The sequence below is a fragment of the Hafnia sp. HMSC23F03 genome (assembly GCF_001816025.1).
Classification (GTDB): Bacteria; Pseudomonadota; Gammaproteobacteria; order Enterobacterales; family Enterobacteriaceae; genus Hafnia; species Hafnia paralvei.
Map to the genome: position 1 here is coordinate 141935 of NZ_KV824232.1, position 50925 is coordinate 192859.

The window sequence follows — 50925 nt, forward strand, 5'->3', positions numbered from 1 at the left end:
CTGCGGGCTTGATTGGTGGGCAAGTGAAAGCCGATCAGCTCGACATGCTGCCAGATCTGTTTGCGCGTTGCTCTATTGCATTGGTGATTTGTGCCGTGGTTCTGGCCCTGCTGATCAAGCCTATGCGTCGTATGATGCAAAATGCGGAAATCTAAGCCTATCACCTCTCCCCTGCAAATAAAACAACGTACTTAAGGCACCCCACAGGGTGCCTTTTCTGTTATTTAGGGATGAAGACCTGTCACATACCGCCATCCATTTTGCGCTAGATTTACATTTGTCATACTAAAAACATGGTAAAATACAGGAAAAGTAGGTGAATATTTTTTCAAAAGAGCGCTACGGGAACCCTCCATTTGAAAAATAAGCCTATTTGCCAATTAAACTATCAATAAGCAGTAAATTGATGAGCGGTATCTCCGAAACTTCGTGGCATTTAGATTACAATGACCCAATGAGCTCGGTTTTTCCAAGTACACTTTGATCACATAGCGTACGCAGTCATAAAGGTAGAGTAATGGAAGTAATTAAAGAGATCCTGCACGCTCTGTGGGCCCAGGACTTCACCGTACTAAGCGACCCTAAAATGATATGGGCGATTTACGGTATTTTATTCACCACGCTGTTATTGGAAAACGGGCTTCTTCCTGCAGCATTTTTACCCGGTGATAGCCTGCTATTACTAGCAGGAGCGTTAATCGCCAAAGGTGTTCTACCTTTCTTTCCCACCATCAGCGTTCTGATTATTGCGTCAAGCCTCGGCTGCTGGATGAGTTACATTCAAGGTCGTTGGTTAGGTGATACCAAACTGGTGCAAGGATGGCTAGTGCAGTTACCCGCGCATTACCATCAGCGTGCCTATCACATGTTCCATAAACACGGTTTAGTGGCGCTGCTTGTCGGTCGCTTCTTGGCTTTTGTGCGGACTATTTTGCCTACTATCGCCGGTTTATCAGGGCTCAAGAACGCCCGTTTTCAGGTATTTAACTGGCTAAGTGCATTGCTATGGGTTTGTTCTGTGACGGGGGTTGGTTTAGCCATCAGCTACATTCCGTTTGTTAAACGCCACGAAGATCAGGTCATGACCTGTTTGATGATTTTACCTATCATTTTGCTCATCAGCGGACTGGTGGGAACCATTGTGATGGTCGTGCGTAGAAAGCGTCAGACCACTGCCCAATAAATCAATGCGTTATGAATGCAGCCCCGTAAGTCCTAAATCGGTCTTACAGGGCTGTGACACCAGCAAATCTGCCTGACTCAAAACTCGTCAAATCGCAGCAGTTCCGCCTTCAGTTCCTCATAAGATGTGAAGAGCTTGCCTGAAGGCAGCAAACGCTCTCCCTGAGCACCAACCACGACCAGAGCAGGGACACCTTTCACATTATGTCGTTCTAATAAACGCTGAGTATCACGTAAACAATGTTCATAGCGGCGCAATAATGCTTCTGTTGGTCGAGAAACGGCCAAGGCTTCTGTTTCAAAACCCTCACGTTCTAGAATTTCAACCACACCCTTGCTGCTAGAATTATCTACCCCCTCAACATAACGCGCTCGCTGCAACGTTTTCAACACGGCGAAAACGCGCTCAGGCTCGCTGAGTTCGGCGGCTATCAATGCTAACGTGGCAGAGAAAGAATCAAACACGCCACCTTGATTCAGCACATTTTCACGATAGGCTTCGCTAAATACTTGCCCAGTTGCCGATTCAATCCGCATATCATTTTGCCACGCGTATTGAGCAAATTCAGGCGTCATATCTCGAGCGCCTTCGCGAGCAAACAAACCTGTCGGGCGGAAAGTGACGTGAAAATCGGGATCGTCGACCAGTTGGCTAATTCTTGGCGACGCACCATAACACCAGCCACAAAGGGGATCAAAAAGGTAAACAAGTTCTCGGGTCTTCATCTGGACTCCTTGATGTTGTTCAGCTCGTAGCACCACGGGTACTGCAATAGCTATTATGGATGCTTGTCATGCTGCCAATATTCGACATGCGAATAATTTATAGTCTGGCTCAAAATCATAGAGTTGCCACCTGCTACCAGAATCCGCCGTCGTTTAACCCATAAATACCGTTAAAGTTCGATACTACGGATACTTTTATTTCGTCGCGATTTTTTAGGTTTAATGTCAGGATCTGAGTAGTAAGACCACAGAAACAACAGTATCCCCCCAGCGGCGAGGCCTGCGCCTACCCAACCTGTCGAAGACCAGCCAAATCCTGCGGCAATGCTTACACCACCCAACCATGCGCCTAACGCGTTGGCGATATTAAACGCCGAATGATTCAACGCCGCAGCCAACGTTTGAGCATCTTCCGCAACATCCATTAAGCGCGTTTGCAAAGCAGGTACCAACGCAAAACTACCGCCGGTGAGCAGTACAACCAGCACCGTTGCCCACGCAATATCAGCGACCAAATAGAACGTGGTGAGGATAACCACGTTCCAGATCAACACGCCGACTATGGTGCCCATCAGTGAACGATCTGCCAGACGCGAACCGAAAATATTGCCTAAAATCATACCGACGCCAAAAATGATCAGCACCAAAGGCACACTAGATGGCGACATTCCTGTTTGATGAATCAGTGTCGGCGCGATGTAGCTAAACACCGCAAACAGGCCACCCGATCCCACAGCGGCAATACCTAACGTTAGCCAAACTTGCTTACGCTTCAACGCCCCCAGTTCACGTAGCGGGCTCGCCCCTTCCTCCACGCTATCTTTCGGCAACCACAGCATGACTAGGAACGCGGTCAGAGCACCGATAACCCCAACCATCACAAAGGCCGCGCGCCATCCCATTAGTTGACCAATCCATGTGGCAAGGGGCGAACCTAGCAATGTTGCCAGCGTTAGCCCAAGCATGACCCGCCCTACGGCTTTAGCTCTCTGCCCGACGCCTGCCATCGAAGCCGCCACCAGAGACGCCACGCCAAAGTATGCGCCATGTGGTAATCCACTAATAAAGCGGAACACCATCAGGTTTCCATAGCTAGAACTCAACGCGCTGGCAATATTCCCCACGGCGAAGAGCACCATTAACAGTAACAGTAGCGTTCTACGCGACAGACGCGCCGCGAGCGTAGCAATGACTGGCGCACCAATCACCACTCCCAGAGCGTAAATACTGATGACGTGTCCGGCCTGAGGGATCGAGATCGCCAGATCTTTGGCAACGTTAGGCAACAGTCCCATAATGGCAAATTCGCCGGTGCCGATCCCGAAACCGCCTACGGCCAATGCAATTTCAGCGCCGCGGCGGTGCGCCACCGGTGCGGGTGTCGGTGGCAATGATGATGTTGACATAGCGGCCCCTGATATAAGAAAAATATTCGTGTCACCGTTCATGACAGAAATCGTGACTTAGGTCACATTATAAATAAGGTCAGCAGAATACCGAAGCTACCTATTAGCTTCTACTACTTTGTTGATTTTTTGTTGAATTTGCGGTTCTGTGTTGTTGTGGTCGATGTGCTTGCGATGACAAGTAGTACAGCTTAATTCTGAATTACGTTATTAGGCTGAGTATCTCGCTAGAATCTCATGACGCGCCAATACGGTCAGGTTAATATCTTCCTCCTAAAAAATGGCCAATGATATAAGGACATCCATGTCGCCATTCTCGTTACTCGATCAACATTTGCTCCGCCAGCGAAATGCGCCTGAGCTCACCGGAATACGCCGATTCTGTACTGAATTTTGGTACTTTGGACTGAAAGAAGCACGCGCCTGTTTATTTGTTGGCCTATTTTTTATCGCCGTTTTTTCTGTGCCGCGCGCTGGTTTTCTCAATATTGCTCGTTACGATCTCTTATTTATTATCGCCATTCTTATTCAACTATGGATGGTCGCCAGTAAGTTAGAAACCTGGGATGAGCTAAAGGCTATCACTCTTTTTCACGTGGTCGGGTTTGCGCTTGAGGTATTTAAAACCTCCGGCAGCATACAGTCATGGAGCTATCCCGATTTTGCCTATACCAAACTGTTTGGTGTTCCTCTGTTTGCTGGTTTTATGTATGCCTCGGTGGGTAGCTTTATCATTCAGTCATGGCGTCTATGCGATCTAAAAATTCGTCACCACCCGCCCTATCTCTTCAGCACCGGCATCGCGATACTGATCTATATAAACTTCTTCACTCATCACTATATCGGTGACTATCGCTGGTACATTACGGCTTTTATATTAGGAATTTATGCTCGTAGCATGGTGATTTTCACACCTTACGATCGCGAACGTAAAATGCCACTGCTGCTGTCCTTTATTCTGATTGGATTTTTCATTTGGCTAGCGGAAAACATCAGCACTTTCTTTGGGATCTGGAAATATCCCTATCAGTTAGGCGCATGGTCGGCCGTACACGTCGGCAAATGGAGTTCATGGGCGCTGCTCGTTATTATGACGTTTACGATCACCACCTATCTGAAAAATATTAAGCGACGTATCCATATCGCCCAGTAGCTCATGATTCAGGACGGGTCACCTGAAACAAAAAAGCCCACGGCGTTTCCCCCGTGGGCTTTTTATCAACATCTGACCATTAGAACAGCGTAAAGGCCATCATCCCGACGATACCGCCCACGGTTCCCAAAATGGTTTCCATCACGGTCCATGTTTTTAGCGTTTGCAGTTCGTTGGCTCCGGTAAATTTCCCGAACAGCCAGAAACCTGCATCGTTCACATGGCTAAGCACAATTGAACCACCAGCGATACAAATCGCCAGTGCCGCCAGCTGTCCCCCGTTTAACCCCAGTTGAGCAGTGACTGGCAGTACCAACCCCACGGTTGTTAAACATGCTACAGTTGCAGAACCTTGGATCACACGTACTGCGGCAGATAATACAAAACAGGCAACGGCGATAGGCAAACCCGCGCCAATCAGCGCATCCCCCAACGCAGGGCCTACGCCTGAATCGACTAGGATTTGCTTAAATACACCGCCCGCACCGGTCATCAGCAATATGATCCCCGCAGGCTGAATGGCTGCCGAGCAAATAGACATGATCTGTTCTTTGCTCATGCCGCGTGGCTTTGCCAATCCGTAGATGACAATGAGGCAGGCAATCAGAATCGCGGTAAATGGATGGCCGATAAATTCTAACCAATCATACAAAGAGGTATTCGGTGTAACAAAACGCGCACCAATGGTTTTCATCCCAACTAACACCAGCGGACATAACACCAGTGTCAGGCTAAGACCAAACGATGGCATATTAGACTTATCCAGTACTGGCGCATTCTCTTCCTCTGGCATGGGCCAGCTAACATGTTTGCTGATGAAGTTACCAAACAATGGGCCCGCTAGCAGCATCCCCAAAATAGCCGCCACTAAACCGATAGCAATCATCCAGCCAAAATCAGCATTCATCTGAGCCGCCAGCAACATCGGCACAGGGCCTGGCAACAAGAACGCGGCAGCGCTGGCCACACCAGCAAACAGCGGGATCGCCATTTTGACAACGTTACCGTTAGTGCGACGCGCTACGGCAAAGACCACGCCAATCAGCAATACAATGGCGACATCGAAAAACAACGGTAGTGCACAGACTAAACCCGCAATCCCTAGCGCATAATGAGCGCGTTTTTCGCCAAAACTTTTCAGCAGATGAGCGGCGATTTGATCCAGCGCCCCCGTTTCATGCAGAATTTTGCCAAACATTGCGCCTAGCGCGACAACGATAGTCAGGAAGCCAAGCGTGCCCCCCATACCATCCTGCATAGCCTGAGTAATTTTGCTCAATGGCATGCCTGAGAAAATACCAGCACCAATAGAGACCAGCATCAGCGCCACAAAAGCATGTAACCGTGCTTTCATGACTAAAAAGAGTAATAGCAGTACAGAGCCGACAGCAGTGCCGACGAGAGTCATGGTATCCACAGAATTATTCCTGAATCGAACGTTGTTGGATGTGTTTCAACGTGTCAGCAATGACCGCGTCGAGTGGCTGATTGATATCAATGGCGCAAACATCCTGTTCGTCGGCGTTAGGCACTTCCAGTGCTTCAAACTGAGAAACCAGCATTTGAGGTTTGAAGAAGTGTCCCTTACGGGCTTTCATACGCGATTCGATGAGGTCGAAATCGCCATCCATATAGATAAATGAGAGGTTAGCGTTACCTTCACGCAGTCGGTCACGGTAACGTTTTTTCAGTGCAGAACAGACAATGATGGATACATCGTTGGTGCGCTGCATGGCAAATGCAGCATCGTTCAAAGCACTCAGCCACGGAGCACGGTCTTCATCATTCAGCGCATGACCTTCGGACATTTTATTAATGTTGCTACGCGGGTGTAGAAAATCGCCATCTAGGAAACCACACGACAATTTTTGAGCCACTGCGCTCGCAACAGCAGATTTGCCACTGCCAGATACGCCCATCACTACATACACGTAGTGAGGTTTTAGTGTGTTTTTCATAGATTGGCTCCAGACATTGAATGGTTGGTTGACGCCGAATAAATATCCCTCGTCAATGTTACCGGTAATTGTTATCGGTAACATTGTCAGCGTCTTTACATAAACTTTCAATGTGAGCCAGCGCACAAAACTTTCTTGTGTGATCTATATCTCATAATTAATTAGCATCAAAACAATCACCATGAGAATAGACAACAGAAATGTAACAGTTAAGCGATGAACTGACGGGTTTGAGCTAGATTGTAATCTGCCCTTATTTTGTTGATGTGGGTGATTATTTTTATAAGAAATCAGTTAGTTAATTTATGATGAGAGGATAAAAAAAGAGCGCTTAAGTGATCGGCATTACACATAAGCGCCCTCTTTTTGCTAATAACAGAATACCCATTGCCACTACTGTCCGTAATACGCATTCGCTCCATGTTTGCGCAAGTAGTGCTTGTCGAGCAGGTCTTGCTGCATATCCGACAGCTGTGGGCTAAGCTGACGTGTAAAAATAGCCATATACGCCACCTCCTCCAATACAACTGCATTATGCACCGCGTCTAACGCATTCTTACCCCAAGCAAAAGGCCCGTGCGAATGAACGAGCACGGCAGGCATCTGATCAGGATTCAGATGACGTGGCTTGAAGGTTTCAATTATCACCTGACCAGTCTTCCACTCATAATCATGCTGAATCTCAGACTCAGTCATTAAGCGTGTGCAGGGAATGTTGCCATAGTAATAATCAGCATGTGTTGTTCCCCAAGCGGGAATATCCAAACCCGCCTGTGACCAAATCGTAGCGTGCCTCGAATGCGTATGCACAATTCCGCCAATGTTTGGGAATGCCAAATAAAGGCCGCGATGAGTTTCAGTGTCTGAAGACGGTTTCCATTTGCCTTCCACCACGTCACCGGAAGCGATATCGACCACGACCATATCATCGATACCCATTCCTTCGTAATCAACACCCGAGGGTTTGATGACCATCAGTCCACTTGCGCGATCAACCCCACTTACGTTACCCCAAGTGAATGTGACCAGACCATATTTTGGCAACGCCAGATTGGCCGCCAGCACCTGTTGTTTCAATTGTTCCAGCATGAGTTATCTCCCGCGTTAATAACCTTATTGTCTAGAACACCATCCGGTTCGGGTATGGGAGAACTGGCTACAAAGTGCGAGTGAATTAGCTAAATAAGAAAACGTGGGTACATCGGCAGTCGCGGTTCTTAGCACGATAAGCTGAGAGAGAGTGATTCAAAATAAGAATATTTACCTATTAGGAATTTGGCAAATGAATATACTGAGCCGCACATATGACATGCTGTTATGCAGAATTATATTTTGCAAAAAACGATTTTAGCGAGCACTACCTATTGGACAACCTATATACAGCAGCTAATTTCTCGCACAAATCATGTCCTATACTTATAGAGAAATATAATCGTCAGAAACTTAAAAGGAGTAAGTGATGAATACAACTATGAAACGTTTTGCAGCGGCAGCACTGGCAGTGACGCTGGTTGCTTCTCTGAGTGCCTGCTCTAACTGGTCTAAACGTGACCGTAACACCGCAATCGGTGCAGGTGCAGGTGCTTTAGGCGGTGCCGTTCTTACCGATGGCAGCGCGTTGGGCACAGTGGGCGGCGCAGCGGTCGGCGGAATTATCGGCCATCAGGTTGGTAAATAATAGGCAGCGGGCTGAGAGTCATCTCAGCCCGTATAAAACAACAGGGATTAGTGGGCCCTATTTCGAGGTAACACTTAGCCACCAGCCAATTTGACTTTATGCCCTTTGGCTTCCAACAGTTGCTTGAGCAAGTCTCGTTTATCCCCCTGAATTTCAATCACGCCCTCTTTCACCGCGCCACCGCAGCCACATTTTTTCTTCAGTTCGGCAGCCAGCTTTTGCAGTTCGGCGTCATCAATGTCTAACCCCGTAATCAGACAGACCCCTTTGCCTTTTCGGCCACTGGTTTGTCGTTGAATACGTACAATACCGTCCCCTTTCGGGCGCACCACTGGCACTTTTTCTTCATCGATTCGGCCAGTATCCGTTGAATAAACCAGTCTGCTGTTCTTGTCCTGCATGGTATTGGAACTTCCTGCTTAAGCTAAAGAATTTAAAATTGAGCGCAATGTTTCTGCTGGCGCCGCAGATTGGGTAATAGGACGGCCAATCACCATATAGTCAACGCCCGCTTTAACCGCTTCCACCGGCGTCATAATTCTACGTTGGTCGCCTGCTGCACTGCCTTCGGGACGGATTCCCGGTGTTACCAGTTTGAAATCTTTACCACAGCTATTTTTTAAACGCGTTGCCTCATGAGCTGAACACACAACCCCATCAAGCCCACAGGCTTTGGTGAGTTTAGCCAGACGTTCAGCGTAATCAGCGGGGGATTGTTCAATGCCGATGCCACGCAAATCTTCCGCTCCCATGCTCGTCAGAACAGTAACGGCGATCAACAGCGGCGCATCTTTGCCAAATGGAACCAGTGCCTCACTAGCTGCACTCATCATACGAGCTCCGCCACTGGCGTGGACGTTCACCATCCATACGCCTAACTCAGCCGCAGCCGCAACTGCATGTGCAACCGTATTAGGAATATCGTGAAACTTCAGGTCAAGAAAGATTTCAAACCCGCGTTGTTGTAGCTCGCTAACCAACTGCGGGCCATACAGGGTGAACATCTCTTTGCCCACTTTTAGGCGACAGTCACGCGGATCGATATTATCGACAAACGCCAAAGCGGCATTTTTATCTGCATAATCAAGAGCAACTAGGATCGGTGACGTGGTAACGTTTGCCTGAGATGGCGTAGAAATGGACATGGCAACTCCCTGAAGCTGGCGGTAAATGAAATAAGGCCTTTATCAGGGAGGGCATTGTACACAGCGTTAGACCATGTGCCTAGCGCAGAGAGGCGCTAAATTACTGCCCATCAAGCCCACGAATCGGTTTGATGGTTGCCCAAGCGCGACACGACGGGCAATGCCAATACATCGTGTGGGCAGTAAACCCACATTTCATGCAGCGGTAGCGAGGCTTAGTACGAATTTGTTCGCCAACCATATCTCGCAGCAATTGCAGGCTCTCTTTCGCTCGGCCCTCTTCGGCTTCCGCTAAATGGTAATCCATCAAGCGATAGAAGGTGCGCATGGTGGGATGCCGCTGTAATTGGCGCCCAACGTAAACCTGTGCAGCCTCGATACCTTCATTTTGCTCCAAGACCTCGGCCAACATAAGTTCAGCCGCAGCCCCCGTATTTTCCTCTACACAGCGACGTAAGAAGGCCACCCATTGCTCGGGCTGATTGAGCTGCTGATAGCAATCATGCATCATAGGCAAGACTTCGCTTACCAGATCTTTGTCTTGGTCTAAAACCTGAGCCAACGCGTCGACCGCCTTGGCGGGTTCATCTTTGGCAATATAGATTCGACCGAGCATCACAGACACGCGCGCGCAGTTTTTATCTGCTGAGGCGGCTTTTTTTAACAGCGCCATGCCTCGTTCTAAATCATCGCTCCCCATCGCCTGCAGTGAAAGCTCGCAGTAAAAATGCGCAATCTCGATGCGCTGCTGATCTTTGCCCTGCTTAACCAGCTTCTCAGCCACGTCTATCGCTTTTTGCCAATCGCTGGTGGCTTGGTGAATAATTAATAACTGCTGTAAAGCTGAAACTTTAAAGTCTTGCTCATCGACCAACTGATTAAACATTTCTTCAGCGCGATCATAAAGCCCCGCGGCCATATAATCGCGACCAAGCTGCTGAACAGCCAACAAACGCTGATCAAAAGTCAAAGAAGCACTCTCCATCAGGGCCTGATGGATTCGTATAGCGCGGTCAACTTCGCCACGCGAGCGGAATAAGTTACCTAACGTAAGATGCGCTTCGACCGTATTACTGTCCTCTTTAAGCATATCGAGGAACAGGTCAACCGCTTTGTCCTGCTGGTTAGAAAGCAGAAAGTTGACCCCTGCCACGTATTCACGCGATAGGCGGCTGGCTTCCTGCTGCTTATCCTGCTGAGCACTTCTGCGTCCCATATACCAGCCATAGGCGGCAGCAACGGGAAGAAGCAGAAACAGCAGCTCTAACATAGTCTCTATTCCTTCAGCGTCGCAGGAGGCGCCAGATTATCCGGCTCTGCAGGCGCAGCTTGCTGTTCTAAGCGACGGATTTTACGCTCGGCACGAACCAATCCCAAACGGACGCGTATATAAAATAAGCCGCAGATAATCCAACCCAAAATAAACCCACCCGCGAACAGCGTCGCAAGTAGCGTAGAAAGGCGGTATTCACCTTGAGCGATCAAATAGTTGAACGCAACGGTCTGATCGTTATGCGCACCTAACGTGACGGAAAGCACAAAAACAGCCAAGATGATCAAAAAAATTAGCAGATATTTCACATTTCTTCCTGTAAATCAGGTTAACCGGATGAATTATGCCAAAAAAAACAGCACCCGAATGCTTAAATTATCATTTAGTTATATCGTAGGGGAACCCCACGCAGCACTAAAACCCTGTTTCAGTACTCCCAGTTCTCATGATGTCTCATGCCATTCACGTCTGAGATTCAAAGGTATCCCCTTCAAATAGAGAGTATATAAGTATTAGAACTATATGGGGATTATCCCCTAAAACTTCAAGTTTTCCTTGAAGTTACTCATCTTCGGTGCGATGTTTTATCTCTTGAGATTCCGGTGCACTGATGTCTAAAGAACCGCAAAATCGTTGTACAAGCGCGCACGATACCGTCACTAATGCCCAGCTAATTAAGGTTGCGACAATCAAGTCCTGCGGCCAGTGCATCCCTAGCACTAAACGACTTCCCATCACACTAATGGCCCAAATGCTGATCACCAACGTCGAAATGTAGCGGCGACGGGGAAGTAACAATCCAAACGCAAGCAAAGTCCACGTTGCAACAAACATAGTATGCCCTGAAGGAAACGAAAAACCGGTTTCAAATGCCCAATGGCCTTTTAACCACTGCGGGATACGCGTTTCATTCTGTAGTTGTTCAGTCACCAAATCACCGCGAGCACCACGTTTGAGGCTATAAAATGCCTTCACATCAACATTGTGTTCACCTTCCAACCACATGACATAAGGACGAGGCTCTTGCACCCAATTTTTAATTGTCGATTTTATTTGCTGCCCCACAACGACAGTCATTGTCAGTATAATAAATAAGATAATCGTTGCTTTGATCCGAAAGCGTAAACACCACAGAAACCAGCCCCCCAATATGAGACTGGTGAGCGCTCCCCAAGGCGAGGTCACCGTTTCTGTCATGGCAAACAGAGCTTTTAGCATGTAATCAGTACCACCTGGCTGCCAGTGCCAGCCGCTCATCCAGACGGTCACGGGCATGGCGAGCAACACAATCAGACCTACCGTGGTACGCTTTGCAATCTGTAACATCAATTAATCCTTTCTTTCCATTGAATATTCAGTGTAGCAATACCATATCAATGAAGCCTATCAGTAAATATCACGCGGTGTTTTATTGAACGCTTAGAACAAAAAAGACGCAGTCATCACCGAACACTGCTGTATCGCCAATAGTTGTGGCAAAATAGGCACCATATTAAAGATTCGGTTTTTCCGGATTTACTTCGGTTGTGCCTGCACTCACCTGCATCGGCAGCACATAATAACCGGTGTCCATAATGGGCAATATCTAAAAGATGTAGTTGTGGAGATCAACATGCAGCTTAAACGAGTGGCTGAAGCAAAATTGCCGACACCTTGGGGTGACTTTTTGATGGTCGGCTTCGAAGAAATTGCTACCGGCCATGATCATCTAGCCTTAGTCTATGGTGATGTATCTGGCTCGACCCCCGTGCTTTCACGTGTACATTCAGAATGTTTAACCGGTGACGCACTATTCAGCTTACGCTGTGATTGTGGTTTTCAGTTAGAAGCTGCACTTGAGCACATTGCAGAAGAAGGTCGGGGTATCTTGTTGTACCACCGTCAAGAAGGTAGAAACATCGGACTGCTGAACAAAATCCGCGCGTACGCTTTACAGGATAAGGGCGCAGACACAGTAGAAGCAAACCACCAACTTGGCTTTGCTGCGGATGAGCGTGACTTTACCTTGTGTGCAGATATGTTCAAGCTGTTAGGGGTAGATCAGGTACGGTTACTGACAAATAACCCGAAAAAAGTTGAGATTCTGACCGAAGCGGGCATTAACATCACCGAACGAGTCCCTCTTATCGTTGGACGTAATCCGAAAAACGAGCGTTATCTGTCAACTAAGGCCGCCAAAATGGGCCACCTGCTCGAGTAATTCTGCATCGCCCTCATACCAACAGAAGAAAGGAGGCCATGGCCTCCTTTCTTTGTGTTTATACCCCACTCACGGATTAGTGATTGCGGATATATTCGTCCATATCAGTTTTTAAGTTATCTGACTTGGTACCAAAGATAGCCTGTACGCCTGAACCAGCCACCACAACGCCTGCAGCACCTAGTTTCTTCAAACCAGCCTGATCCACTTTCGCCACATCCGCTACGCTCACACGTAGACGAGTGATACACGCATCGAGGTTAGTAATATTATCTTTGCCCCCAAATGCAGCCACTAATGCAGCAGACATTTCGTCACTGCTCTGGGCTTTCTGTTCTGAAGACGAATCTTCACGACCCGGTGTTTTCAGGTTCAGTTTGGTGATTAGCACACGGAAAATAACGTAGTACACCAAACCGTAAGCAATCCCCACAATAGGGAACAACCAAATTTTGCTGCTGTGACCACTTTGCAAAATAAAGTCGATCAGCCCTGGAGAGAATGTCGTGCCATCACGCATTCCCAGCATGATGCAGATAGGGAACGCCAGACCCGCCAAAATCGCATGAATAGCATACAAAATTGGCGCAACAAACATGAACGAGAACTCGATCGGTTCGGTAATCCCCGTCAGGAAGGAGGTCAACGCCGCCGAGATCATAATTCCGCCCACTTTAGCGCGGTTTTCTGGCTTAGCAGAATGCCAAATCGCAATTGCCGCCGCTGGCAGACCGTACATTTTGAACAAGAAACCACCAGACAGTTTACCTGCTGTTGGATCACCTGCGATATAGCGAGGAATATCGCCGTGGAATACCTGACCGGCCGCATCAGTAAACGAACCCACTTGGAATTGGAATGGGACGTTCCAGATATGGTGTAAGCCGAAAGGTACTAACGCACGTTCAACGAGACCATAAATACCAAATGCCACTTTTGGATTTTGATAGGCCGCCCACTGGGAGAACCACTGAATTGCCGAACCAACCGGAGGCCAAATAAAGGCCAGTGCAATACCGAACGCAATGGCCGTTAGGCCTGAAATGATCGGAACAAAACGTTTCCCGGCGAAGAAGCCCAAATAGTCAGGCAGTTTAATACGGTAGAAGCGGTTAAACATATAGGCTGCGATAGAACCCGCAATGATCCCACCCAGCACACCGGTATCGGCTAAATGCTTTTCGGCAATCTCGGCAGCCGGAATATGCAATACCAGCGGTGCAATCACTGCCATGGTTTTCACCATGATGCCGTACGCAACCACCGCAGCCAGCGCAGAAACGCCGTCGTTATTGGTAAAGCCAAGTGCGACACCAATTGCAAAAATCAGCGGCATATTAGCGAATACCGAACCGCCGGCCTCAGCCATCACGTGTGAGACTACTGCGGGTAGCCAAGTGAAGTTGGCGGAGCCGATACCCAGCAGAATACCTGCGACGGGCAAAACGGACACCGGCAGCATTAGCGACTTACCTACTTTTTGCAGGTTTGCGAATGCGTTTTTAAACATAGTTGAGAGTGCTCCTGAATAAAATAGTGCTCTTTTATTAGCGCGTTCGCGTATACCCGAGAATCACGCCACGCGCAGGAAGAGAACCTGAACGCAGTAGAAGTGTCATTGCACTTCCTTAATTTTTACACAGCGTAAAATAAATACCCTGCAATGTGTTTGATGGTTGTCACGATTCAGAAAATACAGAGATCTAAATAACACTTTTGGTATTTTAATGTTAAAAAAATCACCAATGTGACGCGCATCAAACCTTTGAAAAGCTATTTTCGACCAGCAAGATACGCGTTTGATGGATTAATTACGAGCTATAAAATAAATAGATATTATCCACGGTGCGGCAAAGCCACTCCAAACAGGCTAACAAAGTTATCTGTCGTTTGCTGAGCTAAAGCCTCTGGCGTCATCCCTTTAAGCACCGCAAGATATTCAGCAACGTCGCGCACATAGGCAGGCTGATTCTCTTTACCGCGATGTGGAACAGGAGCCAGATAGGGAGAATCGGTTTCAACCAGCATTCGGTCAACCGGTACGTAGCGGGCAACCTCACGCAACGCTTCGGCGTTACGAAAAGTCACAATGCCAGAGAATGAAATATAAAACCCCATATCCAACAGTTGGCGAGCCGTGTCCTGATCTTCAGTGAAACAGTGCAAAACGCCACCACATTCATGCACCTGCTCTTCTCGCAAAATGTCTAATGTGTCCTGACGCGCATCTCGCGTATGAACAATCACCGGTTTATGTAACTCACGACCGATGCGAATATGCTGGCGAAAGGACTCTTGTTGCAAAGGAATATTGTCTTTCTGATAGAAGTAATCCAGACCCGTTTCGCCCATGGCAACCACTTCTGACGCGCTAGCTAGCTGACGCAGCTCATCATAATCATAGCCGCCATCCAGATTGAGTGGATGTACGCCACAGGAAAATGCAACATTATCGCGCTGACCAATCTGCTTGCGCATCGCCAGATATCCCGGCAGCGTCGTTGCTACCGCCAACACAAAACCCACATCACGAGCTTTTGCATCGGCTAAAACGCTATCGACGCTTTTGTGCAGATTTTCATAGTCCAGCCCGTCTAGATGGCAATGGGAATCAACTAAATACATAATTTATAACCTGATAAAATAGCTAGCCGTGCAGCCCGTCAACGACGTTACTACACGGCAGGAGGGAAAGACTCGCTCCACAAGCACAGCTGACGCGTGAGCATAAGCTCGCGATTCAGCCCAACGGTGGTGAGAAGCTGATGGCGGCAGAAAATCCATTGCTCTAGCTGCTGTTGCAGCACTATGGTTGCCTGAGTTGATGCTAACTGATGTACCAGCGGTTGCTGATCCAAATTCATGAGCGCCGTGGTGACACCCTGCTGTAGTTTTATTGCATCCAGTAACAATGCACATAACCATGTGAGACGATGATCCACGTTGTCATGATTCAGCAGCGGCAATAACTGCATCCATTGACGCTGAGGAATAGCCTGCTGCAATCCCTGACATAGCTGAAGGCGCTGTTTCCAGATAGTTGGCTCAAGCAGTGCTAACGCAGCAACTGGGGCTCCTCCATTGAGGCGTAATGCCGTGCGCATCGCCAGTTCGTCACCTGGCTGCTGTGTGTGCAGCCACCGCAGGCTTAGCGCTTCGTCAGGAACGGGAAGATGGAGATAGAAACAGCGGCTACGCAAGGTAGCCAGCAAATTTGCAGGTTCGCGAGTGCCTAAGAGGAAATAGGTTTTCTCGGGTGGCTCCTCAAGCGTTTTCAACAGTGCGTTGGCCGCCGCTTCTGTCAAGGTTTCTGCCAATGGCAAGAGAACGACTTTTGCGCCCCCCTGCTGAGCATGCGCATAGAGATGCTCGATAATTTGGCGTACAGGCTCGATCCCGAGGCTAGATTTCCCTTTTTCTGGTTGTAAGTGATACCAGTCGGGATGATTGCCGGCCAGCATCAAACGGCAGCTATGACACTCACCGCAGCTTTTATCCCCGTTTGGCCTTTGACACATCAGCCAGCGCCCAAGCGCATACATCAACGAATCATCGCCACACCCGGTAATGGCATGAACCAGCAAAGCGTGATGCCCTCGTCCAGCCTGATGTTGCCCTACCAGTTGGCGGTAAGGTGCATTCAGCCACGGATACCAGTTCACGCGCTTTGCTCCTGCTGTTTGAACCAAGATTCAAGCGCTAAGCGAATCGCTGCGGTTACCTCGGGAAGCGTTTGTGATGCATCTACGGTAATAATGCTCGCGTCCTGCGCGGCCAATTCCAGATAGCGCGTACGAGTACGCTCGAAAAACGCCAAAGATTCCTGCTCAATACGGTCTAAAGCTCCTCGGCTACGCGCACGTTCGAGGCCTATCGCCGGTGGTAAATCCAGATAAAGCGTTAAGTCCGGCTTGAAATCACCCAAGACGGTATCGCGCAGCGACTGCATCAACCGAGAATCAATACCGCGGCCACCGCCTTGATACGCCTGTGAAGAGAGATCGTGACGATCGCCGACCACCCATGCACCACGTGCCAACGCAGGTTTAATCACGTTATCAACCAGCTGTACCCGTGCGGCGTAAAGCATCAACACTTCCGCTTTGTCGGTAAGTTTTTCGTTCTCGACGCCCTGTTTGACGAGATCGCGTAGTTTCTCTGCCAATGGCGTGCCGCCGGGCTCACGTGTGAAAACGATATCCTGAATCCCTTGCTGGCGTAATACATCAACCACGGTGTCGCGCGCCGTCGTTTTCCCCGCCCCTTCAAGGCCTTCTATCACGATGAACTTACTTTCCATTCTTTTCCCTTAGCACCTGCAAATAATCCCGCACGGCTTGATTATGACTCTGTAAGTTGGTGGTAAATACGTGTCCACCTTTACCATCAGCGACAAAATATAAATAGGATGTTTTATCCGGATGCGCCGACGCCTCTAAAGAGGCTCGGCTTGGCATCGCAATCGGCGTTGGCGGCAATCCTGATATAACGTAGGTATTGTATGCGGTTGGCTGCAGTAAGTCGCGCCGCGTCAAGTTGCCGTTGTATGCTTTGCCTAAACCATAAATGACGGTAGGATCGGTTTGCAGACGCATCCCAATACGCAGACGGTTGATAAATACCGAGGCAACTTTACCGCGCTCCTCGCCCACCCCCGTCTCTTTTTCGATAATAGACGCCATAGTGACTAATTCTTCCGGCGTTTTATAGGGCAGATTTTTCTCGCGACCCTGCCATATTTCATTGACTTCTTTGTTCATACGGCTATAGGCGCGCTTAAGCAGCATCTCATCACTGTTACCTGCGGTGTAATGATAGGTATCAGGATAAAGCCAGCCTTCAAGGGATCGTCCTTCGGGTAAGCCAAGCATTTTAGCCATTTCAGCCTCGCTTTTATTGGCTACGTTTTGCTTCAGACTAGGCGATGCGGCAAGCACCTGCATCCAATCCTGTAAACGCGTCCCTTCGATAAAACGCACCGTAAACTGCGCTTCTTTGCCACTTTTCAGCAACTCAAGAAACTGACGTACGGTCATCCCCGGCGTGATGCGATACGTTCCCGCTTTAAAATTAGCGAGCTTCGGTTCTATCTGTAATAACCATGGGAAGTAGTGAGAATGAGTAATCAGTTTATCTCTCACCAATAACCCTTCAAGCGCAACGCGACCCGTTCCAGCCGGAAGTTTAAAGAGCGTTTCCTGAGAGATCGCCAAAGGCGTTCGGGCAAACTTCTGCACCTGATAATAGCCCCAAAACAGGGCTACCAGCAGAACCAGAATGCAGACAACAAGGAGTCCAAACAGTTTTTTCTTCATTCAACCGCCAATCTTTACTCACGCCACGGGGCTAAGACACCGTGGTAATAAATAGTTCGCCAACTGCCGAGAATCGAAGTGGTACTCCCCCACTTCATTTACTGGCAGTAACGGCATTAAAGAGTTACAGACAAAAACTTCATCCGCATCCTGCAATGTCTCCATAGGTTCGGAAACCACGGCTGGTTCGTACACGCTGTCCGCTAGCAAAGCCATAATACGTTGGCGCATCAAACCGTTTACCCCAGCGTATTCAAGAGACGGCGTATAAACCTGCTTTCCTTTACGCCAAAACAAATTAGCCGCACAGCATTCCACTAGCCTATCCTTGGTGTCAAGCACCAAAGCCTCATGCGCGTCTGTCTGCTCAAGACTTGCCTTGATCAGTACCTGCTCCAAACGATTAAGATGCTTTACACCGGCTAAGGTAGTATTGATACCCAGACGGATTGGGCTAACAGCAAGTGAAATACCGCTCTGCTGCCATTGGGAATATTGCGGCGGCAGCGGGCCGTGAGTGAAAATGCGTCTTGGCTGATTGGCACCCGCGATAGAATAACCACGGCCGCCACTCCCGCGAGTAATCATGGCTTTAACAACGCCATCTCCGGTAGCTTGTGCAACAAAAAGAAACTCATCTCGCCACACGGTCCAGTTCACATTGCCGATCAGCAACTTTTCACAGGCCACCTGCATTCGGCTTAAATGTGCGTCTATATTATCGATTTGCCCCTGCACACAGCGGGCAGTAGTAAAACAGCCATCGCCGTAGTGCAAACCGCGATCGTCGAGCGGGATCGTCTCTGCAGGTTTTCCATTAAGCCAAAACATTACAAGCTCCAGACGCTGCCCAAGACACGGTATCTCGGTGTGGTTTTCATATTTTAGCGTTTCAAATTGCGTAGGTAAAAAAAATGGCCCCATAAGGGCCATTCGATTTATGCAGATAATAACGCTACCCGCTAACGTGACTTAGATTTTGCGAAAAATCACAGAACCGTTAGTGCCACCAAAGCCGAAGGAGTTACACAGCGCATATTCCAGACCCTTCACCTGACGAGCTGCGCCAGGTACAAAGTCAAGATCGCAACCTTCATCTGGGTTATCCAGATTAATAGTTGGCGCGACGATTTGGTCACGCAGTGTCAGAATGGTAAAGATAGATTCAACCGCACCAGCGGCACCTAAGAGGTGACCTGTCATCGATTTGGTAGAACTCACCATCACTTTACCGGCATCTGCGCCGTATACGCTTTTCACAGCCTGAGCTTCTGCTTTATCGCCCGCCGGAGTAGAAGTTCCGTGAGCGTTGATGTAGCCAACCTGGGATGCATTCAAGCCCGCATCACGCAAAGCATTCACCATCGCCAGTGCTGCACCTTCACCGTTTTCCGGTGGAGAAGTCATGTGGTAAGCATCGCTACTCATACCGAAACCAACGATTTCAGCATAAATTTTTGCGCCACGCGCTTTCGCATGTTCGTATTCTTCAAGAACCAGAATACCAGCGCCATCACCGAGAACGAAACCGTCACGATCTTTATCCCATGGGCGGCTAGCCGCTTGCGGGTTATCGTTACGCGTTGACAGTGCGCGTGCGGCACCAAAGCCACCAACACCCAGAGGCGTGCTCGCTTTCTCTGCACCACCTGCCAGCATGACGTCTGCGTCGTTGTACGCGATCATACGTGCTGCATGTCCGATGTTGTGCACACCAGAAGTACATGCCGTTGCAATGGAAATGCTCGGGCCACGTAGACCTAACATGATGGTCAAATGACCTGCCACCATATTCACAATGGTTGAAGGCACGAAGAATGGGCTGATTTTACGTGGTCCGCCTTTAACAAGCGCACCATGATTTTCTTCAATCAGGCCAAGTCCACCAATACCAGAACCGATAGCGGCACCAATACGTGGAGCATTTTCTTCTGTAACTTCAATCCCAGAATCTTTAAATGCCTGAATACCGGCAGCGATCCCGTACTGAATGAAGGCGTCCATCTTGCGTGCATCTTTACGCGAGATATAGTCTTCACTATTAAAATCCTTTACTAAGCCAGCAAAACGCGTTGCATAGGCGCTAGTATCGAAATGGTCGATTAGGCTGATGCCACTCTGCCCGGCCACGATAGCATCCCAAGTGGAATCTACAGTATTGCCGACAGGAGACAACATGCCCAGTCCGGTCACAACAACTCGACGCTTAGACACGTTTGTCCTCCAGGGAGGGAATTTAATTTGAAACTCTATGAGAGCAGGAAAAAACGTAGGCGGTCGAATGACCGCCTAGATGTGTTCGATTACTTGTTCGCAGATTCGATGTAGTCGATTGCTGCTTGAACAGTAGTGATCTTTTCTGCTTCTTCGTCCGGAATCTCAGTATCAAACTCTTCTTCCAGAGCCATAACCAGTTCAACGGTGTCAAGAGAATCAGCACCCAGATCGTCAACGAAGGAAGCAGCATTCACGACTTCGTCTTCTTTAACACCCAGCTGTTCGATAATGATTTTCTTAACGCGTTCTTCGATAGTGCTCATACTCTTAAATTTCCTATCAAAACTCGCTTTCGCGATGGTTTTCGTAGTGTATTGAAAGTTGAAAAAGATGCAACTAAATCCCGGCTGGTCAAACCACGATTTTGCGCTATTTTGCGGTCATTCCCTCAAAAAACGCAAATTTTTTTCGTGATTTTTAGATCATATACATGCCGCCATTGACATGTAAGGTCTCACCGGTGATATAGCCAGCTTCATCTGAAGCTAAAAAAGCAACAGCATTAGCGATTTCTTTTGCATCACCCAAGCGATTAGCCGGGACCTGCGAAAGAATACCGGCACGCTGTTCTTCCGTTAACGCACGAGTCATATCAGTCTCAATGAAACCAGGTGCCACGACGTTAACGGTAATGCCACGAGAAGCAACTTCTCGTGCTAGAGACTTACTAAAGCCAATCAATCCTGCTTTAGCGGCCGCGTAGTTTGCTTGTCCTGCATTACCCATTGTACCAACAACAGAGCCAATGGTGATAATGCGGCCACAGCGTTTTTTCATCATAGCTCGTAAAACCGCTTTTGACAGACGGAATACTGAGGTCAGATTTGTGTCTAAAATATCCTGCCATTCGTCGTCTTTCATACGCATCAACAGGTTATCACGAGTAATACCGGCATTATTGACTAAAATGTCAATTTCACCAAATTCAGCACGGATAGCGCTTAAAACTGCATCAATAGAAGCCTGATCGACGACGTTTAGGTTATAGCCTTTGCCGTTTTCACCAAGGTAAGCGCTAATATCTGCAGCACCCTTATCGCTTGTTGCTGTGCCAATAACGCGTGCGCCACGGGCCACTAAATTTTCAGCAATAGCGCGGCCAATACCACGGCTAGCGCCGGTGACCAGTGCAATTTTTCCTTCGAAGCTCATCATTTTCCTCTTCTTATTGTGCAAGCGCAGCGGACACTGATGCGGCATCGTTAATCGCTGCTGCAGTCATAGTGTCTACAATACGCTTGGTCAGGCCAGTCAGAACTTTGCCCGGTCCAACCTCCAGCAGATGCTCAACGCCCTCACCTGCCATAAATTCTACCGACTCGCTCCAGCGAACTGGGCTATACAATTGGCGAACAAGTGCATCGCGAATCGCCTCTGGAGAGGTTTCGGCTTTCACATCGACGTTATTGATCACTGCAAACAGCGGAGCATTGAATGTCACTTCCTGCAGCGCAACGGCCAGCTTCTCAGCCGCAGGCTTCATCAGCGCACAATGTGATGGCACGCTGACAGGCAACGGCAACGCACGTTTTGCCCCGGCAGCTTTGCAGGCAGCACCGGCACGTTCAACGGCATCTTTGTTACCAGCAATAACAACCTGACCTGGCGAGTTAAAGTTTACAGGAGAAACAACTTCCCCTTGCGCAGACTCTTCACACGCTTTAGCAATAGCGTCATTATCCAGACCGATAATAGCTGACATCGCACCTGTTCCTGCCGGAACGGCTTCCTGCATCAGCTTGCCACGCAGCTCAACCAGACGGATCGCCTGTTTGAAATCCAGCACACCGGCACAAACCAGCGCAGAATACTCGCCTAAGCTGTGGCCTGCCATCATCGCAGGCTGCGCGCCATTCTGCTGCTGCCATACACGATAAATAGCGACAGACGCCGCCAACAGCGCAGGCTGAGTCTGCCAAGTTTTATTCAGCTCTTCGGCTGGACCTTCCTGAACCAGTTTCCACAGGTCGTAGCCCAAAGCATCAGAGGCTTCAGCAAAAGTCTGCTCTACAATCGGAAATTGAGTCGCGAGATCGGCCAGCATGCCGACAGTCTGCGAACCCTGCCCCGGAAATACCATTGCGAATTTAGACATTTTTATATTCCTGATATTCTATTTCTAATTCAGCACAATAGAACAAAGTTACCCTGTCACTTAGGATAACTTCATCCCACTCATATTAGAAAAAGCTTAACAATTAAAAGCGAACTAAAGCAGAACCCCAGGTGAAACCGCCACCAAAGGCTTCGAGCAGAATCAGTTGGCCACGCTGGATACGACCATCGCGCACCGCTTCATCTAGTGCACAAGGCACCGATGCGGCAGAAGTATTACCGTGGCGATCCAGCGTTACCACCACATTATCCAACGTCATACCCAGCTTTTTCGCCGTAGCGCTGATAATGCGCAAGTTAGCCTGATGTGGAACCAGCCAATCCAAGTCGCTGCGTTCAAGGTTATTCGCAGTAAGAGACTCGTCAACAATGTGGGCTAGCTCTGTCACAGCAACTTTGAAGACTTCATTACCGGCCATCGTCAGATATGCTTGATCGTCGGTATAACGCTGACGATTTGGTAACGTCAGCAATTCGCCATAACGGCCATCGGCATGAATGTGCGTAGACAAAATACCGGCTTCGTCAGAAGCGCCCAGCACCACAGCTCCCGCACCATCACCGAATAAAATCACCGTGCCGCGATCTTGAGGATCCAATGTGCGGCTCAACGTATCAGAACCAATCACCAGCGCATGTTTTACCGCACCGTTTTTGACATATTGATCGGCAATGCTCAGCGCATAGGTGAAGCCAGCACAAGCGGCAGCAACATCAAACGCCGCGCACCCTTTGATCCCCAGCATATTTTGAACTTGGCAAGCGGCGCTTGGAAACGCGTGAGTCGCAGACGTTGTCGCAACAACAATCAGGCCAATCTCATCTTTATCAAGCCCAGACATCTCAAGCGCATGCTTAGCCGCTTCAAACGCCATGGTTGACACGTTTTCATCCGGCGCTGCAATGCGGCGTTCACGGATACCTGTACGGGAAACAATCCACTCATCAGACGTTTCAACCATACGTTCTAAATCAGCGTTGGTACGCACTTGTACGGGCAGATAGCTCCCCGTACCGAGAATTCTTGTATACATGTACGATCAATCACTCTTGGGTAATATCGCCTCAAGGCGCAGGGCAATTCGCTGAGGAATTTGCCTTTGCACCGCCTGCACAGCCTGTTCGATAGCAACAGCGAACGCTTTTTGGTTCGCTGCGCCGTGGCTTTTAATCACGGTGCCACGCAATCCTACCAGACAAGCTCCATTATACTGGTCGGGGTTCAAGTCACCGAAACGCTTAGCAATTCTTTTTTGTATCCAGCGTCCCAATAACTTTAACCACCAGGAGCGTCTGCGCTTCTCTCCCGGTGATTTGAGAAGGGACAGGAACATACGCACCACCCCTTCCATTGTCTTTAACGTAACATTACCCACGAAGCCGTCACAAACCAACACATCTGTTTTGCCCGTTAGCAAATCATTGCCTTCCAGATAGCCGATATAGTTAATCGCTGGCGTGCCCTTAAGCACAGCGGCGGCTTCGCGGATATTGTCTAAACCTTTACACTCTTCTTCACCAATATTTAGCAGGGCGACGCGCGGCGTTGCTACGCCAACGAGTTCTTCGGCCATTACCGCACCCATCACGGCAAACTGCACTAACATGGCACTACTACTTTCAACGTTAGCACCTAAGTCCAGCACTACCGTCTTACTTTTTTGCTGATTAGGCAAAACCGTCATTAACGCTGGACGCTCAATACCGTCTAAAGGCTTAAGCATCATTTTTGCCAGCCCCATCAGCGCACCGGTATTTCCCGCGCTAACGACGGCCTGCGCTTCACCATTCTTCACTAAGTCGAGAGCAACGCGCATCGATGTTCCCTTGCTCGTACGGATCGCATGCGAGGGTTTAGCATCGTTGGGAATTACAGACTCAGCAGGAACCACACGCAAACGTTCTTGAAGCGACGGATCGGCTTTAGCAAGATAAGGTGCGATGGCGTCGGGTTGTCCGACAATCAGAAGGTATAGCGACGAAGTAGAGGCCAGTGCCTGCAAAGCTGCAGGCACTGTGATGCAAGGACCGAAATCCCCGCTCATAGCATCTAACGCTAGGGTTAGACGAGTCAAAGTATCGCCTTGTAAATACTAAAAGTATTACTTAACGATAACCTTGCGACCGCGGTAGAAACCGTCCGCAGTGACATGGTGACGCAGGTGAGTTTCACCGGAAACCTTGTCAACAGAGACGGTAGTCGTGGTCAGCGCATCGTGTGAACGACGCATACCACGGCAAGAGCGGGTTTTTTTGTTCTGTTGTACGGCCATTGACCTTACTCCTTGATTACTTTCGCTTTAAACTGGCTAATGCGGCAAATGGGTTTGGTTTCTCCGCCTCTGGAGGCAGTTTGCCAAATACCATGTCCGCTTCGGACACTTCACAGTGTTCAGATTCATGCACCGGAACTACCGGCAGGGCGAGGATAATTTCATCTTCTACCATTGCCAGCAAATCGACTTCACCAAATTCGTTGACTTCGATCGGCTCGTAAGCTTCCGGCAATGCCTCAGCCTGCTCGTCATTGGCGACCGGACTGAAACAATACGTTGTATGGACTTGCTGTTGGAACGTCTGATTACAGCGCTGACAACATAACGTTACCGTTACGTCGGCATGACCAGTAATCACCGCTAACCGCTGGTTATCAATATTAAATGACAACGACACGGCAACATCGCTATCCACACTGACCACAGATTCAGCAACTCGCGTTACCTGCTCAGACGAATAGAAACCAACGTAATCTAATCGTTTCTGTGCAGTACGAACTGCATCGAGGGTCAAGGGTAATTTTACCTTTTGCATAGGGCGCGCATATTAACTTTGTAAAGACCGAGAGTCAAAGGAAAAGGCCTTGTGGGCGCACTTTCCCTCCAATATTCGCTTCCTGAGCGGCGGACAGTTTAAAATGTCAGATTCAATTACGCCATGCTTTATGGAAAAAATATGTCACCTTTGATTCTAGCCTCTACTTCGCCTTACCGCCGAGCTTTGCTTGAAAAGCTTGGCGTTGAGTTTCTCTGCGCCGCGCCCGATACCGATGAAACACCGAAAAATGGGGAATCCGCAACTGCCTTGGTTCAACGCTTGGCGTTAGAAAAAGCACTCTCACTGACAGATAAATTCCCTAATAGCCTTATTATTGGCTCCGATCAGGTGTGTGTTATTGATGGAAATATCGTCGGTAAACCGGGCTCAGTGGAGAATGCGCAGCGCCAATTGCACGCGGCCAGTGGAAAAATCATCACCTTTTATACCGGTCTGTGCGTAGTTAATAGCCACACCATGCACAGAGAAATTATCTGCGAACCATTCCACGTTCATTTTCGTCATTTAAGTGATGAAGAGATTCGCGCTTATATCGAGCTAGAAATGCCGCTCAGTTGCGCGGGAAGCTTTATGTGTGAAGGTGCGGGGATTTTACTTTTTAGCCGCCTCGAGGGCCGAGATCCCAATGCGCTGATCGGACTCCCGCTGATTGCGCTCAATGAGATGCTACGTAAATTAGGTTACAACGCCCTGCTACACGGCAAAAACAGAGCATAAAAAAAGCCGGAGTCACTCCGGCTTATTCAGGAACAATCAGAAAAGTATTACGCCTTTGTCTTGCGCAATACGTCAAGGCAATGGCGCAATTTCTTATCCAACGGGGCCTCAACACGCATGGTTTCCCCCGTATTCGGGTGCTCGAAACGCAATGCGGCAGCATGTAGGAACAAGCGATCCAAGCCCGTGCCTTTCAATTCGCTATCAAACTCGCGATCGCCATAGCGATCATCAAAGGCAATCGGATGCCCCGCATGCAGCGTATGAACACGGATCTGGTGTGTACGTCCCGTGACAGGACTTGCTTTCACCAGCGTAGCATTCTCAAAGCGCTCCTCCACTTTGAAGCGAGTCTCTGACGGTTTGCCCTCGGCATTTACCCGCACGATACGCTCACCGCTTTGCAGGATGTTCTTCAACAATGGCGCCTGCACCACTTTACAGTGCGACTGCCACTGTCCACGCACCAGCGCGAGATAATCTTTCTGCATGCCCTTCATACGCAGTTGTTCATGCAGTGCACGCAGAGCAGAGCGTTTTTTAGCAACTAACAGCACACCCGAGGTTTCACGGTCCAAACGATGAACCAGTTCAAGGAAACGTGCCTCAGGGCGCAGCGCGCGCAATCCTTCAATAACACCAAAGCTTAGGCCGCTGCCGCCGTGAACCGCTGTCCCAGAAGGCTTATTCAGCACCAACAAATAATCATCTTCAAAGATAATGCAGTCGTTGAGCGCCGCAACTTTGTCCAGTTTCGCGGAAACAGGCGCTTCATCTCGCTCCGCAATGCGTACCGGAGGAATGCGAACCTCATCTCCAGGCTGCAATTTATATTCTGGTTTAATGCGTTTTTTATTAACCCGCACCTCGCCCTTGCGCACGATGCGATAAATCATACTTTTTGGCACGCCTTTCAGTTGATTGCGCAAAAAATTATCAATACGCTGCCCTGCCTCATCGGCGGCAATCGTGACTAACTTTACTGAAGTGTTATTCATATTCATGGGCGCGATTTTAAAGAGGCAACTCTCTGCATGCCACTTCTTTTTTGAACTCGCCGAAGATAATCATGAAAGGAATGAAAAAGAGACGATGCCGACACGGTGGAGAGAACGTTTGCGCCCGCATTATGCCTAATATACGAGCAACCAGACAGCCTTGTTGTGAACTACTGCAAGAATCTTCCGGATAAGGGCAAAAGTCGTCTTGCTATACAGGGCATTGCAGTGGAATAATGACAAAGATTTCCGCGTTTATTCTCATTAAGACAGGGAAAACGACGGGATTTGACGTTTACTTGATGACACAGAAATGCAGCAATGGCGTAAGACGTAGTGTGAAATCAAGTAATTAGCGGGCTGTGGGTAGCAGTCTGACCAAAATCATGGAATCAGTAATACTCATATTTTGTAGGGTTATCTACTGATAAACAGTGCTCTGTTTCACAAAGCTGTTTTTTCGCTAAGAAACATAGGCTTACCGAAATATGCGCCCCTATGCAGGCGACAACCGTGAGGTTGACGACTTTGCGATAAGACTCGGGGTCATCGGTCTTCCTCTCGGTCAGGACGTTATTTTGCCCGCAGCTTAGTTGCCAATGCAAAAAAAATGAGTAAGTTTAAGATGAAAAGAATGTTGATTAACGCAACTCAGCAGGAAGAGTTGCGTGTTGCCCTGGTAGACGGACAGCGTCTGTACGATCTGGATATTGAAAGCCCAGGTCACGAACAGAAAAAAGCGAATATCTACAAGGGAAAAATAACCCGTATTGAGCCAAGTCTGGAAGCTGCTTTTGTAGATTACGGTGCTGAACGACATGGTTTTCTCCCCCTCAAAGAAATCGCCCGCGAATATTTCCCTAGCAATTACTCCTCTCATGGCCGCCCAAACATCAAAGATGTTTTGCGCGAAGGTCAGGAAGTTATTGTTCAGGTTGATAAAGAAGAACGTGGAAACAAAGGCGCAGCGCTAACAACGTTTATCAGCCTAGCTGGTAGCTACTTGGTATTGATGCCGAACAATCCGCGTGCAGGTGGTATTTCTCGTCGTATCGAGGGTGACGACCGTACAGAATTGAAAGAAGCCCTTTCTTCTCTGCAGTTGCCAGATGGAATGGGTCTAATTGTACGTACCGCAGGCGTAGGCAAATCTGCCGAAGCTCTGCAATGGGATCTGTCATTCCGCCTGAAACACTGGGATGCCATTAAAAAAGCCGCTGAAGGCCGCCCTGCTCCATTCCTAATCCATCAAGAAAGCAACGTTATCGTTCGCGCATTCCGTGATTACCTGCGCCCTGATATCGGCGAAATCCTGATTGATAACCCAAAAATTCTCGATCTCGCTAAACAGCATATTGCTGCGCTGGGTCGTCCTGATTTCAGCAGCAAGATTAAGCTGTATACCGGTGAAATCCCGCTGTTTAGCCACTACCAGATCGAATCCCAGATTGAGTCTGCGTTCCAGCGTGAAGTACGCCTGCCTTCCGGCGGCTCCATCGTTATTGACTCGACTGAAGCCTTGACCGCTATCGATATTAACTCCGCTCGTGCAACTCGCGGCGGCGATATTGAAGAAACCGCGTTCAATACTAACCTTGAAGCGGCTGATGAAATTGCTCGCCAGCTGCGACTGCGTGACCTTGGCGGCCTGATCGTGATCGATTTTATCGATATGACACCGGTACGCCATCAGCGCGAAGTTGAAAACCGTCTACGCGACGCCGTCCGTCAGGATCGTGCCCGTATTCAGATTGGCCGTATTTCACGCTTCGGTTTGCTGGAAATGTCTCGTCAACGTCTGAGCCCGTCTCTTGGCGAGTCCAGCCACCACGTGTGTCCGCGCTGTAACGGTACTGGCACTGTGCGTGACAATGAGTCACTGTCTCTCTCGATTCTGCGCCTGATTGAAGAAGAAGCGCTGAAGGAAAACACCAACGAAGTTCACGCGATTGTTCCTGTTCCGGTTGCTTCATACCTGTTGAACGAAAAGCGTGAATCCGTGAGTGCTATTGAGAAGCGTCAGGATGGTGTGAAAGTCATCGTCGTTCCTAACGATCAGATGCAAACCCCCCATTATTCCGTCGTACGCGTGCGTAAAGGTGAAGAAACCAGCACCCTTAGCTATCTTTTGCCTCAGTTACATGAGGCAGAGAGCCTGACCGCTGAAGAAGAACCTGTACTTGAGCGTAAACGCCCTGAACAACCCGCATTAGCGCCGTTCTCTCTGGATGTTGAGGCTCCACCGGCTGAAACTACCGCACCAGCTACCGTAGCACCTGCGGCGAAAGCCGTTGCTAAGCCAGCTGAACCGGCCCAACCAGGTTTGATTAGCCGCTTCTTCTCTGCACTGAAAAATATGTTTGCTGGTTCAGAGTCAGAGCAAAAACCTGCTGCCGAGCCTGCTGCGCCAGTGGAAGAACCTCGCCGCCAGAATCAGGATCGCCGCAACAACAACCGCCGTCAAAATGGCCGTCGCGATCGTAATGACCGCAACGATCGTAATAACGAGCGCAATAGCGACCGCCCTGAACGCAGCAACGACCGTAATAACGATCGTAGCAACGATCGCAACGAACGTAACAGCAACCGTGAAGACCAGCGCCGTAATCGCCGCCAGCCAGCACAAGCTGTCAATACCGACGTTGCCGTTGATGCAGCGCCAACTGAACAGCGCGATGAACAGCAGCCGCGTCGTGAGCCGCGTAACAACGACCGTCAGCGTCGTCGTACCGAGGATAAACGTCAGGCTCAGCAAGAAGTAAAAGCGCTAGAAAACAACGACGCCGTCGCTACGACCGAAGCCGAAGAAAGCAACCGTGAAGAGAATCAGCACATGCCGCGCCGTCAGCGCCGCCAGCTGACTCAAAAAGTACGCTTCACAACGCAGGCTGAAGACGATGCTGCAGCGTTAGCTAAAGCCTCAGTTCCTGCCGTAGTCGTCACGCCGACGGTGGCTGAAGCTGCGCCGGTTGTTCAGGCTGATGCGCCGCAGCAGCAGGCAAGCGAAGAAGAAAACTTCCGTGATAACCGTCAAGGTGAAAACGGTATGCCTCGTCGTTCTCGCCGCTCACCTCGTCATCTGCGTGTTAGCGGTCAACGCCGTCGTCGCTATCGTGATGAGCGTTACCCAACTCAGTCGCCAATGCCTCTGGCATTTGCCGCCGCTTCTCCAGAGATGGCGTCTGGCAAAGTGTGGATCAGCTATCCAGTTGCACCAACGGCAACGACTGAAGTTGAAGCGCATGCCTCTGCAACCGAACAACGCCAGATCGAAACGCATGTTTCTCCTGTTGCTGAAAACGTTGTAGAACAACCAGCAGTGCCAGCAGTGACTGAAACCGTTGACGCGGTACCCGTCATTAAGCCTGTCATCATCCCTCCGGTGGTCACTTCTGTAGTCGCAACCTCCGTTGCTGCAGCACCGGCTGCATCGCTAACCACGGATACCGTTGCGGCAGAGCCTGCGGCTGAAGTTAAAACTGCAGAGCCAAGCATCGACGCTGTAGAAGTCGCTTCTGACGCTCCTGTTGTTGACGAAACCACAGTTGAAGGCACCGTGGTTGAGCAACCCGTTACTGAAGAAACCACGGATGCTGTTGCTCCCGTTATGGCAGAAATTCCGGCTGAACCAGTGAGCGAAGCACCAGCGACGGCTGAATCCACGGTGACTGCAACTGAAACTGCTGAAGTTCCTGCCTTGGCAGAGACTCAGCCAGAAACAGAAGTGGTTGAAGCGCCAGTGGCTGATGAAACTGTAGAGACTATGGCTACTGAAGAAGCTGTCGTCGAAACACCTGTACAGCCAGTGACTCCAGCTAAACCAGTTGTTGTGGTTGCCGCTAAAGCACAGCGCGTAGCAACAGCACCAATGACTAAGGCTCCCGCACCTGAGTATGTTCCTTCGACTCCGGCCGTGAGCACATGGCAGCGCCCTGCTTTGGATCTACAAAGCAAAGGCGGTGCCGGTGGTCATGCAGCGGTAAGTCAGGCAACAGCACCGGCAACTAAGCCACCAGCCGTTGACTGATGAGTTGGCTATTGCACTAAATCAAAAACCCGCCATTGGCGGGTTTTTGATTTATAATCTGATTTCAGAATTACTTTATTAAATAATAAAAATCATTCTCACGTATTTAATAATATTAAAGCGCCAATGATTAGGACAATTATTATTCATCATTTGAGCTAGGATAAGTTTGTTATAGATGGAATATAATTTTCCTAGAGTTTCTGACATCAGAATGTATTATTCCCGCACAGTCTCCGGCTGCATGACGCAATGGGCATGAAGGAAAACCTTAGCCCCCGGAGACTGGCTATTATTTATTCATCAAGCGATTTGATGTAGAACCTTAATATCAAGCATCTCCAACTTCCCTTCGATTTCTTTCACAAAATTCTGGAAGTGAACGGTATTATTATGGTGATCTACCGCCTCCTGAGACGCCCATACTTCGAAGAATACGTAGGTGCCTTTATGGCCGATTTCTTCGTGCAGATCGTACTGAATATTACCGACCTCTTGTCTGCTAGGATCGACAACGCGTTCCACTGCGCTATGAATGGCTGCTGCATGTTCTGGTTTAGCGATCAAGGTTGCAACTATACGAATCTCACTCATCGTGGTACTCCTTTTCTTTGATTCCACTAGATTCATTCATTTAATACCTGCCTTCACATTACGCTTTTTGTCACACAAAATCCCGCAGGAATTCTCTTGAATCATACTAATTATCGATAGATCACAACAAACGGGTGCATATTGACGCGTTTCCCCTTATCCTTATTCCCCGCCATAAAAACACATTTTTATCGCTAATTTAAGAATGTGTCTCGCTCGATCTGTATCGTCAACATCACTCAAGACAGTCTTGTCAGCCGGAGCCTTGTAATGACCGTAATGCAGCACGCCCTTAAGATCCGCCGCCCAGATGACTGGCATCTTCATCTTCGCGATGACGAAATGCTAAAAACCGTTTTACCGCACACCAGCCAGCATTTTGCCCGTGCCATCGTCATGCCTAATCTGGTTCCGCCGATCACCAGCGTTGCTCAGGCACAGGCCTATCGTGCACGCATTCTTGCTGCCGTACCGGCGGAGCACGATTTCACGCCGCTAATGACCTGCTATCTTACCGACGATCTCGATGCCAATGAGCTGGTCTCAGGGCACACCGAAGGCGTTTTTACTGCAGCAAAGCTCTATCCTGCTAATGCCACCACGAACTCCAAACATGGCGTAACATCGGTTCCTGGGCTATATCCGCTGTTTGAGAAGATGCAAAAAATTGGCATGCCACTGCTGATCCATGGAGAAGTTACCTTGCACGACGTGGACATCTTTGACCGAGAGGCTCGTTTCATTGATGAAGTTATGCTGCCTCTGCGCAAAAATTTCCCAGAGCTAAAAATTGTATTTGAGCACATCACGACCCAAGAGGCTGCCGAGTTTGTGACCGAAGGGGATAGCTTTTTAGCCGCAACCATTACTCCGCAGCACCTGATGTTTAATCGCAACCACATGCTGGTTGGCGGTATTCGTCCACATCTGTTCTGTCTGCCCATACTGAAGCGCAGCACGCATCAGCAAGCGTTGCGTAAGGCAGCCACCAGCGGCAACAGTCGCTTCTTCCTTGGTACAGACTCTGCGCCGCATTCACGCCATCGCAAGGAATCCAGCTGCGGATGTGCCGGTGTATTTAATGCGCCAACAGCCGTACAGGCCTATGCAACCGTGTTTGAAGAGGAAAATGCGCTACAACATCTTGAAGCATTTTGTTCACTCAATGGCCCTGCATTTTATAACCTGCCAGTCAACGAGAGCTATATCGAACTGGTACGCGAACCCGTCACCGTAGCCGAATCTATCCCCTGCGGTGACGATACATTGATCCCATTCTTAGCCGGAGAAACCGTTCAATGGACGGTCAAGTAAACGACTAATATCCAAAATTGGGACCAGCCCACTTATTCAGTGGGCTGCAACACCAGATGGAACATAAAATGAGTAACACGGAGAATCTGCTTGAATTGCGCAATATTTGTTTTAGCGTCGATCAACAGATCATTATCGACAATCTCTCTTTAACGCTTCAGCCCAACGAGTTCAAAGTGATTACCGGCCCATCCGGTTGCGGTAAGAGCACTCTGCTGAAAATAATAGCCTCTTTATTCCCCCCCACCTCGGGCGATATTTTTCTCCACGGACAGAATATTCTCACGATCAAACCTGAAGAGTATCGTCAGAAGGTGTCTTACTGTTTCCAAACCCCAGTTCTATTTGGTGAGACGGTCAGTGATAACCTCAAATTTCCGTATCAAATCCGCGGAGATAAAGTCGACAATGAAAAAATAAAAAAGGGACTGTTACAGTTCGATCTTCCTCTACACATTCTAGACAAGAAGATTGATGAACTTTCCGGTGGCGAAAAACAGCGTGTGGCTCTGCTGCGCAATCTGCAATATCAACCTGAAATCTTGTTGCTTGATGAAATAACCAGCGCTCTTGACGATAAGAATAAAGAAATTGTGCATCAGGTCATTGATGATTTAATCAGTAGTTCTGGCATCGCCGTATTATGGGTCACACACAACAGCGATGAAATCCGTCAATCCCATAATCTTCTACGTATGGAAAAACATGAAGCCAAAGGGGAAGAACAGTGAGCGAACATAATATAACCGATCAATCACTGGTTATGGCTCTAGCACTCGTCGCTATCGCACTACTGATCAGCGGTAAAGAAAAGTTAGGGTTAGAAAAAGATATTATCTGGAGCGTAACCCGCGCCATTATCCAGTTGATTATCGTTGGCTATGTCCTGAAGTATATTTTTAATATCGACCATGCTCTGCTGACGCTTTTAATGGTGCTATTTATTTGCGTCAATGCGGCTTACAACGCCAAGAAGCGCAGCAAAAATTTAAGCCACGCTTTTGTCATCTCGCTAATCGCTATCGTTACGGGTACCGCGCTTACGTTGGCAGTGCTGATCCTCAGCGGCTCCATAACATTTACACCTATGCAGGTTATTCCTATTTCCGGAATGATTGCGGGTAATGCGATGGTCGCTGTCGGACTGTGCTACAACAATCTGCGCCAGCGTTTTGCGGATGAAAAACAAAAAGTGCAAGAAATGCTCAGCCTCGGTGCGACACCTAAACAGTCGTCTGCCGCAATTATCCGTGCCAGCATCAAAGCCGCGCTAATACCGACCGTTGACTCAGCCAAAACTGTCGGGCTAGTCAGTTTACCGGGGATGATGTCGGGGCTTATTTTTGCAGGGATAGATCCTGTGAAAGCGATTCGCTATCAGATCATGGTGACATTTATGCTGCTCTCTACCGCAAGCCTCTCGACCATCATTGCCGGCTATCTCGCCTACAAAAAGTTTTATTCTGATCGGTCACAGTTATTATAGTTTGACCCGGTGATAAATACGCCCCCCACTTAACATCACGTATAAGCAAAAAGCCCTGCTGAATAAGCAGGGCTTTATTATGACGGCTATGCGTAAAATACTACTTCACACAGCGAGTACATTGTTCAGACTGGATCACTTGGAAGAAGTCATTACCTTTGTCATCAACCAGAATAAATGCAGGGAAGTCTTCAACCTCAATTTTCCAGATCGCTTCCATACCCAGTTCTGGATACTCCAGACATTCTAAGCTCTTAATACTTTGCTGAGCCAGAACTGCGGCTGGGCCACCGATGCTGCCGAGGTAAAAACCGCCGTGTTTCTTACAGGCATCAGTCACCTGCTGGCTACGGTTACCCTTCGCCAACATGACCATGCTACCGCCGTGGGCCTGCAGCAAATCGACATAGGAATCCATACGCCCTGCCGTTGTTGGGCCTAAAGAACCAGATGCATAACCCGCTGGCGTCTTCGCCGGTCCTGCGTAGTAAATCGGATGATCTTTAACGTATTGCGGCAGATCCTCTCCTTTATCTAAGCGCTCTTTCAGTTTAGCGTGAGCAATATCGCGGCCAACAACAATGGTGCCACTCAGAGATAGACGAGTAGAGACCGGATACTGAGAGAGTTGCTGCAATATTTCAGACATTGGACGGTTTAAATCAACCTTAACCGCTTCCCCCTCACCGGCTTTACGCAGATGTTCAGGAATATATTTACCCGGATTGCTTTCCAGTTTCTCAATCCAGATACCATCGCGATTGATCTTCGCTTTGATATTACGGTCTGCCGAGCAGGAAACCCCCATGCCCACTGGACAAGAAGCACCATGACGAGGTAAACGAATAACACGAACATCATGGGCGAAATATTTGCCACCAAACTGTGCACCTAGGCCGAGATTCTGAGCTTCTTTCAGCAACTCCTGCTCAAGCTCAATATCACGGAACGCCTGACCATGCTCGTTACCTTCCGTTGGCAGGCCATCGTAATATTTGGTAGAAGCGAGCTTCACGGTTTTCAGCGTCGCTTCAGCTGAAGTGCCACCGATAACAAAAGCAACGTGGTATGGAGGGCATGCAGCAGTACCTAAAGTACGCATTTTATCGACCAGATAATTTTTCAGCTTACCCGGAGTTAATAGCGCTTTAGTTTCTTGATAAAGATAAGTTTTATTCGCTGAGCCGCCGCCTTTAGCGATGCACAGGAACTTATACTCATCGCCGTCGGTGCTATATAAATCGATCTGCGCAGGCAGGTTACTGCCGGTGTTAACCTCTTTATACATATCCAGCGCGGCGTTTTGCGAATAGCGCAGATTATCTTCGATAAAGGTGTTATATACGCCGCGAGACAGGGCTGCTTCATCACCGCCCCCCGTCCAAACTCGCTGACCTTTCTTACCGACGATAATGGCGGTTCCAGTGTCCTGACAGGTTGGCAAAATCCCCTTTGCCGCAATTTCAGAATTGCGCAGGAACTGCAGTGCGACATATTTGTCGTTTTCACTGGCTTCTGGGTCGTCAAGAATTTGGGCGACCTGCTGTTGATGGGCTGGGCGAAGCATAAAGGAGGCATCGTGGAACGCGTGTTGTGCAAGGAGAGTCAGCGCTTGCGGCTCAACCTTCAGGATTTCTTGCCCTTCAAACTCAGCGACCGAAACATGATCTTTACTCAACAGATAGTATTCGGTTTCGTCTTTTTTTAGTGGGAACGGATCTTGGTAATGAAATGGCTTATTTGACATTTTTTTCTCACTTGCAACATCAGCTTCAGTAGATTCACACTCACGCGACGTATTCTCGTCGGCTCACTGTGTAAAGAAAACACCACCACCTTACGTGTTTTTAGCCTGTTGATTCTTGAGCTAAATCCAAAATATACCCTCTAATGATAAAGGGGTACTTTTTGAATGGGTGCTTTCCATCTTCACAGGGTGAGAACTGCGGGTACAGACTATTAATTGCTAAAGTCATTATCTCGCAGTTAACACAATGATTACAATCACTGAGACCCGATCGGAGTCTCAATGTAAGACATTGCTTTTCACATAGGCACAAAAAAGCGGCCATCAGGCCGCTTTAGCAACATATTCAGCATTAAGTATTAAGCGTTTTTGTAACGCTCAGCCATGGCATTCGCTGCAACCATTGCTTCATAGACATCATCGGCGGTTAATTCCATTGGCATATTGCCCATCGTGTCCCCTTCCGCACAGGCAATCTCTGCCACTTTGCGCCATTCGGCTTCCACAAAGTTTTTCAGTCCCATGTCTTGTAGCGTCAGAGGCAATCCAGCCACTTTGATGATACGAATGACTTCGTCGAGTTCTGCGCGTGGGGCATTTTCTAGCACAAGCTGGGTGAGGAGACCAAATACCACTTTTTCGCCGTGCTGCGCGCGATGTAAATCAGGCACCGCAGACATACCGTTGTTGACCGCATGTGCGGCAGCTAAACCGCCCGCTTCAGCCCCAACGCCACTCAAATAAATCGTCGCTTCAATGGTTTGTTCAAGCGCAGGCGTAGAAACTTTATTTCTTACCGCATCCATCGCCGCATCAACATTTTCACTCAACAGCTCATAGCACAGTTGAGCCAGACCGAGTCCTGTCCGAGATGGTTTTTTCAGTACCAAATTCACACCATCCGCAGCATAGCAGGCACGCGCTTCAAAATAGGTTGCCAGCGCATCACCCACCCCGGCAGCAAAGAAACGCACCGGCGCGGCAGCAATGATTGAAGTATCGGCAATAACGGCATCAGGGTTTTGTGGCAAAAATAGGTAGCGTTCGAACTCCCCTTCTTCGCTATAGATGACCGCCAGCGCAGTACATGGAGCATCGGTAGACGCAATCGTTGGGAATAAAATAACCGGTAATTTATGGTAGTAGGCGACTGCTTTAGCAGAATCTAAGGTTTTGCCTCCGCCGATGCCGACAATAACATTTGCATTCTGCGATTCGGCTAAGGCACCAAGTCGTTTAATTTCAACTTCAGTACATTCGTAGTTAAATTTTTCACAGGTGCCTTTTAGCCCTGCCTTTTGCAACCCTGTAACGGCCTCATCCTTCACTCGTGGCAATATGAATTCATCACTGATGATAAACGCGTTATCACCAAAATCTTTCACGTAATCATGCATTTGTTGAAGAAGCCCGCGCCCAATAACAAATTTTTTCGGTGAAGTAACCGTACGAGGTGTTTTATTCATATGACGCTCCTGAAAATAACAGCACGACTTGCTGAAGGTGATCTTTCGTTAAGAAAAAATTTATCCTCATAAAAGGATACGCCTTCATCCACCGCTAAACTACCTAAGACAAGGTAATGCTAACTATTTAGGGTTATTATTTTATCTGTGAGATGATTTTAGAGAAAAGGCTATGTTTAGCTGAAAAATTAAACGACCAAATAGGATAATTAGCTTCTAGATTTTGCGGCATAAATTCATCGGATTTTTCTCTGTATGCTTTTATTCTGAATAAAAATTAAAAATGAATTCATATTACAATTAAAACTAAGTACGGACTTTATCAACAGATTTGATAGGTCTAGCATTGCCTTATTGCTTATCTTTTGATGGAGAAACTATATGCAAATTGCTTACGATCGAAACAGAAACCCTTTACGCGTTGGCGCCCGCGTTATAGAAAACGGCACGCGTAATGTCATGGTGATTAAAGCGATTAACGATAAGAATTTAGCAAGAGAGAAAATTCGCGCGGCAAAATGCGTCGTATGCAACGATAGCAATGAATATTATGCACCGCAGGATCTGATTTTACTCGGCCATTAATCAACAAGGCTGATAGTCACTTTCCGATACTGATATAAAAAAGCCTGAGCATTGCTCAGGCTTTTTGTCAGGTATAAAGAAATTTAGTCTTTCTTCTCGAGCAAATGACGATAGATTAAACCGCCAATAATGCCGCCAATAATAGGCATTAGCCAGAATAGCCACAGCTGCTGCAATGCCCAAGTGCCTTGGAAAATAGCGACTGCAGTACTACGTGCTGGGTTTACAGACGTATTTGTCACTGGAATACTAATAAGATGGATCAGCGTTAGCGCCAAACCAATCGCTAATGGCGCAAAACCAGCCGGTGCGCGCTTATCAGTCACGCCATGAATAACAATCAGGAAGAATGCACTCAAAACCATTTCAACCACAACAGCAGATTGCAATGAGAATCCGCCAGGTGAATGTTCACCATACCCGTTTGATGCGAAACCACTAACCGTGGCATCAAAGCCAGCTTTACCGCTAGCAATAACATAAAGCACGGCTGCCGCCGCAATGCCGCCAATCACTTGAGCAACAACGTAAGGCACCACGTCTTTCGCACTGAAACGCCCACCGGCCCACAGCCCAATAGTCACCGCAGGGTTAAAATGGCCACCTGAAATATGGCCAACGGCATATGCCATAGTCAAAACGGTTAAGCCAAATGCCAATGCAACGCCAGCAAATCCGATACCTAATTCAGGGAACCCAGCCGCCAGAACGGCGCTACCACAACCACCAAATACGAGCCAGAACGTACCAAAAAACTCGGCCGACATTTTTTTAAACATCATTACCTCAACAATCAAAATAAAAGGCGACTAGAGAATTGCGTTAAAACGCAATGCCAGCACCGTATTTCTGTAGGCACTTTTGTTTCGTCAGGCTATGTTCTATACAATAAAGATAATAAAACCCTTTGCCTCACTCTCTCCGCAGGCAAACAGTTTTTACATCCATGATTAAATAAACTTAACGATGAGGCTTCCATTGCTCAAAATAAGTATTATTTAGATAAGCATCCATTTTTTGTATGCATTCTCCACATGTATTATTTTTTCTCAAGGGAAAAATAGTGAGATTATTCTCAGATATCGTGGCAAATCAACAGATTAAAACAAAATACCTACATAGGCGGAATTTGTTTAACAAATTCAACAAATCGCCCTGACTGAAATTCATACAAAATCAGGCAATAATCTTTTTTCACAAAAGATTGCCCACTATTTATGGATTAATATGAGGTTTAGAAATATCGGCTTTTTTACAGACCTCAGTAAAAATTTGCATTCTTTCACAGGTTTTATCAACAGCAAAAACCATCATGTAGCAAAAAATAATGAAGCCGAATAAGCAGGAAAGGACAAGCAGTATTTTTGTTTTCATCGTAAGTTAGGTAGGAGCATCTTTAGGCTATGTAAGAAGGCTGTCCCTACTTTAACAACAGAAAGTTAAACTAAGGCTCTACGGACTTACGCTAAACAAGATAGGCAGCACATAATGCTAACAGATGAAACGCACTCGGCACGAAAAGACACGCGCTACATGGAGGCGCCGAACACGTTTCTCTGTTACCACTTCTACAATGCATCCAAGGATAGGCTGGCTTGCTAAAACTTTCAAGCCTCTCCCCTTCAAGATATTGTAATCTAAGAGTTCGCCGAAATTTTACAATGCAAAATGATTAAGATTCCCCCCTTTGAGATCTACGCCTAACATATTGAATAAATGATAAAAGACAAAAGCCAGCCTTACGGCTGGCTTTTTTAAACAGACTTAAGAAGTATAGGTACAATCGTACTCTTATAACGTTCAAGTATCGGGGATGTGACATCCTTAGCGTTTTTCAGCGACCACAAATTACGTGTAATACCATCGTTGACCAAGTAGATCACGCCAGTTTCAATCGCTGACATAACGCAAAGCATGACCGGTTCATTTGTGGTGTAACCAATTTCCCCTTCAAGCAGACGCTGGTAATCAATGTAGCGAAATACCCCGGCCTGAACTTCATAGGACAAAATCGTTTTGCTGGTATTTACCGATGATAATACTTGTCCAGTATTAACATCAACGACGCGTAAATTAACGGCGATCTGATCTAACTGATATTGTGTGCTAGCACCAATACCAAAGAAACGAGCTCCCGCGCCCCCAGATTTTACGTTACTTTCATAGCCAATAATTGAACCTTCAATAAGCACATTTGCCGCAACCAGAGATGAAAGCTGGCGCTGGTTATTCACCGCGACTGTGCCATTTTCTTGAGCTGCACGAATAATTTTCCGTTCATTTAATAGATTCTGTAACCCCTGCCTTTCTAAGGGGATAAACCAACCAGAATCTTTCAAGGCAGAAACCAGCATTGCCGTTGCACTTTGGGGAACCGCGGTCGAAAAGTTACTGGCCGGGTATGGTTTAAACTGCCCCGTCTCATCCTGAATATTGTATACAGAGACAAACAGCTTTCCTGCAGGCTCAGGCAGATGCGTTAAATCCTGATAGCTTTGCACCCGAGGCATTAACGTGGGTTTAGCCGCTTGCTTTGGCGGAGCCGTTAGGCATCCGCTCAATAAAAGAACGGAGATCATCAATAAATAGCTGCGCATGGCTCATCATCCCGTGCTAATTGGAATTAATGCTTGAGAGGCCATCAACTTCGATGGTTGAGGATTTACCTGTCGTACGATCGAGAATATTCATTGTTAATCGCCCATCAATATTTTTCACATCGACAATGAAGTCCTTGGTCACTAAGCGCCCTGGTTTCCCTTGGCTAATATTGCCCATCAGATTTCCCAATAGTTGGGATTGAATAACTGAAGTGAAGTTGTCTAATGCCGATGGTGTTGCGGTATCAAAATTATATCCGTTGGGGTCTTTATACGAATTCTGTGCATTCGCTTCATTGAGCAAAAATGCACCATTATTAGGATTGCCACCAAAATTAGGGTTAACAAACTGAAAAACCATATTACCGCCCCACGATACTGGGGAGATTAGTATTGATATAAAGGCTAGATAAGTGACTCGCATTGTGACTCCTTAAAACTCATCTGCGGTTAAGTCACCAGTATTGAGAAGCGCTTTATCGATAGAACGGCGAGATAGCGATTCGCTAACGCTTTCAATAGCTACGGCAACATCTTTGTCAAAGCTGCGTTTGTTTGGAAATAAAAACGTTTGATAAACCGTATCCTGTTCAATTTTGATGGTGATCCAACTTCCCCAGCGGGCACTCGGTCTTTCATTGATCGTTAGCGTTCCTGGGTATTCTTTTCCCCAGTTGTCGCTGAAATCACGATAAAAGGCATGACCAATTGATGTCACCGTGTGATCGGTAATTAATCCGGGAACCTCAATTTCAGCCGCAGAGGCATACTTTCCTGCACTGCATATAGAGGCAATGACAAGAATAAGCATTATTTTTTTCATCATTTAACGCCTGAGGTGATCGTTAGCCCAGGAAACCGCCTGTGTGCGATTTTTTACCGATATTTTCTTAAATAGATTATAAAGATGCGTTTTGACCGTGTTTTCACTAATGAATAACAACTTGGCTATTTCGGTGTTTGAGGCACCGGCCCTTAGCTTATTCAGTATTTCTTTTTCTCGATGAGTGAGCCCTGTTGCCTCCGGACTATGATAACGATATTGAGATGATTGGCTGATTAAATAACTGGCAACCCCTTGGCTAAAAAAGCACTCCCCCTTGATGACACTCTTTATTCCTTCAGTTAGCGTTCTTTCGTCCATCGATGGATAGAACACGGCACTAATATTTGGCCATGACTCAATCTCTTGGTTTTGATAATCATCAGGAGTATTTAATAACAATATTCTATTTCTCTGTCGGCAACGACTCAGCTCTGATTGCCACAAAACAGTCGTGCGTCGATCGGCCTCCATAAGGTCGAAAAGATAGAGAGTATTGTCTACGGGGTCATTTAAATCTTTGTTGATGTTATGTATCTTGGTATTTACCTGTAACGTCAATTGAAGCTGGTGCAATAATGCTGTTGCTTGTAATGACGGTTTAGTTATTAATACCAACAAATACTTCTTACGCTCTACTTCATCAAGCATAATAAAACCCTGCATTTATGCGAGGCGCAGCGCTCCCTGCTTAATTAAAAACAGTTTTTATTGGGCGCTACATTTCCGCTGCTGTGTAAAAGGCAGTGCAAGAAAAATTTGAAATATGCACAGAGACGAGCCGTATGTGCCATCCGTTATTGCGGGCACATTACATGATTTAATCTAGACATTGGCGCTTCTAACGCAAGTGTTATTTGTGTTTCAAAATGTAACTCAATATTTATAAATAAGTCTTATCATTGTTTCTCATTTACATAATCCTTAATCGTTTCTTTAGATTCATCCAAGAAATAGCCAACAGATAATCATTTTTAAAAACACAAAAAAGATAAAATTATTCTTTTTGGTAAAGTACTTAGCGCATACGTTAATGGGGGATACCACTTTGTGATTAGCCTGCTTGGTATATTTACATGCATTTCCCTTAGGTAAGTGGTATGTAAATTGTATCTTTTACTGCAAAACAATACCCCCTTGCCGCTCATGCTAACGCATGAAATTTTTCCACACGTCGGTGATGCCATAGGCTATTACCACAATGGACGCGTACAGGGATGACAAACTCATGGCATAAGCAAGATGAAAAGCGACTATCCGCGTGTTCATGCCCGACTAATTGGCTCTTTAGCTTTTATTACAATGAATAAACATCATAATCTCATACTTTCTTATCAGGCTTTATTTTTAAAATACGACTTCTAGGTGAGTTATTTAATTTTTCTTCCGCACATACTCAAATCGTAAATCGGAATATTCCTGAAAGATACCTCAGGACGTTAACATACGAATCAGCACGTCATGATTTGATTCACCGATTACATTAGGACGGCAAAATGAAAAAGATTGTCTTTTCAGCCGCTCTGCTTATCGCCCCTTATTTGGCAGTAGCAAATAGTGATTTGGCTAACGCTGATATGAGCACTGGTTATAGTGACTTGAATAGCAGTTATAACCAAAGCGCACTTATTAACCAGATAGGTAGCGATAATAGAGCATTTACCCATCAGCAAGGTACGAACAATCATTCGATTATCGTACAACAGGGAAATAGTAACCAAGGCAGAATTACTCAATCCAGCAGCAATAATAATGCGTTAATTGCTCAACGAGGATCGGGAAACTCTGCGGATATTACTCAGCTTAGCAGCAATAACAATGCCGTTATTGCTCAACTAGGTAATGGAAATAGTGATTCCATCATTCAAGACAGCTTTGGTAATTCTGCTTATATCATTTCCTTTGGGAAAAATAATATAACGCAGATTACGCAAACGGGCACAAACCGCTCAGCCGGTGTTGTGCAAAATGCATCAGGAATGGCCATTAGAGTTACACAACATTAGTTATTGTTTATCTGATACACACATCTGATTCTTTAACCGACGGGGTAACATCATGAATAAGTGGAAAATCATCGCAGCATCTAGCTTAGTTTTTGCTATGAGTAATGCCATGGCGTTAACTAACCCAGCTTACGTTTTCCAATTCACACCTCAAACCGGAGCATTCGGCGGGGAGGTGCAGGTCTATCAGCAAGGAGCCAGCAATATTTCCAGCGTTAATCAAGATTCTGCGATTTTATCTAAAACATCCGTATCTCAAAGCGGCCTATTCGGCGGTACAAGCAACTACGCATCGGTAAACCAGAACGGCAACGTCAGCGTTGTTGATATCAATCAACAAGGCAATAATAACGCGGCCACTTCAAGTCAAAACGGGAGTTGGTCTGTCACTGAAGTCTCCCAATCGGGTCTATTAGGCAACTCGGCAACAACAAATCAAAGCGGTGACTTCTCCAGAACTGCCGTGGTTCAGTCAGGTTTTGGCTTGAATAATGCCGTAACCAGTCAGAGTGCCGATGCCGCCGTTATTGTTGTTCGCCAAAACGGCGCATCCAACTACGCTAGCAGCTCACAAACGGCTGACTTCTCTTACTCTAACGTAAATCAAGTCGGTGCAAACAACGCCTCATACGTTAATCAGAACTAACAGTTCTCCCCCCAACAAGACAGGGCAAAGCCCTGTCTTGTTTTTATTGTCGGAGCCGCAAATGCACACTCTTCTGATCGCCTCCGTTTTATCTAATCAGCTCTGGTTCGACACAACCCAAGAGGGTCAATATTACATCCTCAAGCCCATGGCGGCGGTCACCAATAGCTGCGTATGCAATATTGCCGTAGACATAATCCGACGCGGCGTTCATGGTGAAAGCACTTCCCAACAAAAAGGCATGGTTCAGCTAACCGCCAACCGAAAACAAGCGTTAGGGCAAATGAGTTTTCCCGTACTGCAAGGTGACTGGCTGCAAGTTACCGTTGTCTTAACCGATGGCGATAAAATGCGCTTGGAGAAACAAGTGATACTACCCGATAAGGTTTGAATCAATGGCTACTGCGTTCGCCCATTAAAAAAGGAAATGCCTTCGCAGACATTTCCTTTTTTGCACATCAACAGATTCACTATTTAGACGGTTTTATACTCTGCTTCCGCATCGGCAAAGCGCGTCTGGATAGCCTGTGAAGGCGCACGCCCCATCAGGCTAACAACCACAATCGCAACGCTAGCGAAAATGAAGCCGGGGATAATCTCATACAGATTAAACCAGCCATACTGCTTCCATACGATGACGGTAATGGCCCCGATCAACATACCGACCAATGCGCCATTACGCGTCATACGAGGCCACATCACAGAAATTAATACCACTGGACCAAATGCTGCACCAAAACCGGCCCATGCGTAACTCACTAACCCCAGCACACGGTTTTCAGGATTGGCAGCCAATGCGATGGCAATCAATGCCACCAGCAGAACCATCAGGCGTCCTACCCACACTAGCTCACGCTGCGACGCTTTCTTACGGAAGAAGGCTTTATACAAGTCTTCGGTAATCGCACTTGAGCACACCAGCAGCTGACAACTCAGCGTACTCATCACCGCCGCTAAGATGGCCGACAGCAAGATCCCTGCAATCCAAGGGTTAAACAAGATTTTAGCCAGCTCGATAAACACACGTTCACCGTTCTCAGACACGGTTCCCGCTTGGCTCGGGTTATTTTCAAAGTAGGCAATACCAAAGAAGCCCACCGCAACCGCACCGGCCAGACATAAAATCATCCAGGTCATACTAATTCGGCGTGCTTTGCGAATAGTTTGATGAGAATCTGCCGCCATAAAGCGTGCCAAAATATGTGGCTGACCGAAATAGCCTAATCCCCAACCCATCAGGGAGATGATGGCGATCAGGTTCAAACCCTTGAACATATCAAGATTGGCCGGATTCTTAGCTTCGATGACGAGCATGGAAGTATCAATGCCACCCACGGCCAAAATAACGATCACCGGCGTTAAGATCAGTGCGAAAATCATTAAGCTCGCTTGAACCGTGTCGGTCCAGCTGACAGCCAAGAAACCACCTATAAAGGTATAGAGGATGGTCGCCGCTGCACCTGCCCACAGAGCCGTTTCATAGCTCATACCGAAGGTGCTTTCAAACAGACGCGCGCCCGCAACGATGCCTGATGCACAATAGATGGTGAAAAATACCAAAATGACCACCGCTGAGATCACGCGCAGCAGCTTGCTGGTGTCTTCAAAGCGACTGGTGAAATAATCAGGCAGCGTCAGCGCGTTATTGTTGGCCTCGGTGTGCACACGTAAACGCCCTGCTACCAGCTTCCAGTTCAAATAGGCTCCAACGGTTAATCCAATGGCAATCCAACTTTCAGAAATCCCCGAAAGATAAATCGCGCCTGGTAAACCCATCAACAGCCAGCCGCTCATATCAGAGGCGCCAGCTGATAATGCGGTAACCACGCTACCTAAACTGCGTCCGCCTAAAATATAGTCATCAAAGTTGTTGGTAGCGCGATATGCCACTAAGCCAATGACGATCATTCCCAAGATGTAGACCAAAAAGGTCACCAACATCGGTGTACTTATCATGCAGGTGTCTCCGTATTTTATTTTTATCCGTCATACTTGGAGTGGCTTTTATAATTAGCGATGCTTGCTGACAACTCAGACTCAGCTCCAACTACTCAGGCTATATGCCTAACATTCAGGCATTTTTATACTGTTAGTTCTGTTTTAAACACTTAGCTGCTTTAAAAACTCAGCCGCATCGGAACGATGATGCGGCCAAACCCCATCTTAAATACAACCAATAATGAAAATCTAAACGTCGGCATCTTATGAACAGGCTTAGCTCATTCACAAGTTATTTAACTCAAAAGTTACACAAAGTTTACCATTCATCACATTTTGACCTGCATCAGGTTGCAACACCGATTCATTAACATGCCCTTTAGCATCGTTAGGCATTAAAATATCCCTTTAATTTATAATGAAATATTCAATGCCGAGTATAACCACGTCTGCATTGCCCCACACAACCGTGGATTAAACCGCGGGATAAAACCTGCGCCATTTCACACATTCAAAACTTGTACCTTTTAACAAGGTTGCACAAAGTTGCAACATTCATAATGAACAGGATATGCTCAGGCTCTACCTTACAAAAATAAAATGGAGTAGGACGGCATGGGCACCACCACTATGGGTGTAAAACTTGACGAAGCGACGCGAGATCGTATTAAAGCCGCCGCACAGCAGATCGATCGCACGCCGCATTGGGTAATCAAGCAGGCGATATTTAACTATCTTGAGCGAGTCGAGAGCGGCAGTACGCTCCCAGAACTGCCCCTTCCCACTTCCGACACACTTTCCAGCGACGGCGAAGACACCGTAGCGCCGCCAGATCAACCACATCAGCCGTTCCTTGATTTTGCAGAACAAATTCTACCTCAGTCCGTTTCACGCGCTGCCATCACCGCGGCCTATCGCCGCCCTGAGCATGAAGCCGTTTCCATGCTGCTCGAACAGGCGCGTATGGCACCTGAACTCGCGCAATCGACGCACCAGATGGCTTATAAGATTGCAGAAAAGCTGCGCAACCAAAAAAGCGCCAACGGCAGAGCGGGGATCGTACAAAACCTGTTGCAAGAGTTTTCACTCTCTTCGCAAGAAGGCGTGGCGCTGATGTGTCTGGCTGAAGCCTTACTGCGTATTCCCGATAAAGCAACACGCGATGCGCTGATTCGCGACAAAATCAGCAACGGTAACTGGCATTCTCATCTCGGTCGTAGTCCTTCTCTGTTCGTCAACGCGGCCACATGGGGACTCCTGCTCACCGGACGTCTAGTCGCCACCCACAACGAATCTAAGCTTTCTAGCTCGCTGAACCGTATTATCGGCAAAGGCGGCGAACCCTTGATTCGCAAAGGCGTTGATATGGCGATGCGCCTAATGGGCGAACAGTTCGTTACCGGAGAAACCATCGCTGAAGCGCTGGCAAATGCGCGTAAGCACGAAGAAAAAGGCTTCCGCTACTCTTACGACATGCTCGGTGAAGCCGCGCTAACCGAAGCTGACGCCCAGCGTTATATGATTTCCTATCAACAGGCCATTCACGCCATCGGGAAAGCGTCTAACGGTCGTGGTATTTACGAAGGGCCGGGGATCTCCATCAAACTTTCAGCCCTGCATCCTCGCTACAGCCGTGCACAATATGAGCGAATGATGGACGAACTTTATCCTCGTTTGCTCTCCCTGACATTGCTGGCACGCAGCTATGACATAGGCATTAATATCGATGCGGAAGAAGCTGACCGTCTGGAAATCTCACTCGACCTGCTGGAACGCTTGTGCTTTGAGCCAGAGTTAGCCGGTTGGAACGGCATTGGCTTTGTGATTCAGGCCTATCAGAAACGCTGTCCGGCGGTGATCGATTATGTCATCGATTTGGCCCAGCGCAGCCATCGCCGCCTGATGATTCGCTTGGTCAAAGGCGCCTATTGGGACAGCGAAATTAAGCGTGCTCAGGTGGATGGTTTAGAAGGATATCCTGTTTATAGCCGTAAGGTTTACACCGACGTTTCTTATTTAGCCTGTGCGCGTAAACTGCTGGCGGTTCCTAGCGCTATTTATCCGCAGTTCGCCACGCATAATGCCCACACGTTATCGGCGATCTATCACCTCGCAGGGCAAAACTACTATCCGGGTCAGTATGAATTCCAATGCTTACACGGCATGGGTGAACCACTGTACGAGCAGGTGGTTGGAAAAATCGCCGAGGGTAAATTTAACCGCCCTTGTCGTATTTATGCACCAGTGGGAACCCATGAAACGCTATTGGCCTATTTGGTGCGTCGACTGCTAGAAAACGGGGCGAATACATCGTTTGTCAACCGTATTGCTGATAACTCGCTGCCGCTGGATGAACTTGTTGCCGACCCCGTATCCGCGGTTGAATCGATGGCAGCCAAAGAGGGGGCTATTGGCCTACCTCATCCGCGTATTCCCTCCCCGCGTGGGCTGTATGGCGAGGAGCGCCGTAACTCACGCGGCTTGGATCTTTCCAATGAGCAGCGCTTGGCCTCTCTCTCCAGCACGCTACTGAGTAGCACCAGTCATAATTGGAACTGTGCCCCTATTCTCGAGCATCCCGCCAGTAGCGATCAGCCATCTCAACCGGTGATTAATCCTGCCGAGCCGCGCGATATCGTAGGCTATGTCACACCGGCCAACGATGCGGATATTGAAACCGCGCTAACCAGCGCAGTGAATGCGGGGCCAATTTGGTTCTCGACTCCGCCGGAGCAACGCGCTGCCGTGCTGGATCGCGCCGCAGACTTAATGGAAGATCAGTTGCAGAGCCTGTTGGGTCTGCTCGCTCGTGAAGCGGGTAAAACGTTTAACAATGCCATTGCAGAAGTTCGCGAAGCGGTCGATTTCCTGCACTATTACGCTCAGCAGGTACGTCACGATTTCGCCAATGATACTCACCGTCCGCTGGGTCCCGTCGTGTGTATCAGTCCATGGAACTTCCCGTTAGCCATCTTTACCGGACAAGTTGCCGCCGCGCTAGCTGCGGGAAATAGCGTGTTAGCCAAGCCAGCCGAACAAACGCCGCTGGTCGCAGCTCAAGCCGTACGCATTCTGCTTGAAGCCGGCGTGCCATCCGGTGTTCTACAGCTATTACCAGGTGAAGGTGAAACCGTGGGCGCTAAACTGGTTGGTGATAGTCGCGTGCGCGGCGTCATGTTTACCGGCTCTACCGCCGTTGCCGGTATTTTGCAGCGTAATATCTCTGGACGTTTGGATCCTCAAGGTCGCACCACGCCATTGATCGCCGAAACCGGTGGTCTGAATGCGATGATCGTAGACTCATCCGCGCTGACCGAACAGGTCGTCACTGACGTCGTGGCTTCTGCATTCGACAGTGCCGGACAGCGCTGTTCTGCGCTACGTATTCTGTGCGTGCAAGAAGATATCGCCGATCACACACTGCAAATGTTGCGCGGCGCGATGGCCGAATGCCGAATGGGGAATCCTGAGCGCCTATCAACCGATATTGGCCCCGTTATCGATGCCGAAGCTAAAGACAATATCGATCGTCACATTCAGGCTATGCGCGCCAAAGGCCATAATGTCTATCAGGCCGCGTTTGAACATCCACAAGATAGTAAAGAATGGTCTGAAGGAACCTTCGTCAAACCGACTTTGATTGAGCTAGAGAGCTTTGACGAGCTCGAACAGGAAGTCTTTGGCCCCGTTCTGCACGTTGTTCGTTACAACCGTCAGAATCTTGACGCATTGATCGAGCAAATCAACGCGGCGGGTTACGGACTTACGCTCGGCATCCATACCCGTATTGATGAAACCATCGCGCAGGTGACCGAACAGGCAAAAGTGGGTAACCAGTACGTTAACCGTAATATGGTGGGCGCCGTGGTTGGCGTGCAGCCGTTCGGCGGTGAAGGGCTGTCCGGTACGGGGCCTAAGGCCGGTGGGCCACTCTACGTCTATCGCCTGCTTTCTAGCCGCCCAGACGATGCGGTAAGCCGTACGCTGGCACGTCAAGACCATGAGCAAAACGTTGACGCAACCCTACGCCAGCCATTGTTGGCTGCCCATCAAGCATTACTAACGTGGGCGCAGCAAGAGAAAAACACCGCGCTGGCGCAGCGCTGCCAAGAGTTTGGTGATTGGGCGCAAGGCGGCACCGTGCGCTTATTGCCAGGTCCGACTGGAGAGCGCAATACATATGCACTCCTCCCGCGTGAACGTGTGCTATGTCTGTTCGACAATGAGCAAGATGCCCTGATCCAGCTCGCTGCCGTGCTCGCGGTGGGTAGCCGTGCTCAATGGATTGATAGCGAAGTTCAGCGCACGCTCTATCGTCGCCTGCCTAAAACCGTACAGCAGCAGATTAACGTGGCGAAATCATGGGATGCCGAGGGCGTTGAGTTTGACGCGGTGATCTACCACGGTGACTCAGACCAGCTACGCAGCCTATGCGAAAAAATCGCCGAGCGCCCTGGTGCGATTGTGTCAGTACAAGGGTTCTCACACGGAGAAACCGGTATTCTGCTAGAGCGCCTGCTGCTAGAGCGTTCACTGAGTGTGAATACCGCCGCCGCTGGTGGGAATGCGAGTTTAATGACGATAGGGTGATAGGTAAGATTTGGAGGGGGTGTTGGTTGTGTGGGGGTATGTGTAAGATTTCGTACGCTTAAGACATCGAAATCCACATAGCCATTGTGCTAGCGTCCGAGTTGGGGGGCCAATCGCTGCCCCCC

49 protein-coding genes (1 of these 49 running past the window's edge) are annotated in these 50925 nt (G+C 48.1%); 15 read left to right on the forward strand and 34 right to left on the reverse strand.

The genetic code is table 11. The features are described 5' to 3' along the window. Together HMPREF3091_RS14530 and HMPREF3091_RS14535 are read left to right on the forward strand one after the other, a co-directional pair. On the forward strand, positions 1-155 hold the end of the coding sequence (locus HMPREF3091_RS14530; protein WP_008813778.1) for a peptide MFS transporter. Its footprint begins 1366 nt before the window's first position; the window shows 155 of its 1521 coding nt (coding positions 1367-1521); the start codon falls outside the window, past its left edge; it ends in the stop codon at positions 153-155. Between the two features lie 362 nt (positions 156-517). Further along, positions 518-1183, forward strand: coding sequence for a DedA family protein (locus HMPREF3091_RS14535; RefSeq protein ID WP_008813779.1), 666 nt, complete (start codon positions 518-520; stop codon positions 1181-1183). Positions 1184-1260: 77 nt separating this feature from the next. Here the strand turns inward: HMPREF3091_RS14535 and HMPREF3091_RS14540 are convergent, their stop codons facing one another. Beyond that, positions 1261-1908, reverse strand: coding sequence for a DsbA family protein (locus tag HMPREF3091_RS14540; RefSeq protein WP_070716604.1), 648 nt, complete (start codon positions 1906-1908; stop codon positions 1261-1263). A gap of 170 nt (positions 1909-2078) precedes the next feature. Beyond that, positions 2079-3314, reverse strand: coding sequence for an MFS transporter (locus HMPREF3091_RS14545; protein ID WP_035503437.1), 1236 nt, complete (start codon positions 3312-3314; stop codon positions 2079-2081). Positions 3315-3618: 304 nt separating this feature from the next. Between HMPREF3091_RS14545 and HMPREF3091_RS14550 the strand changes: the two genes are divergently transcribed. Beyond that, positions 3619-4467: a DUF817 domain-containing protein gene (locus HMPREF3091_RS14550; protein ID WP_070716605.1), complete on the forward strand. Its 849-nt coding sequence runs from the start codon at positions 3619-3621 to the stop codon at positions 4465-4467. A gap of 79 nt (positions 4468-4546) precedes the next feature. Here the strand turns inward: HMPREF3091_RS14550 and gntU are convergent, their stop codons facing one another. The 3 genes from gntU to araD form a co-directional block, all read right to left on the reverse strand. Next, entirely contained in the window at positions 4547-5884 is a 1338-nt protein-coding gene (gene gntU / locus HMPREF3091_RS14555) for a gluconate transporter (RefSeq protein WP_070716608.1), read from the reverse strand. Positions 5885-5888: 4 nt separating this feature from the next. Then, complete coding sequence (gntK, locus tag HMPREF3091_RS14560) at positions 5889-6425, reverse strand: gluconokinase (protein ID WP_035503432.1); 537 nt, start codon at positions 6423-6425, stop codon at positions 5889-5891. Positions 6426-6818: 393 nt separating this feature from the next. Then, positions 6819-7514: an L-ribulose-5-phosphate 4-epimerase gene (gene araD / locus HMPREF3091_RS14565; protein ID WP_070716610.1), complete on the reverse strand. Its 696-nt coding sequence runs from the start codon at positions 7512-7514 to the stop codon at positions 6819-6821. A 370-nt stretch (positions 7515-7884) separates the two neighbouring features. Here araD and osmB point away from each other — a divergent pair, with 370 nt between their 5' ends. After that, positions 7885-8103, forward strand: a complete 219-nt coding sequence (osmB, locus tag HMPREF3091_RS14570) for an osmotically-inducible lipoprotein OsmB (RefSeq protein WP_004092957.1) — start codon at positions 7885-7887, stop codon at positions 8101-8103. A gap of 74 nt (positions 8104-8177) precedes the next feature. On the opposite strand, the gene yciH is transcribed toward osmB, so the two are convergent. The 5 genes from yciH to pgpB all read right to left on the reverse strand — a co-directional run bounded on the left by yciH (position 8178) and on the right by pgpB (position 11847). Further along, complete coding sequence (yciH, locus tag HMPREF3091_RS14575) at positions 8178-8504, reverse strand: stress response translation initiation inhibitor YciH (protein WP_004092956.1); 327 nt, start codon at positions 8502-8504, stop codon at positions 8178-8180. Positions 8505-8522: 18 nt separating this feature from the next. Further along, on the reverse strand, positions 8523-9248 hold the full coding sequence (pyrF, locus tag HMPREF3091_RS14580) for an orotidine-5'-phosphate decarboxylase (RefSeq protein WP_070716612.1): 726 nt from the start codon (positions 9246-9248) through the stop codon (positions 8523-8525). A gap of 100 nt (positions 9249-9348) precedes the next feature. After that, entirely contained in the window at positions 9349-10518 is a 1170-nt protein-coding gene (gene lapB / locus HMPREF3091_RS14585) for a lipopolysaccharide assembly protein LapB (RefSeq protein WP_070716615.1), read from the reverse strand. Positions 10519-10523: 5 nt separating this feature from the next. Beyond that, the gene (locus HMPREF3091_RS14590; RefSeq protein ID WP_004092950.1) at positions 10524-10829 is read right to left on the reverse strand and encodes a LapA family protein; all 306 of its coding nucleotides are present in this window, start codon (positions 10827-10829) and stop codon (positions 10524-10526) included. A gap of 253 nt (positions 10830-11082) precedes the next feature. Further along, positions 11083-11847, reverse strand: a complete 765-nt coding sequence (gene pgpB, locus HMPREF3091_RS14595; RefSeq protein WP_070716616.1) for a phosphatidylglycerophosphatase B — start codon at positions 11845-11847, stop codon at positions 11083-11085. Between the two features lie 286 nt (positions 11848-12133). Between pgpB and ribA the strand changes: the two genes are divergently transcribed. Then, a complete protein-coding gene (gene ribA / locus HMPREF3091_RS14600) occupies positions 12134-12721 on the forward strand; it encodes a GTP cyclohydrolase II (protein ID WP_004092946.1) in 588 nt (195 codons plus the stop codon). 76 nt (positions 12722-12797) lie between these two features. Here the strand turns inward: ribA and ptsG are convergent, their stop codons facing one another. The 14 genes from ptsG to yceD form a co-directional block, all read right to left on the reverse strand. Beyond that, on the reverse strand, positions 12798-14231 hold the full coding sequence (gene ptsG / locus HMPREF3091_RS14605) for a PTS glucose transporter subunit IIBC (RefSeq protein WP_004092943.1): 1434 nt from the start codon (positions 14229-14231) through the stop codon (positions 12798-12800). A gap of 326 nt (positions 14232-14557) precedes the next feature. Beyond that, entirely contained in the window at positions 14558-15346 is a 789-nt protein-coding gene (locus tag HMPREF3091_RS14610) for a metal-dependent hydrolase (RefSeq protein ID WP_004092942.1), read from the reverse strand. A 50-nt stretch (positions 15347-15396) separates the two neighbouring features. Continuing rightward, positions 15397-16383, reverse strand: a complete 987-nt coding sequence (gene holB, locus HMPREF3091_RS14615) for a DNA polymerase III subunit delta' (RefSeq protein WP_070716618.1) — start codon at positions 16381-16383, stop codon at positions 15397-15399. After that, on the reverse strand, positions 16380-17021 hold the full coding sequence (tmk, locus tag HMPREF3091_RS14620; RefSeq protein WP_070716620.1) for a dTMP kinase: 642 nt from the start codon (positions 17019-17021) through the stop codon (positions 16380-16382). The genes holB and tmk overlap by 4 nt, the downstream gene beginning before the upstream one ends. After that, on the reverse strand, positions 17011-18036 hold the full coding sequence (mltG, locus tag HMPREF3091_RS14625) for an endolytic transglycosylase MltG (RefSeq protein ID WP_070716622.1): 1026 nt from the start codon (positions 18034-18036) through the stop codon (positions 17011-17013). Before mltG ends, tmk begins: the two co-directional genes overlap by 11 nt. Before the next feature lie 18 nt (positions 18037-18054). Further along, positions 18055-18867 (reverse strand): aminodeoxychorismate lyase, encoded by an 813-nt coding sequence (gene pabC / locus HMPREF3091_RS14630; RefSeq protein WP_070716625.1) that lies wholly within the window; start codon positions 18865-18867, stop codon positions 18055-18057. 141 nt (positions 18868-19008) lie between these two features. Continuing rightward, positions 19009-20250 (reverse strand): beta-ketoacyl-ACP synthase II, encoded by a 1242-nt coding sequence (fabF, locus tag HMPREF3091_RS14635; RefSeq protein ID WP_008813797.1) that lies wholly within the window; start codon positions 20248-20250, stop codon positions 19009-19011. An 89-nt stretch (positions 20251-20339) separates the two neighbouring features. Further along, complete coding sequence (gene acpP, locus HMPREF3091_RS14640) at positions 20340-20576, reverse strand: acyl carrier protein (protein WP_004092933.1); 237 nt, start codon at positions 20574-20576, stop codon at positions 20340-20342. 154 nt (positions 20577-20730) lie between these two features. Further along, positions 20731-21465: a 3-oxoacyl-ACP reductase FabG gene (gene fabG, locus HMPREF3091_RS14645; RefSeq protein WP_070716626.1), complete on the reverse strand. Its 735-nt coding sequence runs from the start codon at positions 21463-21465 to the stop codon at positions 20731-20733. A 13-nt stretch (positions 21466-21478) separates the two neighbouring features. After that, entirely contained in the window at positions 21479-22408 is a 930-nt protein-coding gene (gene fabD / locus HMPREF3091_RS14650; RefSeq protein ID WP_070716628.1) for an ACP S-malonyltransferase, read from the reverse strand. 103 nt (positions 22409-22511) lie between these two features. After that, positions 22512-23462 carry a beta-ketoacyl-ACP synthase III gene (locus HMPREF3091_RS14655; RefSeq protein ID WP_004092925.1) on the reverse strand — a complete coding sequence of 317 codons (951 nt, stop codon included), beginning with the start codon at positions 23460-23462 and terminating at the stop codon, positions 22512-22514. Between the two features lie 6 nt (positions 23463-23468). Then, positions 23469-24503: a phosphate acyltransferase PlsX gene (gene plsX / locus HMPREF3091_RS14660; RefSeq protein ID WP_083321433.1), complete on the reverse strand. Its 1035-nt coding sequence runs from the start codon at positions 24501-24503 to the stop codon at positions 23469-23471. A gap of 27 nt (positions 24504-24530) precedes the next feature. Then, complete coding sequence (gene rpmF, locus HMPREF3091_RS14665; protein WP_004092921.1) at positions 24531-24701, reverse strand: 50S ribosomal protein L32; 171 nt, start codon at positions 24699-24701, stop codon at positions 24531-24533. A 16-nt stretch (positions 24702-24717) separates the two neighbouring features. Continuing rightward, complete coding sequence (gene yceD / locus HMPREF3091_RS14670; RefSeq protein WP_004092920.1) at positions 24718-25239, reverse strand: 23S rRNA accumulation protein YceD; 522 nt, start codon at positions 25237-25239, stop codon at positions 24718-24720. Between the two features lie 141 nt (positions 25240-25380). On the opposite strand from yceD, the gene HMPREF3091_RS14675 reads away from it, so the two are divergent. Further along, entirely contained in the window at positions 25381-25980 is a 600-nt protein-coding gene (locus HMPREF3091_RS14675) for a Maf family protein (RefSeq protein WP_070716630.1), read from the forward strand. Between the two features lie 47 nt (positions 25981-26027). On the opposite strand, the gene rluC is transcribed toward HMPREF3091_RS14675, so the two are convergent. Further along, positions 26028-26984 (reverse strand): 23S rRNA pseudouridine(955/2504/2580) synthase RluC, encoded by a 957-nt coding sequence (gene rluC, locus HMPREF3091_RS14680; RefSeq protein WP_004092918.1) that lies wholly within the window; start codon positions 26982-26984, stop codon positions 26028-26030. 619 nt (positions 26985-27603) lie between these two features. On the opposite strand from rluC, the gene rne reads away from it, so the two are divergent. After that, entirely contained in the window at positions 27604-31005 is a 3402-nt protein-coding gene (gene rne / locus HMPREF3091_RS14685; RefSeq protein WP_070716632.1) for a ribonuclease E, read from the forward strand. A gap of 303 nt (positions 31006-31308) precedes the next feature. Here rne and HMPREF3091_RS14690 read toward each other — a convergent pair whose 3' ends face one another. After that, positions 31309-31599: a putative quinol monooxygenase gene (locus HMPREF3091_RS14690; protein ID WP_070716634.1), complete on the reverse strand. Its 291-nt coding sequence runs from the start codon at positions 31597-31599 to the stop codon at positions 31309-31311. A gap of 270 nt (positions 31600-31869) precedes the next feature. Here HMPREF3091_RS14690 and pyrC point away from each other — a divergent pair, with 270 nt between their 5' ends. The 3 genes from pyrC to fetB all read left to right on the forward strand — a co-directional run bounded on the left by pyrC (position 31870) and on the right by fetB (position 34399). Beyond that, positions 31870-32913 carry a dihydroorotase gene (gene pyrC / locus HMPREF3091_RS14695; RefSeq protein WP_070716635.1) on the forward strand — a complete coding sequence of 348 codons (1044 nt, stop codon included), beginning with the start codon at positions 31870-31872 and terminating at the stop codon, positions 32911-32913. Positions 32914-32981: 68 nt separating this feature from the next. Next, on the forward strand, positions 32982-33644 hold the full coding sequence (gene fetA, locus HMPREF3091_RS14700) for an iron efflux ABC transporter ATP-binding subunit FetA (protein ID WP_070716637.1): 663 nt from the start codon (positions 32982-32984) through the stop codon (positions 33642-33644). Then, positions 33641-34399 carry an iron efflux ABC transporter permease subunit FetB gene (fetB, locus tag HMPREF3091_RS14705; protein WP_008813808.1) on the forward strand — a complete coding sequence of 253 codons (759 nt, stop codon included), beginning with the start codon at positions 33641-33643 and terminating at the stop codon, positions 34397-34399. The genes fetA and fetB overlap by 4 nt, the downstream gene beginning before the upstream one ends. A 100-nt stretch (positions 34400-34499) precedes the next feature. Here fetB and fumA read toward each other — a convergent pair whose 3' ends face one another. Then, entirely contained in the window at positions 34500-36146 is a 1647-nt protein-coding gene (fumA, locus tag HMPREF3091_RS14710) for a class I fumarate hydratase FumA (RefSeq protein WP_004092908.1), read from the reverse strand. 359 nt (positions 36147-36505) lie between these two features. Next, complete coding sequence (locus HMPREF3091_RS14715; protein WP_070716639.1) at positions 36506-37612, reverse strand: glycerol dehydrogenase; 1107 nt, start codon at positions 37610-37612, stop codon at positions 36506-36508. 381 nt (positions 37613-37993) lie between these two features. Here HMPREF3091_RS14715 and ydfZ point away from each other — a divergent pair, with 381 nt between their 5' ends. After that, the gene (gene ydfZ, locus HMPREF3091_RS14720) at positions 37994-38197 is read left to right on the forward strand and encodes a putative selenium delivery protein YdfZ (protein ID WP_070716641.1); all 204 of its coding nucleotides are present in this window, start codon (positions 37994-37996) and stop codon (positions 38195-38197) included. A gap of 83 nt (positions 38198-38280) precedes the next feature. Here ydfZ and aqpZ read toward each other — a convergent pair whose 3' ends face one another. The 5 genes from aqpZ to csgD all read right to left on the reverse strand — a co-directional run bounded on the left by aqpZ (position 38281) and on the right by csgD (position 42271). Then, a complete protein-coding gene (gene aqpZ / locus HMPREF3091_RS14725) occupies positions 38281-38976 on the reverse strand; it encodes an aquaporin Z (RefSeq protein WP_035503416.1) in 696 nt (231 codons plus the stop codon). Between the two features lie 975 nt (positions 38977-39951). Further along, the gene (gene csgG / locus HMPREF3091_RS14730; RefSeq protein ID WP_070716643.1) at positions 39952-40794 is read right to left on the reverse strand and encodes a curli production assembly/transport protein CsgG; all 843 of its coding nucleotides are present in this window, start codon (positions 40792-40794) and stop codon (positions 39952-39954) included. A gap of 16 nt (positions 40795-40810) precedes the next feature. After that, positions 40811-41221: a curli production assembly/transport protein CsgF gene (csgF, locus tag HMPREF3091_RS14735; RefSeq protein WP_035503413.1), complete on the reverse strand. Its 411-nt coding sequence runs from the start codon at positions 41219-41221 to the stop codon at positions 40811-40813. A gap of 9 nt (positions 41222-41230) precedes the next feature. Then, positions 41231-41620 carry a curli production assembly/transport protein CsgE gene (csgE, locus tag HMPREF3091_RS14740; RefSeq protein ID WP_004092898.1) on the reverse strand — a complete coding sequence of 130 codons (390 nt, stop codon included), beginning with the start codon at positions 41618-41620 and terminating at the stop codon, positions 41231-41233. A 3-nt stretch (positions 41621-41623) separates the two neighbouring features. Further along, positions 41624-42271, reverse strand: a complete 648-nt coding sequence (gene csgD, locus HMPREF3091_RS14745; protein ID WP_035503477.1) for a biofilm master transcriptional regulator CsgD — start codon at positions 42269-42271, stop codon at positions 41624-41626. 845 nt (positions 42272-43116) lie between these two features. Between csgD and HMPREF3091_RS14750 the strand changes: the two genes are divergently transcribed. The 3 genes from HMPREF3091_RS14750 to csgC all read left to right on the forward strand — a co-directional run bounded on the left by HMPREF3091_RS14750 (position 43117) and on the right by csgC (position 44663). Then, positions 43117-43626, forward strand: coding sequence for a curlin (locus tag HMPREF3091_RS14750; RefSeq protein ID WP_070716644.1), 510 nt, complete (start codon positions 43117-43119; stop codon positions 43624-43626). Positions 43627-43678: 52 nt separating this feature from the next. Beyond that, positions 43679-44272 carry a hypothetical protein gene (locus HMPREF3091_RS14755; protein ID WP_004092890.1) on the forward strand — a complete coding sequence of 198 codons (594 nt, stop codon included), beginning with the start codon at positions 43679-43681 and terminating at the stop codon, positions 44270-44272. A gap of 61 nt (positions 44273-44333) precedes the next feature. Further along, positions 44334-44663, forward strand: a complete 330-nt coding sequence (gene csgC / locus HMPREF3091_RS14760) for a curli assembly chaperone CsgC (RefSeq protein ID WP_070716646.1) — start codon at positions 44334-44336, stop codon at positions 44661-44663. Between the two features lie 83 nt (positions 44664-44746). Here csgC and putP read toward each other — a convergent pair whose 3' ends face one another. After that, positions 44747-46228: a sodium/proline symporter PutP gene (gene putP / locus HMPREF3091_RS14765; protein ID WP_130960600.1), complete on the reverse strand. Its 1482-nt coding sequence runs from the start codon at positions 46226-46228 to the stop codon at positions 44747-44749. Between the two features lie 597 nt (positions 46229-46825). Here putP and putA point away from each other — a divergent pair. Next, positions 46826-50800, forward strand: a complete 3975-nt coding sequence (gene putA, locus HMPREF3091_RS14770) for a trifunctional transcriptional regulator/proline dehydrogenase/L-glutamate gamma-semialdehyde dehydrogenase (protein WP_070716651.1) — start codon at positions 46826-46828, stop codon at positions 50798-50800. Positions 50801-50925: the final 125 nt, after the last annotated feature.

What these genes read in the sequence shown, in the direction of transcription:
- HMPREF3091_RS14535 (WP_008813779.1), top strand. Translation starts at nt 518, where the DNA reads ATGGAAGTAATTAAAGAGATCCTGCACGCTCTGTGGGCCCAGGACTTC.
- HMPREF3091_RS14540 (WP_070716604.1), bottom strand. Translation starts at nt 1,908, where the DNA reads ATGAAGACCCGAGAACTTGTTTACCTTTTTGATCCCCTTTGTGGCTGG.
- HMPREF3091_RS14545 (WP_035503437.1), bottom strand. Translation starts at nt 3,314, where the DNA reads ATGTCAACATCATCATTGCCACCGACACCCGCACCGGTGGCGCACCGC.
- HMPREF3091_RS14550 (WP_070716605.1), top strand. Translation starts at nt 3,619, where the DNA reads ATGTCGCCATTCTCGTTACTCGATCAACATTTGCTCCGCCAGCGAAAT.
- gntK (WP_035503432.1), bottom strand. Translation starts at nt 6,425, where the DNA reads ATGAAAAACACACTAAAACCTCACTACGTGTATGTAGTGATGGGCGTA.
- araD (WP_070716610.1), bottom strand. Translation starts at nt 7,514, where the DNA reads ATGCTGGAACAATTGAAACAACAGGTGCTGGCGGCCAATCTGGCGTTG.
- osmB (WP_004092957.1), top strand. Translation starts at nt 7,885, where the DNA reads ATGAATACAACTATGAAACGTTTTGCAGCGGCAGCACTGGCAGTGACG.
- yciH (WP_004092956.1), bottom strand. Translation starts at nt 8,504, where the DNA reads ATGCAGGACAAGAACAGCAGACTGGTTTATTCAACGGATACTGGCCGA.
- pyrF (WP_070716612.1), bottom strand. Translation starts at nt 9,248, where the DNA reads ATGTCCATTTCTACGCCATCTCAGGCAAACGTTACCACGTCACCGATC.
- lapB (WP_070716615.1), bottom strand. Translation starts at nt 10,518, where the DNA reads ATGTTAGAGCTGCTGTTTCTGCTTCTTCCCGTTGCTGCCGCCTATGGC.
- pgpB (WP_070716616.1), bottom strand. Translation starts at nt 11,847, where the DNA reads ATGTTACAGATTGCAAAGCGTACCACGGTAGGTCTGATTGTGTTGCTC.
- ribA (WP_004092946.1), top strand. Translation starts at nt 12,134, where the DNA reads ATGCAGCTTAAACGAGTGGCTGAAGCAAAATTGCCGACACCTTGGGGT.
- ptsG (WP_004092943.1), bottom strand. Translation starts at nt 14,231, where the DNA reads ATGTTTAAAAACGCATTCGCAAACCTGCAAAAAGTAGGTAAGTCGCTA.
- HMPREF3091_RS14610 (WP_004092942.1), bottom strand. Translation starts at nt 15,346, where the DNA reads ATGTATTTAGTTGATTCCCATTGCCATCTAGACGGGCTGGACTATGAA.
- tmk (WP_070716620.1), bottom strand. Translation starts at nt 17,021, where the DNA reads ATGGAAAGTAAGTTCATCGTGATAGAAGGCCTTGAAGGGGCGGGGAAA.
- mltG (WP_070716622.1), bottom strand. Translation starts at nt 18,036, where the DNA reads ATGAAGAAAAAACTGTTTGGACTCCTTGTTGTCTGCATTCTGGTTCTG.
- pabC (WP_070716625.1), bottom strand. Translation starts at nt 18,867, where the DNA reads ATGTTTTGGCTTAATGGAAAACCTGCAGAGACGATCCCGCTCGACGAT.
- acpP (WP_004092933.1), bottom strand. Translation starts at nt 20,576, where the DNA reads ATGAGCACTATCGAAGAACGCGTTAAGAAAATCATTATCGAACAGCTG.
- fabG (WP_070716626.1), bottom strand. Translation starts at nt 21,465, where the DNA reads ATGAGCTTCGAAGGAAAAATTGCACTGGTCACCGGCGCTAGCCGTGGT.
- fabD (WP_070716628.1), bottom strand. Translation starts at nt 22,408, where the DNA reads ATGTCTAAATTCGCAATGGTATTTCCGGGGCAGGGTTCGCAGACTGTC.
- HMPREF3091_RS14655 (WP_004092925.1), bottom strand. Translation starts at nt 23,462, where the DNA reads ATGTATACAAGAATTCTCGGTACGGGGAGCTATCTGCCCGTACAAGTG.
- rpmF (WP_004092921.1), bottom strand. Translation starts at nt 24,701, where the DNA reads ATGGCCGTACAACAGAACAAAAAAACCCGCTCTTGCCGTGGTATGCGT.
- yceD (WP_004092920.1), bottom strand. Translation starts at nt 25,239, where the DNA reads ATGCAAAAGGTAAAATTACCCTTGACCCTCGATGCAGTTCGTACTGCA.
- HMPREF3091_RS14675 (WP_070716630.1), top strand. Translation starts at nt 25,381, where the DNA reads ATGTCACCTTTGATTCTAGCCTCTACTTCGCCTTACCGCCGAGCTTTG.
- rluC (WP_004092918.1), bottom strand. Translation starts at nt 26,984, where the DNA reads ATGAATATGAATAACACTTCAGTAAAGTTAGTCACGATTGCCGCCGAT.
- rne (WP_070716632.1), top strand. Translation starts at nt 27,604, where the DNA reads ATGAAAAGAATGTTGATTAACGCAACTCAGCAGGAAGAGTTGCGTGTT.
- HMPREF3091_RS14690 (WP_070716634.1), bottom strand. Translation starts at nt 31,599, where the DNA reads ATGAGTGAGATTCGTATAGTTGCAACCTTGATCGCTAAACCAGAACAT.
- pyrC (WP_070716635.1), top strand. Translation starts at nt 31,870, where the DNA reads ATGACCGTAATGCAGCACGCCCTTAAGATCCGCCGCCCAGATGACTGG.
- fetA (WP_070716637.1), top strand. Translation starts at nt 32,982, where the DNA reads ATGAGTAACACGGAGAATCTGCTTGAATTGCGCAATATTTGTTTTAGC.
- fumA (WP_004092908.1), bottom strand. Translation starts at nt 36,146, where the DNA reads ATGTCAAATAAGCCATTTCATTACCAAGATCCGTTCCCACTAAAAAAA.
- HMPREF3091_RS14715 (WP_070716639.1), bottom strand. Translation starts at nt 37,612, where the DNA reads ATGAATAAAACACCTCGTACGGTTACTTCACCGAAAAAATTTGTTATT.
- ydfZ (WP_070716641.1), top strand. Translation starts at nt 37,994, where the DNA reads ATGCAAATTGCTTACGATCGAAACAGAAACCCTTTACGCGTTGGCGCC.
- aqpZ (WP_035503416.1), bottom strand. Translation starts at nt 38,976, where the DNA reads ATGTTTAAAAAAATGTCGGCCGAGTTTTTTGGTACGTTCTGGCTCGTA.
- csgG (WP_070716643.1), bottom strand. Translation starts at nt 40,794, where the DNA reads ATGCGCAGCTATTTATTGATGATCTCCGTTCTTTTATTGAGCGGATGC.
- csgF (WP_035503413.1), bottom strand. Translation starts at nt 41,221, where the DNA reads ATGCGAGTCACTTATCTAGCCTTTATATCAATACTAATCTCCCCAGTA.
- csgE (WP_004092898.1), bottom strand. Translation starts at nt 41,620, where the DNA reads ATGAAAAAAATAATGCTTATTCTTGTCATTGCCTCTATATGCAGTGCA.
- csgD (WP_035503477.1), bottom strand. Translation starts at nt 42,271, where the DNA reads ATGCTTGATGAAGTAGAGCGTAAGAAGTATTTGTTGGTATTAATAACT.
- HMPREF3091_RS14750 (WP_070716644.1), top strand. Translation starts at nt 43,117, where the DNA reads ATGAAAAAGATTGTCTTTTCAGCCGCTCTGCTTATCGCCCCTTATTTG.
- HMPREF3091_RS14755 (WP_004092890.1), top strand. Translation starts at nt 43,679, where the DNA reads ATGAATAAGTGGAAAATCATCGCAGCATCTAGCTTAGTTTTTGCTATG.
- csgC (WP_070716646.1), top strand. Translation starts at nt 44,334, where the DNA reads ATGCACACTCTTCTGATCGCCTCCGTTTTATCTAATCAGCTCTGGTTC.
- putP (WP_130960600.1), bottom strand. Translation starts at nt 46,228, where the DNA reads ATGATAAGTACACCGATGTTGGTGACCTTTTTGGTCTACATCTTGGGA.
- putA (WP_070716651.1), top strand. Translation starts at nt 46,826, where the DNA reads ATGGGCACCACCACTATGGGTGTAAAACTTGACGAAGCGACGCGAGAT.